General features: G+C 53.2%; 56 protein-coding genes, 1 tRNA gene and 2 pseudogenes (1 of these 59 running past the window's edge). 32 read left to right on the top strand and 27 right to left on the bottom strand.

The annotated features are described in order from the left end of the window. A protein-coding gene (proB, locus tag BOW52_RS04310; protein ID WP_078482855.1) for a glutamate 5-kinase crosses the window boundary here: on the top strand, positions 1 to 223 show its end. It extends 902 nt beyond the left edge of the window; only the last 223 of its 1125 coding nucleotides appear in the window; its start codon lies off the left edge, out of view; its stop codon occupies positions 221 to 223. 70 nt (positions 224 to 293) lie between these two features. Here the strand turns inward: proB and rpsT are convergent, their stop codons facing one another. Beyond that, positions 294 to 554: a 30S ribosomal protein S20 gene (gene rpsT, locus BOW52_RS04305; RefSeq protein WP_078482854.1), complete on the bottom strand. Its 261-nt coding sequence runs from the start codon at positions 552 to 554 to the stop codon at positions 294 to 296. 164 nt (positions 555 to 718) lie between these two features. Between rpsT and murJ the strand changes: the two genes are divergently transcribed. The 6 genes from murJ (at position 719) to ispH (ending at position 8084) form a co-directional block, all read left to right on the top strand. Beyond that, entirely contained in the window at positions 719 to 2272 is a 1554-nt protein-coding gene (murJ, locus tag BOW52_RS04300) for a murein biosynthesis integral membrane protein MurJ (RefSeq protein WP_078482853.1), read from the top strand. A 57-nt stretch (positions 2273 to 2329) separates the two neighbouring features. Then, complete coding sequence (gene ribF, locus BOW52_RS04295; protein WP_078482852.1) at positions 2330 to 3262, top strand: bifunctional riboflavin kinase/FAD synthetase; 933 nt, start codon at positions 2330 to 2332, stop codon at positions 3260 to 3262. Between the two features lie 62 nt (positions 3263 to 3324). Continuing rightward, a complete protein-coding gene (gene ileS / locus BOW52_RS04290) occupies positions 3325 to 6162 on the top strand; it encodes an isoleucine--tRNA ligase (protein ID WP_078482851.1) in 2838 nt (945 codons plus the stop codon). Positions 6163 to 6179: 17 nt separating this feature from the next. Then, positions 6180 to 6626, top strand: coding sequence for a signal peptidase II (lspA, locus tag BOW52_RS04285; protein WP_320416249.1), 447 nt, complete (start codon positions 6180 to 6182; stop codon positions 6624 to 6626). 38 nt (positions 6627 to 6664) lie between these two features. After that, entirely contained in the window at positions 6665 to 7105 is a 441-nt protein-coding gene (locus BOW52_RS04280) for an FKBP-type peptidyl-prolyl cis-trans isomerase (protein ID WP_078482849.1), read from the top strand. 43 nt (positions 7106 to 7148) lie between these two features. Further along, positions 7149 to 8084 carry a 4-hydroxy-3-methylbut-2-enyl diphosphate reductase gene (gene ispH, locus BOW52_RS04275; RefSeq protein WP_078482848.1) on the top strand — a complete coding sequence of 312 codons (936 nt, stop codon included), beginning with the start codon at positions 7149 to 7151 and terminating at the stop codon, positions 8082 to 8084. A 9-nt stretch (positions 8085 to 8093) separates the two neighbouring features. Here ispH and BOW52_RS04270 read toward each other — a convergent pair whose 3' ends face one another. The 11 genes from BOW52_RS04270 to BOW52_RS04220 all read right to left on the bottom strand — a co-directional run bounded on the left by BOW52_RS04270 (position 8094) and on the right by BOW52_RS04220 (position 20496). Further along, positions 8094 to 8504, bottom strand: a complete 411-nt coding sequence (locus BOW52_RS04270; RefSeq protein ID WP_078482847.1) for a type IV pilin protein — start codon at positions 8502 to 8504, stop codon at positions 8094 to 8096. Positions 8505 to 8525: 21 nt separating this feature from the next. Next, on the bottom strand, positions 8526 to 8891 hold the full coding sequence (locus BOW52_RS04265; protein WP_078482846.1) for a hypothetical protein: 366 nt from the start codon (positions 8889 to 8891) through the stop codon (positions 8526 to 8528). A 32-nt stretch (positions 8892 to 8923) separates the two neighbouring features. Further along, positions 8924 to 12421 carry a pilus assembly protein gene (locus BOW52_RS04260; RefSeq protein WP_078482845.1) on the bottom strand — a complete coding sequence of 1166 codons (3498 nt, stop codon included), beginning with the start codon at positions 12419 to 12421 and terminating at the stop codon, positions 8924 to 8926. Between the two features lie 15 nt (positions 12422 to 12436). Then, on the bottom strand, positions 12437 to 13030 hold the full coding sequence (locus tag BOW52_RS04255) for a pilus assembly PilX family protein (RefSeq protein ID WP_078482844.1): 594 nt from the start codon (positions 13028 to 13030) through the stop codon (positions 12437 to 12439). Between the two features lie 22 nt (positions 13031 to 13052). After that, on the bottom strand, positions 13053 to 14117 hold the full coding sequence (locus BOW52_RS04250; RefSeq protein WP_078482873.1) for a PilW family protein: 1065 nt from the start codon (positions 14115 to 14117) through the stop codon (positions 13053 to 13055). Next, a complete protein-coding gene (gene pilV / locus BOW52_RS04245) occupies positions 14114 to 14572 on the bottom strand; it encodes a type IV pilus modification protein PilV (RefSeq protein WP_172840146.1) in 459 nt (152 codons plus the stop codon). Before pilV ends, BOW52_RS04250 begins: the two co-directional genes overlap by 4 nt. Positions 14573 to 14588: 16 nt before the next feature. Beyond that, on the bottom strand, positions 14589 to 15176 hold the full coding sequence (locus BOW52_RS04240; RefSeq protein WP_269087629.1) for a GspH/FimT family pseudopilin: 588 nt from the start codon (positions 15174 to 15176) through the stop codon (positions 14589 to 14591). A gap of 240 nt (positions 15177 to 15416) precedes the next feature. After that, positions 15417 to 17828, bottom strand: coding sequence for a type IV pilus modification PilV family protein (locus BOW52_RS04235; protein ID WP_078482841.1), 2412 nt, complete (start codon positions 17826 to 17828; stop codon positions 15417 to 15419). Positions 17829 to 17855: 27 nt separating this feature from the next. Then, positions 17856 to 19124 (bottom strand): pilus assembly PilX family protein, encoded by a 1269-nt coding sequence (locus BOW52_RS04230; RefSeq protein WP_078482840.1) that lies wholly within the window; start codon positions 19122 to 19124, stop codon positions 17856 to 17858. Positions 19125 to 19141: 17 nt separating this feature from the next. Beyond that, complete coding sequence (locus tag BOW52_RS04225) at positions 19142 to 19921, bottom strand: PilW family protein (RefSeq protein ID WP_135622018.1); 780 nt, start codon at positions 19919 to 19921, stop codon at positions 19142 to 19144. Positions 19922 to 19923: 2 nt separating this feature from the next. Beyond that, positions 19924 to 20496, bottom strand: a complete 573-nt coding sequence (locus BOW52_RS04220; protein ID WP_172840144.1) for a GspH/FimT family pseudopilin — start codon at positions 20494 to 20496, stop codon at positions 19924 to 19926. Between the two features lie 196 nt (positions 20497 to 20692). On the opposite strand from BOW52_RS04220, the gene BOW52_RS04215 reads away from it, so the two are divergent. The 7 genes from BOW52_RS04215 (at position 20693) to BOW52_RS04185 (ending at position 26395) form a co-directional block, all read left to right on the top strand. Next, positions 20693 to 21100, top strand: a complete 408-nt coding sequence (locus BOW52_RS04215) for a type IV pilin protein (RefSeq protein ID WP_078482838.1) — start codon at positions 20693 to 20695, stop codon at positions 21098 to 21100. 57 nt (positions 21101 to 21157) lie between these two features. Continuing rightward, positions 21158 to 22246 carry a glycine oxidase ThiO gene (gene thiO, locus BOW52_RS04210; RefSeq protein WP_078482837.1) on the top strand — a complete coding sequence of 363 codons (1089 nt, stop codon included), beginning with the start codon at positions 21158 to 21160 and terminating at the stop codon, positions 22244 to 22246. An 80-nt stretch (positions 22247 to 22326) separates the two neighbouring features. Then, entirely contained in the window at positions 22327 to 22770 is a 444-nt protein-coding gene (locus BOW52_RS04205) for a Fur family transcriptional regulator (RefSeq protein WP_078482836.1), read from the top strand. Between the two features lie 55 nt (positions 22771 to 22825). Continuing rightward, positions 22826 to 22901 (top strand) — tRNA-Thr (locus BOW52_RS04200). Between the two features lie 365 nt (positions 22902 to 23266). Further along, entirely contained in the window at positions 23267 to 23695 is a 429-nt protein-coding gene (locus BOW52_RS04195; protein ID WP_078482835.1) for a DUF6641 family protein, read from the top strand. A 55-nt stretch (positions 23696 to 23750) separates the two neighbouring features. Next, the gene (locus BOW52_RS04190; RefSeq protein ID WP_078482834.1) at positions 23751 to 25031 is read left to right on the top strand and encodes a tyrosine-type recombinase/integrase; all 1281 of its coding nucleotides are present in this window, start codon (positions 23751 to 23753) and stop codon (positions 25029 to 25031) included. Between the two features lie 17 nt (positions 25032 to 25048). Then, entirely contained in the window at positions 25049 to 26395 is a 1347-nt protein-coding gene (locus BOW52_RS04185; protein ID WP_078482833.1) for a hypothetical protein, read from the top strand. Positions 26396 to 26438: 43 nt separating this feature from the next. On the opposite strand, the gene BOW52_RS04180 is transcribed toward BOW52_RS04185, so the two are convergent. Next, complete coding sequence (locus tag BOW52_RS04180; protein WP_135622016.1) at positions 26439 to 27014, bottom strand: hypothetical protein; 576 nt, start codon at positions 27012 to 27014, stop codon at positions 26439 to 26441. 208 nt (positions 27015 to 27222) lie between these two features. On the opposite strand from BOW52_RS04180, the gene BOW52_RS04175 reads away from it, so the two are divergent. After that, positions 27223 to 28050 (top strand): hypothetical protein, encoded by an 828-nt coding sequence (locus tag BOW52_RS04175; protein ID WP_078482831.1) that lies wholly within the window; start codon positions 27223 to 27225, stop codon positions 28048 to 28050. A 62-nt stretch (positions 28051 to 28112) separates the two neighbouring features. Here the strand turns inward: BOW52_RS04175 and BOW52_RS04170 are convergent, their stop codons facing one another. From BOW52_RS04170 to BOW52_RS04160, 3 genes are all read right to left on the bottom strand, one after another. Continuing rightward, entirely contained in the window at positions 28113 to 28298 is a 186-nt protein-coding gene (locus BOW52_RS04170; RefSeq protein WP_078482830.1) for a hypothetical protein, read from the bottom strand. A 2-nt stretch (positions 28299 to 28300) separates the two neighbouring features. Continuing rightward, the gene (locus BOW52_RS04165; protein ID WP_172840142.1) at positions 28301 to 28852 is read right to left on the bottom strand and encodes a hypothetical protein; all 552 of its coding nucleotides are present in this window, start codon (positions 28850 to 28852) and stop codon (positions 28301 to 28303) included. 254 nt (positions 28853 to 29106) lie between these two features. After that, positions 29107 to 29688: a tyrosine-type recombinase/integrase gene (locus BOW52_RS04160; protein WP_078482828.1), complete on the bottom strand. Its 582-nt coding sequence runs from the start codon at positions 29686 to 29688 to the stop codon at positions 29107 to 29109. Positions 29689 to 29937: 249 nt separating this feature from the next. On the opposite strand from BOW52_RS04160, the gene BOW52_RS04155 reads away from it, so the two are divergent. After that, complete coding sequence (locus tag BOW52_RS04155; protein WP_078482827.1) at positions 29938 to 30756, top strand: PDDEXK family nuclease; 819 nt, start codon at positions 29938 to 29940, stop codon at positions 30754 to 30756. Positions 30757 to 30785: 29 nt separating this feature from the next. Here the strand turns inward: BOW52_RS04155 and BOW52_RS04150 are convergent, their stop codons facing one another. After that, entirely contained in the window at positions 30786 to 32042 is a 1257-nt protein-coding gene (locus BOW52_RS04150; RefSeq protein WP_078482826.1) for a DNA cytosine methyltransferase, read from the bottom strand. Positions 32043 to 32935: 893 nt separating this feature from the next. Then, a complete protein-coding gene (locus BOW52_RS04145; protein ID WP_172840141.1) occupies positions 32936 to 33757 on the bottom strand; it encodes an esterase/lipase family protein in 822 nt (273 codons plus the stop codon). A gap of 135 nt (positions 33758 to 33892) precedes the next feature. Between BOW52_RS04145 and BOW52_RS04140 the strand changes: the two genes are divergently transcribed. The 3 genes from BOW52_RS04140 to BOW52_RS04130 are packed head-to-tail and all read left to right on the top strand — an operon-like array spanning position 33893 to position 35718. After that, positions 33893 to 34384: a hypothetical protein gene (locus tag BOW52_RS04140; protein ID WP_078482824.1), complete on the top strand. Its 492-nt coding sequence runs from the start codon at positions 33893 to 33895 to the stop codon at positions 34382 to 34384. Positions 34385 to 34390: 6 nt separating this feature from the next. Continuing rightward, entirely contained in the window at positions 34391 to 35467 is a 1077-nt protein-coding gene (locus BOW52_RS04135) for an FAD:protein FMN transferase (RefSeq protein ID WP_236725635.1), read from the top strand. After that, positions 35464 to 35718: a hypothetical protein gene (locus tag BOW52_RS04130; protein ID WP_078482823.1), complete on the top strand. Its 255-nt coding sequence runs from the start codon at positions 35464 to 35466 to the stop codon at positions 35716 to 35718. Before BOW52_RS04135 ends, BOW52_RS04130 begins: the two co-directional genes overlap by 4 nt. A gap of 2 nt (positions 35719 to 35720) precedes the next feature. Here the strand turns inward: BOW52_RS04130 and rimO are convergent. From rimO to BOW52_RS04095, 7 genes and pseudogenes are all read right to left on the bottom strand, one after another. Further along, positions 35721 to 37041: pseudogene (gene rimO, locus BOW52_RS04125) on the bottom strand (30S ribosomal protein S12 methylthiotransferase RimO). Positions 37042 to 37470: 429 nt separating this feature from the next. Next, complete coding sequence (nadC, locus tag BOW52_RS04120) at positions 37471 to 38343, bottom strand: carboxylating nicotinate-nucleotide diphosphorylase (RefSeq protein ID WP_078482822.1); 873 nt, start codon at positions 38341 to 38343, stop codon at positions 37471 to 37473. A 5-nt stretch (positions 38344 to 38348) separates the two neighbouring features. Beyond that, positions 38349 to 38699 (bottom strand): FKBP-type peptidyl-prolyl cis-trans isomerase, encoded by a 351-nt coding sequence (locus BOW52_RS04115; RefSeq protein ID WP_078482821.1) that lies wholly within the window; start codon positions 38697 to 38699, stop codon positions 38349 to 38351. 303 nt (positions 38700 to 39002) lie between these two features. Beyond that, on the bottom strand, positions 39003 to 40325 hold the full coding sequence (locus BOW52_RS04110) for an autotransporter outer membrane beta-barrel domain-containing protein (RefSeq protein WP_078482820.1): 1323 nt from the start codon (positions 40323 to 40325) through the stop codon (positions 39003 to 39005). 758 nt (positions 40326 to 41083) lie between these two features. Beyond that, a complete protein-coding gene (locus BOW52_RS04105; protein ID WP_078482819.1) occupies positions 41084 to 41473 on the bottom strand; it encodes an AbiU2 domain-containing protein in 390 nt (129 codons plus the stop codon). A 269-nt stretch (positions 41474 to 41742) separates the two neighbouring features. Continuing rightward, positions 41743 to 43104: an alanine/glycine:cation symporter family protein gene (locus tag BOW52_RS04100; RefSeq protein ID WP_078482870.1), complete on the bottom strand. Its 1362-nt coding sequence runs from the start codon at positions 43102 to 43104 to the stop codon at positions 41743 to 41745. Between the two features lie 68 nt (positions 43105 to 43172). After that, complete coding sequence (locus BOW52_RS04095) at positions 43173 to 45923, bottom strand: cation-translocating P-type ATPase (RefSeq protein ID WP_078482818.1); 2751 nt, start codon at positions 45921 to 45923, stop codon at positions 43173 to 43175. A gap of 140 nt (positions 45924 to 46063) precedes the next feature. On the opposite strand from BOW52_RS04095, the gene BOW52_RS04090 reads away from it, so the two are divergent. From BOW52_RS04090 to BOW52_RS04045, 11 genes and pseudogenes are all read left to right on the top strand, one after another. Beyond that, positions 46064 to 46768 carry a DUF1538 domain-containing protein gene (locus BOW52_RS04090; protein WP_078482817.1) on the top strand — a complete coding sequence of 235 codons (705 nt, stop codon included), beginning with the start codon at positions 46064 to 46066 and terminating at the stop codon, positions 46766 to 46768. Further along, positions 46765 to 47565, top strand: coding sequence for a DUF1538 domain-containing protein (locus tag BOW52_RS04085; protein WP_172840139.1), 801 nt, complete (start codon positions 46765 to 46767; stop codon positions 47563 to 47565). Before BOW52_RS04090 ends, BOW52_RS04085 begins: the two co-directional genes overlap by 4 nt. 2 nt (positions 47566 to 47567) lie before the next feature. Beyond that, positions 47568 to 47918 carry a P-II family nitrogen regulator gene (locus BOW52_RS04080; RefSeq protein ID WP_078482816.1) on the top strand — a complete coding sequence of 117 codons (351 nt, stop codon included), beginning with the start codon at positions 47568 to 47570 and terminating at the stop codon, positions 47916 to 47918. Beyond that, a complete protein-coding gene (locus BOW52_RS04075; protein ID WP_078482815.1) occupies positions 47915 to 48319 on the top strand; it encodes a CBS domain-containing protein in 405 nt (134 codons plus the stop codon). The genes BOW52_RS04080 and BOW52_RS04075 overlap by 4 nt, the downstream gene beginning before the upstream one ends. Positions 48320 to 48340: 21 nt before the next feature. Continuing rightward, positions 48341 to 48682 (top strand): thioredoxin family protein, encoded by a 342-nt coding sequence (locus BOW52_RS04070; RefSeq protein WP_236725633.1) that lies wholly within the window; start codon positions 48341 to 48343, stop codon positions 48680 to 48682. Position 48683: 1 nt separating this feature from the next. Next, positions 48684 to 49229: pseudogene (ampD, locus tag BOW52_RS17315) on the top strand (1,6-anhydro-N-acetylmuramyl-L-alanine amidase AmpD); the annotation flags it as partial. 24 nt (positions 49230 to 49253) lie between these two features. Beyond that, positions 49254 to 49766, top strand: coding sequence for a bifunctional adenosylcobinamide kinase/adenosylcobinamide-phosphate guanylyltransferase (cobU, locus tag BOW52_RS17310; RefSeq protein ID WP_172840150.1), 513 nt, complete (start codon positions 49254 to 49256; stop codon positions 49764 to 49766). Continuing rightward, complete coding sequence (cobT, locus tag BOW52_RS04060; protein WP_078482812.1) at positions 49767 to 50819, top strand: nicotinate-nucleotide--dimethylbenzimidazole phosphoribosyltransferase; 1053 nt, start codon at positions 49767 to 49769, stop codon at positions 50817 to 50819. Positions 50820 to 50829: 10 nt separating this feature from the next. Next, entirely contained in the window at positions 50830 to 51441 is a 612-nt protein-coding gene (locus BOW52_RS04055; protein WP_320416248.1) for a histidine phosphatase family protein, read from the top strand. After that, complete coding sequence (locus BOW52_RS04050; RefSeq protein ID WP_078482811.1) at positions 51438 to 52187, top strand: adenosylcobinamide-GDP ribazoletransferase; 750 nt, start codon at positions 51438 to 51440, stop codon at positions 52185 to 52187. Before BOW52_RS04055 ends, BOW52_RS04050 begins: the two co-directional genes overlap by 4 nt. A 178-nt stretch (positions 52188 to 52365) precedes the next feature. Beyond that, the gene (locus BOW52_RS04045) at positions 52366 to 53268 is read left to right on the top strand and encodes an ROK family protein (RefSeq protein ID WP_078482810.1); all 903 of its coding nucleotides are present in this window, start codon (positions 52366 to 52368) and stop codon (positions 53266 to 53268) included. A 176-nt stretch (positions 53269 to 53444) separates the two neighbouring features. Here BOW52_RS04045 and BOW52_RS04040 read toward each other — a convergent pair whose 3' ends face one another. Continuing rightward, complete coding sequence (locus BOW52_RS04040) at positions 53445 to 54212, bottom strand: Rossmann-fold NAD(P)-binding domain-containing protein (RefSeq protein WP_078482809.1); 768 nt, start codon at positions 54210 to 54212, stop codon at positions 53445 to 53447. Between the two features lie 91 nt (positions 54213 to 54303). Further along, positions 54304 to 55779 (bottom strand): cobyric acid synthase, encoded by a 1476-nt coding sequence (locus BOW52_RS04035; RefSeq protein WP_078482808.1) that lies wholly within the window; start codon positions 55777 to 55779, stop codon positions 54304 to 54306. Between the two features lie 40 nt (positions 55780 to 55819). Here BOW52_RS04035 and BOW52_RS04030 point away from each other — a divergent pair, with 40 nt between their 5' ends. Further along, positions 55820 to 56716: a cobalamin-binding protein gene (locus BOW52_RS04030; protein ID WP_236725632.1), complete on the top strand. Its 897-nt coding sequence runs from the start codon at positions 55820 to 55822 to the stop codon at positions 56714 to 56716. 132 nt (positions 56717 to 56848) lie between these two features. After that, entirely contained in the window at positions 56849 to 57175 is a 327-nt protein-coding gene (locus tag BOW52_RS04025) for a hypothetical protein (protein ID WP_078482807.1), read from the top strand. The last annotated feature ends 76 nt before the right edge of the window (positions 57176 to 57251 follow it).

Here is a 57251-nt window from a genome sequence, read left to right as displayed (position 1 = left end):
TCTGTTACCGGTTGGTATTACCGCCGTCGAAGGTCGCTTTATGCGCGGTGAGTTGGTCGAGTGTGTTGATAATGAGGGTGTCGGTGTCGCTCGAGGTTTGGCCAACTATAGTGCCGAAGAGGTTAACCGGATTAAGCGAGAACCGAGTGATCGGATAGAGCAGATTCTTGGGTATGTCGATGAGCCAGAGTTCATCCATCGCGATAATCTGGTGCTCTCTTGATTGGCGCGTTTATCTGAGCAATAAAAAAGCCGGCTCTAAGCCGGCTTTTTTATTGCTGCAGTCTGCTCAATTACATTGCGCGAACTGCAGTATTGAGGCGGCTCTTATGACGAGCTGCCTTGTTCTTGTGGATCAGACCTTTACCGGCTGAACCATCAATGACAGGAACTGCGGCCTTGTAGGCGGTCTCTGCTGCGCTCTTGTCACCGTTTTCGATCGCGGCGAGTACGCCCTTGATGGCAGTACGCATTCTGGAACGCAGGCCCACATTGTGGTTGCGGCGTTTTACTGCCTGACGTGCGCGCTTTCTGGCTTGTGCTGAGTTGGCCAACTTAACTACTCCTGAAAAAAACTTGGTCAATGGAAATCAAGACGCGGTACTATGCAGTTTTTTTTGGGGCTTGTCAATTCTGCGGGCTCGATTGGTATCACCCTGGAAAGGCGGCATACTGCGCCACCAAACTACGCCGTAAGAGCATCTGGAAGGAATCTTAATTGAGTCTGCTGCGATCAACTGCCACCGTTGGTGTGATGACCCTGCTGTCGCGGGTGCTCGGTTTTGTCCGCGATATGGTCTTCGCTCGCTACTTCGGTGCCGGTGCGGGGACCGATGCCTTCTTCATCGCCTTCAAGATTCCCAACTTCCTACGCCGTCTCTTCGCAGAAGGGGCCTTCTCTCAAGCCTTTGTTCCGGTGCTCTCTGAATATAAAGAGAGTGGCGATCATGAGCGGGTACAGTGGCTGAGTGACCGGGTTGCGGGCACGTTAGGTGGTGTGTTGTTACTGATCACTACCATCGGTGTGATTGCAGCGCCGGTCCTGGTGATGATCTTCGCGCCCGGATTCATCGGTGATGAGCAGAAGTACGATCTGGCCAGCGATATGCTGCGCATCACCTTCCCCTATATCCTTTTTATATCACTGACCGCCTTTGCAGGTGGCATTCTCAACAGCTACGGTCGCTTCGCAATCCCTGCGTTTACACCGGTTCTACTTAACCTTTCACTGATCGCTGCTGCGATCTGGCTTGCCCCGTTGATGGATCGGCCGATCGTAGCGCTCGCCTGGGGTGTCTTCATTGCCGGAGTGGCGCAGCTCTTTTTTCAGCTGCCGTTCCTCAGGCAGCTGCGCCTGTCACCACGTCCGCGCTGGGGATGGCGTGATGAGGGAGTGCAGAAGATCCTTAAGCTGATGTTGCCAGCGATCTTTGGCTCCTCCGTGGCACAGATCAATCTGCTCTTCGATACCCTGATCGCCTCTTTTCTGGTTACTGGCTCTGTCTCCTGGCTCTACTATTCGGATCGGTTGATGGAGTTTCCCCTCGGGGTGTTTGGTATTGCGCTGGCAACGGTGATCCTGCCGAGTCTGTCGCAGAAGCATGCTCGTGAAGAGCCGGAGGCGTTTGGCCGGACCCTCGACTGGGCGCTACGACTGGCATTGTTGATCGGGCTGCCTGCAGCCGTTGGACTCTTTATGTTGGCGGGGCCGATTCTCACCACGCTGTTTCAGTACGACCAATTCCTGGTCAGCGATGTAGAGATGGCGACACTAAGTTTAATGGCCTACGCAATAGGGCTTCCTGGTTTCATTCTGATCAAGGTGTTGGCGCCAGGGTTCTTTGCCAGACAGGATACTCGTACGCCGGTGCGTATCGGAGTGATCGCGATGGCTGCCAATATGGTGCTTAACGTGCTCTTTGTGCTCGCTTTCTACCTGACCGATACACCCGGTGCCCATGCAGGTCTGGCGCTTGCCACGGCCACCTCCGCCTTTATCAATGCGGGGCTGCTATTTCGTGCGCTAAAAAATGAAGGAGTACTGCATATCCAGCCGGGCTGGGGACAATTGCTGATGCAGGTGACCTTTGCCCTGACGCTAATGGTGGGGCTGCTGCTTTTTGTTAATGCTGCACCACAGCAGTGGTTAGCGTGGGGGGGTATTGAACGCATGCTTCAGCTGCTGCTGTTGATCGTGGCAAGTGTGTCTGTCTACTTTGTGGCGCTGGGGCTGGCTGGTGTACGTCCCTCAATACTGCGCAGCAGCACCTAGATGGCTGGCATATAATGGTCGACCGAATTCAATTAACCAGATGAACCCATTCGCTTTATGGAACTGATCAGAGGAATACACAATCTTCGTACACGCCACCGTGGCTGTGTGGCCACCATCGGCAATTTCGATGGTGTCCATCTCGGCCATCAGGCGGTGTTGGGACAGCTCGCCGAGCAGGCCGAGGAGTATGGACTGCCGACGCAGCTGATCACCTTCGACCCACAGCCACAGGAGTTCTTCCGCCCCGATCAGGCCCCCGCGCGCCTGACTCGCCTGCGTGAGAAATTGTTGGCGCTACGCCGTTTCTCGGTTGACCGGGTGCTCTGTACACCGTTTGATCAGCGCCTGGCCAATATGGAGGCGGAGCAGTTCATCGAGCAGATTCTGGTCGAGGGGCTCGGTGTGCGCTATCTGGTGGTGGGTGATGACTTCCGCTTCGGCAAGGGTCGGCGCGGTGATTTTGAAATGCTGAGACTGGCGGGTGAGCGGCACGGATTCCCGGTGGTCAGTATGCACACCTTTAATATCGATGCAGAACGGGTCAGCAGCACCCGCATCCGTGAAGCACTGGGTGTGGGTGATCTGGTCACCGCCGAGAAGCTGCTTGGGCGCCCCTATCGTATGTCGGGGCGTGTCGCGCACGGTGACAAGCTGGGACGCACCATCGGTTTTCCGACCGCCAATATCCATCTGCACCGTAAGGCGACACCTGTCGATGGCGTGTTTGCCGTAGAGGTGTTCGGGGTTGAGGGGGAACCAGTTCATGGTGTCGCCAATGTCGGTACTCGCCCGACGGTGAACGGCACCCGCAGTCTACTCGAGATCCATCTGTTCGATTTCTCCAGCGAGATCTACGGCCACTACATCAACGTAGATTTTCTGCAGCGAATCCGCCCTGAGCAGCGATTTGAGTCGTTCGATGCACTCAAACAGCAGATCGATCGCGATGTCGACTCGGCACGTACCTTTTTCGCCTCCCGCGACTGATCCACACAGCGGCGCGTGGTATATTGCGCCGCTTACCTTATTAGTATTCCCACGGACCTGACATGAGTGACTACAAGCAGACGCTGAACCTTCCTGAGACCGAGTTTCCGATGCGCGGCAACCTTGCCAAGCGCGAACCGGAGATGCTGAAACGTCTGCAGGATATCGATATCTATGCGCGTCTGCGTCAGGTGGGTGATAGGCGTCCAAAATTCATCCTTCACGATGGTCCTCCCTACGCCAATGGCGATATCCATATCGGTCACGCGGTAAACAAGATACTCAAGGACATCATCGTCAAGTCGAAGGGGCTGAGCGGTTTCGATGCGCCCTATATTCCCGGTTGGGATTGTCACGGCCTGCCGATTGAACTGCAGGTAGAGAAGAAGATCGGCAAGGCGGGCGCCAAGGTCGATGCCAAACAGTTTCGTGATGCCTGCCGCGCCTACGCACGCAAGCAGGTTGATGGTCAACGTGAGGATTTCAAACGTCTTGGAGTGATTGGTGATTGGGATAATCCCTACCTGACCATGGACTACAAGACCGAGGCCGATATTATTCGCTCCCTCGCCGGTATTGTGAAAAACGGCCATCTGCACAAGGGCTCCAAGCCGGTCCACTGGTGTGTCGAGTGTGGTTCGGCGCTGGCCGAGGCAGAGGTTGAGTATGAGGATAAGACCTCCCCGGCAATTGATGTCCGTTTTGAACTGCTCGATGATGAGGCGCTCTTCGCCCGCTGTAACAGCACCGGAGAGCCGCACGGCTCAGGTCCGATCTCAGCCGTCATCTGGACCACCACTCCATGGACATTGCCAGCTAACCAGGGCGTGGCGGTCAACCCCGATCTCGAGTACGTCGTGGTGCAGTGTGAGGGTGAGCACGGTACCGAGCGTCTGCTGTTGGCCGAGGCGCTGCTCAAGGATGCGATGGGGCGTTATGAGATCAATGACTACTCCATCGTTGCTACTGCGATGGGCTCCGAGCTCGAGGGTTTGAAGCTGGCTCACCCCTTCTATGAGCGTGAAGTACCGATCATCCTCGGCGACCACGTTACCACCGAGGCGGGTACCGGTGCGGTGCATACCGCACCCGGTCATGGCCAGGACGACTACGTGGTTGGTATGCGTTACAACCTCAAGATCGATAACCCGGTCGGCGGAAACGGTGTCTTTCTGCCGGGCACGCCGCTGTTTGAAGGTCAGTACGTCTTCAAGGCCAACGACAGTGTGCTCGAGGTTCTCAAAACTAACGGCAAGCTGATCCACGTGGAGGCGCTGCGTCACAGCTATCCACACTGCTGGCGCCACAAAACACCGATCATCTTCCGTGCAACCCCCCAGTGGTTTATCAGCATGGATCAGAACGGTCTGCGTGATCAGGCGATGGCGGCGATTCGTCAGACCAACTGGATGCCCGACTGGGGACAGGCGCGTATCGAGGGGATGGTAGAGAAACGGCCCGACTGGTGTGTTTCGCGTCAGCGTACCTGGGGCGTGCCGATCACGCTGTTTGTACATAAGGTGACCGCAGCACTTCACCCGAAGAGTGTTGAGCTGATCGAACAGGTGGCGCAGCGCGTAGAGCAGTCGGGTATCGATGCCTGGTTCGATCTCGATCCGGCCGAGCTGCTCGGTAGCGAGGCGGATGATTACGATATGGTGCGTGACACGCTCGATGTCTGGTTCGATTCGGGTGTCACACATTACAGCGTCGTCGATGCACGCGAAGAGCTGGAGTCACCTGCTGACCTCTACCTGGAGGGTTCCGATCAACACCGCGGTTGGTTCCAGTCGTCGTTGCTTACCTCGGTGGCGATGCGTGGCGAGGCACCCTACCGTTCGGTTCTGACCCACGGTTTCACCGTCGACGCCAAGGGTAAGAAGATGTCGAAGTCGAAGGGCAACGTGGTGGCACCACAGAAGGTGGTCAATAATCTCGGTGCCGATATCCTGCGCCTGTGGGTGGCTGCGACCGACTATCGTAACGAGATGACCGTTTCTGACGAGATCCTCAAGCGCACCGCCGATGGCTATCGTCGTATCCGTAACACCGCACGCTTCCTGCTCGCCAATCTCACCGGCTTTAACCCGGCTGAGAATATGTTGCCACCTGGGCAGATGTTGGCACTCGATCGCTGGGCGGTCGCACGCAGTGAGGCGTTGCAGGCCGAGCTGGTGCAGGCCTACGACGACTACGACTTCCATCATATCTATCAGAAGCTGCACAACTTCTGTTCTGGCGATCTGGGTGGTTTCTATCTCGATATCATCAAGGATCGTCAATACACCACCCAACCCGATAGCGTCGCACGTCGCTCGGCACAGACGGCGATGTACCACATCATTGAGGCAATGGCGCGCTGGCTGTCACCGATCACCACCTTTACCGCCGATGAGGTCTGGCGGTTGATTCCGGGTGAGCATGGTGATTCGGTACTGCTTGAGACCTGGTATGAGTTCCCCGAGATGTGCGCAGATGATGCGATGGGGCTCGACTACTGGTCGGAGGTGATTGAGGTGCGTGACTCGGTCAACAAACAGATTGAACAATTGCGAGTGGCCGGTGGTATCGGCTCAGCGCTTGATGCCGAGGTGATCCTCTACTGTGGTCGTGAGATATACGACCGACTGGTCAGACTTGAGGATGAGCTGCGCTTTGTCTTGATTACCTCTGAGGCAACGGTTAATCAGGTCGTTGAGGAGCCGCCGAGTGATGCGGTCCACACTACGCTGAGTAATGGTGATGAGGTCTGGATCGAAGTGACCCCGAGTGGTGCTGAGAAGTGTGTGCGCTGCTGGCATCATCGTGAGGATGTTGGCGCCGATAGTGAGCATCCCGAGCTGTGTGGTCGTTGTGTAGAGAATGTCGCCGGTGAGGGTGAACAGAGACGTTTTGCCTAATGGCGCGGTGGCTAGCATTGAGTGGGATCATTATCCTGCTCGACCAGTTGAGCAAGTGGTGGATAGAGCGCAGCTTTGAGCTCTATGAGAGCCTCTCGTTAACACCTTTCTTTAATCTGACCCTGGTCTATAACGAGGGGGCAGCCTTTAGCTTCCTCAGTACGGCGGGTGGCTGGCAGCGTTGGTTCTTTGTTGTGCTGGGCGTGGTGATCACTACCGTGCTGCTGACCTGGATGCATCGCAGTCGTGCTGATGAGCGATTGTTACGCTTTGCACTTGCACTGGTAGTGGGGGGGGCGATTGGCAATATCATCGATCGTCTACTCTATGGTCATGTGATCGATTTCCTCGATTTCTACATTAACGATTGGCACTGGCCTGCCTTTAACGTTGCCGACTCTGCAATTTTTGTCGGTGTGGTGCTGCTGATGCTCGATAGCCTGCGTGATAGCAGACGTAACTGAGTCTGTTTCTGCGCAGTGCCCTCAAGAGGTTTTTCGTGATGAGTGAAAATAGCCCCGTTGTAACCCCGGAGAGTCGGGTAACCCTGAACTTCACCATGAGTCTGACAGATGGCACCCTGGTCGATGCCACCGATGAGGGTGAGCCGCACGTCTTTACCATGGGTGATGGCTCAATGATCGATGGACTCGAACTGGCGATTACCGGACTGCATGAGGGTGAGCGAGCGAAGATCGCCATCTCTCCACAGCAGGGCTTCGGCTTTCCAGATCCGGAGCGTATCCATCAGATGGAGCGTGACAAGTTTAAGGACGAGATGGAACTGGAGCCGGGACTGATCATCGCTTTTAGCACCCCGGCGGGCGAAGAGGTGCCGGGCACGATTCTGGAGGTGGGGGATGAGATGGTGAAGATCGATTTCAACCACCCGCTGGCTGGACGTGACTTTATCTTTGAGGTCGAGATTATCGAGGTTGTCTAAGAGTCCTGGCCGGGCTTGAAATTGAATTGATGGGTATGAAGTAATGAAAGTAGAACTGGCCAATCCCCGCGGCTTTTGTGCGGGTGTCGAGCGTGCGATCGAGATAGTTGAGCGTGCACTGGAGATCTTTGGTGCGCCAATCTTTGTACGCCACGAGGTGGTGCACAATCGATTTGTGGTCGAATCCCTGCGGGAGAAGGGGGCGATCTTCGTCGAGGAGCTGAGTGAGGTTCCCGATGGTGCGACGGTGATCTTCAGCGCGCACGGTGTCTCGCAGGCGGTGCGTGATGAGGCGGTTCAGCGCGGTTTCAAACTCTTCGATGCTACCTGCCCGCTGGTGACCAAGGTTCATCTCGAGGTAGCACGCCACTGCAAGGCGGGTGATGAGGTGATCCTGATCGGTCACGCCGGTCACCCCGAGGTCGAGGGAACGATGGGGCAATATGGCTGCAGCGAGGGCCGTGGCATCTACCTGGTAGAGCGACCAGAGGATGTTGAACAGCTACAGGTTCACAACCCCGACAAACTCGCCCTTGTTACCCAGACGACCCTGTCGATGGATGATGCAGCGGCCGTGGTCGAGGCGTTACAGAGCCGCTTTCCTAAGATCGTCCGCCCCAAAAAGGACGATATCTGTTATGCAACCCAGAATCGTCAGGATGCAATCAAAAGTCTTGCTGAGAGCTGCGACCTGATTCTGGTGGTCGGTTCACCCAACAGCTCCAACTCCAACCGCCTGCGTGAGATTGCCGAGCGTCATGGTGTGGCTGCACATCTGGTTGACAGTGCTGATGATATTGACCCTGCATGGCTTGTGGGGTGTGAATCGATTGGCGTCAGTGCCGGCGCTTCAGCACCCGAACTGCTGGTTAAGTCGGTGATCGATTATCTGCAAGGGCAGGGTGCAACTAGGATCACAAATGCCAATGGGTTAGAAGAGGATGTTGTCTTCTCGCTACCTAAAGAGCTGCGCGACTAACCTGAATCGTTACCAACACTCTGCACCCTTCGGCCCCGAGGCTCCTTTCACTCCAGTGTGGGTCAGGGTGAGATTAAGACAATCGGTATCATCGGTTTGGCCCGCCTGTGCCGTGGCTAGCAGTGTGAAGCTGGTTGCTGCCAGAGCAGTGGCTGAGACGATGTAGTAACCCTCAGCGGAGTTGAAGCTGATCACGGGTCCAGCGTTTACGACTGAGCAGCCAGTGTTGTTAAAGGCACTAAACTCCGTATAGCAGCGCTCTAGCTGCTGTGAAACCTCCAGAAGTGCCGCCATGCCATCGCTACGTTGGGACCTGTTGACCGAATCGGTATAGGCCGGGTAGGCGATGGTCGCCAGTATCGAGATGATCGCAATCACGATCATCAATTCCACAAGTGTAAAACCTACTGCTCTTCTCACGCAGACTCTCCAAATTATTTGTTAACGGACTCTGATCGGGGTACGAAAACCCGGATTGGTCAGGGTATGGTCATCTGGCAGTTGCCACACGGTAGTGAGGCGCTTGGTGCCACTGGGTTCGGTGATGTAATCGAAACCGACCTTGTTACCCGCCTGTAAAACGATAATCGATTCATTGGCGCGATAACGACTGTGGATGGCGGTATCGTTATTGGTGTGGAAGATGCGGTCGCTGATATTCAACCTACCGGTGTAGTGATCAATCTCGAGGAGTGTTCCGGAGGCAGGATAGTTTTCTGGAATATGCTCGGGACGTGAGTCGGCCGATGCTGCAGTGCAGAGCAGCGCCAGCAACAGGGTTGATACCAGGTTTCTCAGCTTGTGCATTGCTATTGCTCCATGTTCAGTCGATATCATCGCTACAGGCTCAACTCTTCCCAGGAGAGCCGTCCGGTGAGGTCTCCTCCCAGGTGCTCTACGTCACGTTCCTCGACGGGGGGGGCACCGCCATCGTTACTGCCTCCGGTGCCGGCGGTGTATTGATGGTCACCGAGGAAGGAGGGTGAGGTAGGAAGTCCCTTGGTGAATTTTTCGCCACCCGGTGACTCATCGGTCAGTGAGCCCTCATTCGGGTCCTGGTCAACGGTGTCGTTATTATCGATGTAACCATCGTCGTTGTAGTCGAATACCGGGCTGTCAGGGCGTCCGCCATTGTCGATCTTGATCGACATCTGCCATCCATAACCGCCATAAGAGCAGGGGTCGGAGGTCGGTACCGTGGTGTTGAAATAGATGATGTCACCACGTGCCACCGCGTCGGTGATCACCCGCTCACCGGTATCGGGCAGATCGAGGTACCAGCCGAACTGTTGAGCGCTGCCACTGCCATCAAAGGCGATGGTGTTGTTACTCGGTACGCGTACATCGGCTGGAAAACCGCTCAGTAGTGTCTGCTCTTGGAGATTGGTGCGCAGCAGCTCATCGGTTCCCTCATCCCAGACGGCGTAGAAGCTCTGTGTGCCGCTCGAGGTTTTGTCAGTATCGACCAGATACTGGCCAGTACCGAATAGCACCATCACGTTGGGGCTATTTTGTGTCGTATCGTCAACAGAAGGGTTTTTGAGAATAGTCGGTGTGACAGTGATCGGCTGAGTGTTGCCGCTGCTATCCCTGGCGGTGAAGAGCGGCTTAGGGGTGTTGCCCTGCTTGTAGGCGACATCCCAGCTGTTGGTGTTACTGGCTGAGAGATCGAAGGCCCACATGTTGCCCTCAAGATCGCCAGCATAGACACGGTCAGCCGTACCGTCGCCATCGGTGTCGATCACAGCGGGTGTTGCTAATCCATTTTTACTGCCACTGCTGCCGACATCGGTGGAGATCTTGATGTAATCGAGATCGGAACTGCCGGAGCCGTCAGTCCAGGTTCCATCCAGGCCGCCGTCGAGGAATAGAATGAAGAGCTGTGCCTCGCCTGCGCCGCTGTCGTTATAACCGTTGCCGAAGATCGCTGCCCATCGATCGTTATTGAGCAGAGCGATAGTAGGCTGGCTGAATGTGTAACCGAGATCGGCATCGTCGTTCTCATCAAACTCCCACATCACCAGATCACTGGCATTGGATTCGCTGAACTGGCTAGGGTCGGTGACATCGAGTGCAAAGAGCCCACGTCCACCTGCACGCTCACCACCGATTAAGACAGTGGCCCAATCAGCACTACCTGTGCTGGTGGTCTTCACATAAGCATCGGAGATAGTGGGCGTGAGATCAACGTAGTAACGGTGTAGATAGTCGGGGTCGGTCAGGTAGTGGAGTCCGGCGGTCGTCGTTGTGGAGAATAGGTTGCTGGGGATGTAGGCGAGTACCTCCTCACCGGTGTTGCTGCCCTCAGTACTGAAGCCGTGCAGCATACCGTCGTTACCGCCCGCGTAGATGACGCCGGTACGTGAGGCCTTGGATGCCTGGAAAACAGAATATTTCGCACTGCTGGTATCGGGGAAAGGAGCCGTGTCGGGCCAGTCGCTATCCGGCTCGGCGACATAGGTGGGGGCAGAGTGGATGATGTCACCGAGTCGGCTGTTGCGTACCCGGAAGTTGTATCCGCTACCCTCATTGCTTCGCTCGCCGCGCAGATGGTTGAGTCGTGCCTGGGCGATGGTATCGCTGTCGCTACCGCCCGAACTATTGGTTTTTAGGTCGTTCTTCTGCGCGGTGGTCAGGTTGCTCCACTGAAAGGCGACACCATCATTGGTACCGGAGTCACTGTTGAAAGTGAGCAGAGTGCGCGGTGAGGCCGAGATATCTCGATTATCGAGCAGATTGGCAGCATCCCAGCTGGCTGTAGAGCCGATAGCGCCGGTAGTCGTGTTGAGCGGATAGGCGAGTAGTTGGCTGCTCCACTTTGAGGAGTTGAACAGTGAGAGGTAGATGACGCTGTCGGCCTCTAACGAGCCGGTATTGAAGGTGACCGCCGCTGCGGAACCGGTGCGATCGGCAATGTCGGATATTGCATCGTTAAAGGCGGTTATCAGCCCCTGCGGATCGCTTGCATTGAGAAACTTTCCGCGACTGTTCCAGGCCGCATGGCGCATGTCATCGGTGGTTGTAATCGCGTCAGCTGTCGGAGTTGGCCAGTTGAAGGCGGTGGTGCGGTCAGTAGGATCACTATCAAGTTGACCGTTGAGTCCAAAGGCGACCGTGTAGGTGACCATGTGTTGGGTCGCGTTCTCATCGACACCGATAGTAGTCGGCACTTCATTGGCGATAGTGCTGAGATCGTTCTCGTAATACTCCATGGCGACATCAGCAAGTGTATTGGAGATAGTGCTGCTGGTATCACCGTCGGCGTGTGAGCCGCCATCGTAACTGGTGTCATCATCACTATCAGCGTCACCGACGCTGGGATCGCTGCCGTTCCAGTAACCATCGGACATTAAGGCGGTAAAGTTCTGCTGGCAGGTGCCACCATTACTGGCGGAGAGGATGGGCGAGGCCCAGCTGCCGCTGTAGTCGCCATCGAAATATTTACCCGCTCGCTCCAGGCCAGTACGTAGTGGTGTGCCGCCTGAAGGTGAGACATCGAAAAGATTATCGAGCAGTGCGGTTTTATTACTCTGTGCGGTGGTATCGACCGGGGTGGTGACATCGTCGATATCCTTTACCGGGGTGGCTACATCGGAGTCGTTGTTGATGGTCATCAGGCCCATGCGCGAGGTCGATTCATCGATGATCTGCGACAGTGCACGCTTCATTACATATTCACGCTTGCGGTAGAAGCTATACCAGTTGGCGTAGTTGGTCTGCAGTGCGGCTGAGAGCGAATTGACAGCGACGCCGCCGGAGTTGCTGCCGACATCGCCGCACTCGTCGGTCGAGCTATTGGCAGCGGCACCGATGTCGCTGCTGGCGGGGCCGTCATATTCGCCATCTCCATCGGCGTCGTTCCAGACCCAGTAGTAGTGATCGCTGATGTTGCTGGTGGTGGTTGAATAGGGGTTGTCGCGGGCGCTGGCCAGTGTCTGATCGACATAGGCGTTGCCACTGTTGTCATCACCATGCCACGGGGTGTAGGTAACCGAAGGGTCGTAGGCCATCAGATTGACGCCGCGACAGGAGAGGCGACGGAAGACACGATCCCACCAGCTGCCGTAGATGCCGGAGGGGGGCTGGTAATAAGTGTGGTCGGTGAGATAGGCGGAGCCGGGGTAGGGGGTGCCCTCGTTAAGCAGGTCGGCCCAGCCCATACTACCCGAGTCATCAATCATGAAAAGAATGTTGGGCTGGATACTGTTGCCGAGAAAGAGCGGACTGTTGTCGAGCGTTCCGGGGGCTGCCTGAACGCTGGCGGAGAGGCAGCTGAAAAGGGCGATCGTCAGTTTCCTGAGTATCGGTTTAGTCGTTGGATTGGTTTCTCTATTCATCGTCTATTCCCTTAACTAGAAACGCATGCCGTAGTGAGACTGAAGTATCACCTGGGCGCTATCTGAGCCGCCCGTGCCGCGAGCAGTGATGCGAAACAGCTCTACATCGGATCCGGCCTTAAGTGCACCGTACCCCTTGATGTTGAGGGCTGAGGAACCACCGCCATCGACGGTACCCAGGTGCTGTATGTAGTAGCGTGGCGCTGTGGCTGTACCGGCGATGGTGCTGGCTGTTACTGATTTGCTGCTACTCCAGGCGGTGCTGTCACCATCAAGGTGATCCTTGGTGGAGTCGTCGTCGCTGTCGAGGCGGTCGGGTACCAGCGTGCTGTCTGCCTGATAGAGGCCGTTACTGTCATTAAAACTGGCGGTGCTAGCCAATCCTTCTATAAAGGTCTCGGCATCGCGTACTGCAGACTCTGCTGCCTGGAAGGCGAGCGTCTGGTCACGCAGGTTGCCGGCCATTCGCTCCTCCATGGTGGAGGACTGCATCGCGTTGACCCCGAGCAGGGTCATGATCATGAGCAGAATCAGGCTGATGATCAGCACCGCACCGCGCTGCTTATGAGGTGGTTTGTTCGTTTGGAGGTGGTGCTTTCGGCTTCGCATGACGAGTTCCCTTTTGATGCGGCTAGAGCCGGTTGCGTACGGTAATGGTGGAGCGGAAGCTGTGACGCAGCCGAGTGTCACCCGTTTCGGTGATGTTGGTATCACTACTGCGCGAGACCAGCGTAGGGCGAATGGCCACCACCTGCTCCCAGTCGGTGATTGCGCCAGCGGCAACGAAGAAGTTGGCCGAGCCATCGTCATCACTGTCCTGCCCGTATTCGAAATTGATACTCTCGATCCCTTCAACCAGCTCCTCGGTAACCATGCCGGAGCCGTTGTTCGAGCTGATGCGATAGAGTGCTGGGCCGCCCGAGGAGCCGTTGCCGATGTAGTAGGTGACTGAGCGGTAGCCGAGCACCTTCGCCCCTTCGCCATACTCATGTTCGATCTTGTGTGAGGTGCCGCCGGTCGGACCGTTGATATTGGCGCCATAGGCGAGATTACTGCTGTTGCCGTTACCGCTGGGATTGTTGGTAACGCCGAAGATGTCGGCGTTGGTGCAGTTGGTGACGATCACAATGTCGTACTGATCGATGCCGCAGGTGTCGGCATCGGCGATCTTGATGTTGGAGCCGGAGTTGTAGGGGGAGACCACCTCACCACCGGGGCAGGAGGCGGCGCCGCTCATGCTGATCACATCGGTGCCGAGTATTACCTCTCCGGTGGCTGTGCCGATTCGTAGGCCAAGGTTGTATAACGCACTGTTGCTAGTGGAGGTGATCGATCCGACGTTGTCGTAACCGATCAAAGATCCTGTGCCGTCAAAGTTGACGATGTCACTCGGTACGCTTCGCCCAGACCGGGCTACATAACGACTGTAGTTAACGTTGTTGGTGAAGGTGACACCCGCCATGCCAGCGCAGCCGAAGAATCCGGCCATGCGCATATCTCGATTGATGAAAATAGAGGCGAAGCGACCGCTCTGCTGCACTTCTGAGGAAGCATCCTGCACACGATAGACCTGTTTGCTGCTAACAAAGATCTGGATCGTACCGGCAAGCAGAATCATGCTCAGTGCCAGGGCCACCATCAGTTCGACCAGTGTCAGGCCGCGCTCATTTCCAGGTTGTGAGAGTGAGATGTTCATGGCTGAAACACCGTGGTGAAAATCTTGTCGCTGTTATTGCGTTCATCATCCCACATCACCGAGATGGTCCACTGATTGCTGCCCGATACCCTGGTGATCTGACCCTGGCCAAAGGGGAGTTCTGAGCTGAGTGTGCCTTTCCATTCGAATAGGTCGTTTTGCGCCATCTGCACACTGCTACAACCACTACTGGCGCTGCTGCAATTTGAGATTGCCGTGCCGCTGTCGTTATAAGCGGTGACATAGCTGTTGGCTGTTACCGCTGACATATTCGAGCGCATGCGGTCGCTGATGTCGTAAGCGAGCAGGGTTGCCTGGGTGCGGAGATAGGCGCTGTGGTTGTATTTCAGGCCCGTGGTCTGCATAGCGGCAATTCCGAGTAGACCCACTGAAAGGACCAGCACAGTAACCAGTACCTCCATCATCGCAAAGCCGTTTTGTTGTCGTCGTTCCATGTCGATCTCCATCGGGTTACGAAGCGGTCACGCAGTTGGTAAATCCGGAGCCGCTGGCAGTGGTGGTTCTTGCCCGTCCGGTTGTGTTGACGATGACCGCCAGCCCGCTGGAAAAATCAGCGGAATCGGCGGTGTCTCCATCGCTATTACGGTCATCGCAGAGCACCAGTGTGCCCGCCTGAGTGGAGAGTCCAGAGGCCAGATAGGTGACACTATTGCTGTAGTTGCTGTCGCTGCGCAGAGTGTTACCCCCTTCCAGTGTCTCGCTGACACGTAGTGTCTCGCCGCTATCGATAGTGCTGTCGTTGTCACTGTCGACAAAGACGATCCAGCCGTTTTCCCAATTGATGGTGTTTGCCGTGGAACAGCTGGCACCGTCTGACGACTTGCATACGACTACCCGCTGCCCGCGCTTGATTGCCTCACTGCGTGCCAGGGTGAGAGACGCCACCAGGGCGTGGTTCTGGGTGGTGAGGCGATTGTTCATGACGAAGGTGCGAAAATTGGGAACGGCCATTGTTAGCACAATGCCGCCGATAGCCAGTGTGACCATTAGTTCAAGGAGGGTGAAGCCGTTGTCCCGATTTGTAGATATTGTTCGCATAGTTTGTACCGATTCCGTAAGTACCCTTTGCATTTATTAACGCAGTTGAGCGAGCGGTATGGTGTGAACTGGTGCTCAATATTCTGAGATATGGGTTTTGTTACAAGCTGAGTTGTGACGGTTGTCACGGAGTTATAACGAGAATTAGGCATTCAGAGTATTTTGTCATTCAAATAAAAAAGGCCGCCACATTGCGTGGCGGCCTTCATCTCCCGATCTACGGGTTATCTGGGTTAATGGTTATGGGCAGTTCCTCGCCTGTACTTCACCATTGAAGTTGTAGGTGGTGTCGCCGGTGATATTGGTAAATGTCGCCGGGCTGTCACATACCGTCTTGTTGGTGGACATCGAGACCGAGCCGGACCAGGTGTCACCGTAGAAGATGGCAGTGGTACAGCTGTAGGTGCTGTTGGTATTGCTGCAGGTTCCGCCATCACTGATGGTGACTGATGCGATGTTGCCTGCATCAACACTACCCGAGATAGTGAACTGCTGCGGGATCAGCTCCTCGGTGCAGCTGAAGTTGTAGCTGCCTGGATCAGATGTTAACGGTGCCTCTGCATAGTGCGAGCTTGGTTCGCAGAGGTATCCACTCTTGTAGAGTGAAATTCCACCGATCCATCCATCGCTGGTAGAGAGGTAACTCACATCACACTTATAACCTCCAGTCTTGAAATCGCAGATTGCATCGGGTGAGCCGTAGAGCTCAGCGGTTGAGGTGTCGCCAATTCCCGAGATCGTCCCGATGATCTCAAAGGTTACGGTTTCAGCCACGGTGCACTCGAAGTTGAATGTGCCCGGGTCCTCCGTGATCGCAGTGTCCTGCGTGTAGAAGGATGGGGTGCACTCTGCTCCGGCAAGTGCTGGATAGAGCATGATCGATCCCGTCCAGCCGCTGGTGTTGGATAGATAGCTCATCTGGCAGGAGAAGCCACCCGATCTGATTGAGCACTCTGCATCCGAGGTCGCAGAAATCTCGGCTACAGGTGTGTCACCCAGACCAGTGACGATGCCGGAAACTTCGAAGGTAGTGGTAGAAATCTGCTCAACACATTCGAAGTCCTTGTTGGTTGCGTCTGCTTCCAACAGGGTTGTCGTGTAGTCGTAGTTTTCAGGCGTACAGGCGGCAGTGTCAGGGGTGTTGACGCTGATGGTTCCACTCCAGCCGCCTCCCCAGTCATTAGCGGTACATTCGTAGGTGGCAAAGACACCGTCTCTACCGTAGGTATCGTTTACAGCCAGGCCACATGTCTCGCCGTCCGAGGTGACGACAGAGGTGTTATCAGTCATGTTGTTGAACGCCGCCTCTGTGGTAGCAACAATCTCACCCGTAACGGTGTGAACGGTAAGGTTCGAATTGGTCGGATCAATGGCGCAGCTAGAGGCCGCATCAAATCCGGTCGGTGTGGTGATATGCGGGTTGAGGCAGTAGAAGTTGTCAGGAACACCGGCAAAGATGTTGGTGCCGGTGCCGGTGCCGTCGGCGTTGCCCTCGTAGTCATTGGTCATCGGTGTAATGCAGTCGGCACCCGTAACGTTATTACCGGTAATGGTATCGAGGAAGAAGTCGTGGCCGGTAATGGTGGTGCCTGCGTCGGCACCAAAGGAGTAGTAGATCGGAGGAGTGCCATTATCGGTCGAGAGGTTGAAGAGGCCGCGATAGGTGCGGTTGTTGTTAACGGTCGGATAGTAGGTGTCGTTCGAGGCAACCGTCGGGTCGCCGAGGCAGACCCGTTCATTGGAGTTGGCGTTGTCGGTGCGCAGGATACCGATATTGCCGTACCAGCCGTGACCCAGATAGCAGGTGTAGGTGAAGAAGCTGTAGTCGATCCCATTACCTGTAGCGCCTGTTGGGTAGACACCGACAGGGGTGGTGGTTGCATCGTCAATTGAACGAGCACAGAAGGCGACGTCGGAGGCCATGACATTGACGTCGGTTGCAGTAACGTCACCGTCGTCGATCACAACCGTGCCGCTGATGGTGACAAAACCAGCGCAGGTGTTATTGGCGCAGTCGAGCTCAAGGATGACATCGCCCGTCGCCTCATCGATCAGTTCGTAGGTGTCACCATCCTGATAGGTTTGGGTGCCGTCATCATTATCGGTTGCCCCTTGTGGAAGGCTGGGGTCGCCGTTGCTGTCTGTGTACTCTCGGTCATCGACAAACTCGGCCGATCCCTTGGGGGTTTCAATTAGTGGATTGGCAACGCCGGCTCCGGCGAGCGCCACACTGGTTACCGGGTTGTTCCAGGCAATATTGCTGACCAGAGAGATAGTCTGAGTGGTGCCGTCTCTGCCGGTCCAGCTGGCTGAAACGGTGATCACCTTCGCTTGCAGACTGTTGGGGACGTTGCCGACGGTCCAGCTAACAGTGTAGATGGCGTTGGTGCCGTTGACCGTCTCCTGTGTGCCTGAAGTCGAGGAGACCAGGCCGGTGTAATCAGTCACCTCAATGTTGTTTCGCAGCTCCTCGAGCTTCTCCTGAGCGACGTTGATCGCCTCGGTGCGGGTTTTGGTGAGTGCGCCGGAGGAGACAAGGTTGGTGTGGAACTGCGCCAGACTCAGCAGGCCCACAGCGAGCACGATCAGGGCGACGAGCGCTTCGATCAAGGTGAAGCCGCGACTGGAATGTATGTTGCGATAGTTGTTCATGAGGTTATCTCCTGTGCGCGTATTCACTTAAAAGTCACGCCATGAGCCAGCCAGGCTGGCGCTATTACCCTCACCGCCTGCATTACCGAGCACGCGTGAGTTGTAGATGATGTCGAGACTGCCGCCACCGCTGGAGAGGGTCTGACCCTCTACGATAACGGCACCAACCACCGTGACATTACCGGTGATGTTGAAGTCACCCGTGATGTAGACCAGGCCGAGCAGGGTGGTGCTACCGGTGGCAGAAGCGTCACCATCGATGATGGTGATAGTGGGAAGTGCAGCATCGAAGGGTGGATCACCGTTGTTGTTGTCGCAGGCACTGTCTTCGTAGTTGGCATTGACGTTGACGCTGCTGGCACAACCCACGGTTACGCCTCCGATGGAGACATTATTGCCGGGGCCGCCACCATCGACCCAGACTACCGTCTCCTGGGCGAGGTTAATGCCCGGTGAGGCAGCATCGTGGTTGTTGGTTGCAGTAGCCCCTGTTGATTCAATTTCGACGCGGGTATTTCGGTAGGTTGTTTTGTCTAGTCCAAAAAAGTTGAGGAAGTAGTCATCGGATGAGAGTGCCGAAAGGTTGGCGTCGTTCTCTACCAAATCGAAACCCTCATTGTCCTTGTCAGAGGATCGTTCCACGTCACAGGGTGCTTCAGGGCTACCGATGCAGGCCGGATAGGTAGCGTCTGTGGGGTCTGCCACCATGGTGGCGGTTGAGTTGTTGGAGCCCAGATCGACATTACCGCCCGACCAGATGGTCGCCTTACCCTCTGGATTGATAACCGTGGCGGAACCGCCAATAAAAGCGCCGCCACGGGTGGTGAGCGGCGTATGGGGTTCATTGGGTAACGGGTCAACACTACCAATGGTCTGGGTGATGGTACGTGTGGCGGTGCCATCATCGCTGGTGCCCGTGGAGGTTACGATAACGGAGCCGGTTGAGCCTGAGAGCGCGATGGTATAGGTGGCGCCGGTAGAGAGTGTCAGGGTGTTGGTGTTGTAGGTGCCGTCGCTGTTGGAGTCGACAATGTTGGTGTCGAGCGCGCCGTTCGCATCCTTGTCGACACCACCCGGACCACGAATGTAGGCAATCGCATACTCCATGCCGGCATCGGCGGCCTCGAAGGCCTGTTTGGTGCGGAAGTCATTGGCAGCGATCTTCTGCTCCATGATGGTCGTTCTAGCGGTATAGACCGAGATCAGAGTGATGGAGATCAGTAGCGCCAGCGAAATGAGCAGCGTTGCCGCTCCGCGTTGCTGTTTCGGAAAATTGTGTGGTGTGAATGGCATCATATATTCCTCTTCAGCCGCTAATGGGTCTGGACCAGGTTGTTTCTGATCTTAACCGTTTCATTGAGCGTCTGTTTAACAGAGCTGTCGCTGGTAAGTTGACCAGACAGAGTAATGTCGACCTGTTGTGTGCTGACGGTTACATCACCCGTAGATGGGGTGGCGGTGCAGTTCTCCTCGGCGGCGTCACTGGTGCCAGCGTCGCCATCATCATCGATGCCATCGGAGACTGAGGTGTTGAAACACTGGGTGTTGGCGGTACTGAAGGTGAGAGTGGTGATGGTGATGTCGGGTGAGGTGATTGCCTCCCATGATCCGTTAGTGCAGTCATCAACGGTACCGCTGGCAGACGTTTTCCGCATGTCGATCCCATCGGAGGAGGTGCCCTCCCAGCGGTAGCCAAAATAGTCTTCACTTGCGTCTACAGTGCCTGCGGTACCACCGCGAAAAGTGGCGTCATAGACAAAGACGATACAGGGGCCTGAGGTGGCTTCGATATTTCCCGAAGCAGCGGTGTTACGTACCTGTAAACTGGTGTTTGCAGATGGGTTGGCAAATGGGTTGCTGGTGCTGTTGCTGGCTGACCCCCAGTAGCCCGCACGACGGATATCGTCGACCATGATGGTCATGATGGCACGCAGCTCCTGATTCAGGCGAGCGCTCTGAAGCGACTCGTTGCTGCTGCTGACAGTAGCGATAAAGACGTTGAGCACGCCGGCGAGAATAATAATGCCGACCAGAACGCCGACCATTAACTCAACAACGGTTAGTCCGGCTTGGTGTTTTATTGATCTGAGCATGATTATGAACACTCCGTGTAGCCGCTGATGTAGGTTGAACCGGCGGGTGAGCAGATCAATATGCGACCAATGGTGCTCACCACGACTTTCAACTGGCCTGCGTCATTGGTCATCAAAACATTGCCGTTATCAGCGGTTCCCCGCTGTGGTTCAAAGTTAGTCTCGTCGCTACCGAAACCTGATACGACCATGGATACGTTGTCAAAGTTGCTGCTGCTGGTTCTGTGCAGAATACGAGTGCTAGTAGCGTCACCGGGCAATTCGTAGATGGCGCAGGGAGTTGTTCCGGTGGGGGAGGTGGTGGCAGGTGTGCAGCCACTGTAATCACCGATACCAAAATTCCAGGTGGAACTGCCGTCTTCCGCGAAGTTCACATAAATCGTCTGATTGCGTTTGATGGCCAGTGATCGGGCTAGTTGGAGTTGGCTGTAGACCTCCTCAGCGGCACCAACCAGCTTGCGTTTGGTGACGAAATCTCCCAGCGAGGGAACGGCAAATGCGGCAATGATTGAGATGACAACCAGGGTGATCATCAACTCAATCAGGGTGAAACCGCGGTTGTTATTTTTGCTCATCTCGGATTTTCCTGAAAATCTCATGTAGTCAGTATAGGGATTGGTCGGCGCAATGGTATCCAGACGACCTACCGCTTGTAACTCGTTTTGTGCCGCTCATCCAATATCGTTCCAATAGAGGTCTGATGATGGGCTTGATGCTATATTACGACCGCCTGTTAGATAACAACGACGATTAGGATGAGGGGAGAGCGGCATGAAGAAAAATAGCGGTTTTACACTGATTGAGTTGATGATTGTGGTGGCAATTGTCGCGATTTTGATGACCTTTGCTTACCCGATGTATACCGACTATATCCGCGAGGCGAAGCGCGGTGAGGGGCGAGCTGCCCTGCTTCAGGTTCAGCTTGAGCAGGAGAAATGGCGTGCGAACAATACAACCTATGGAACTCTTGCCAATATTGGAGTCAATAGCAATGTGACAACCGATGGTGGTGATCTGGTCTACACGTTAGCTGTTTCAGGTAACGACTCCACTCGCTACACCGCAACGCTAACGGGGCAGGGCACTCAAGCGGCTGATTCGGGTTGTACGTCCTTAACACTCACAGTTAATCCAACGCTCCCCACTGGCCTCTACGCACCGACCACCTGTTTTGATTAACTGATTTTCGCGTGAGTCCACTGATGTTTCTAATCCCCAAATTTTTGGAGACGGTTCGTGTCTGATTGCCTCGTTGTTGGTGGCGGCCTGATTGGTATGCTCACGGCCTTTGAGCTGGCCGAGTCGGGTGCCTCCGTTACTTTGTTAGAGCGTGGAGAGATTGGTCGTGAGTCCTCCTGGGCCGGTGGCGGGATTATCTCACCGCTCTACCCCTGGCGTTATGACGATGCGGTAACGCAGCTGGCGAAGTGGGGGCAGGCACGTTATCAGGCGCTATCTGAACGACTCAATGAGATTAGCGGTATCGATCCCGAATGGACCCAGTCGGGTCTGTTAATGCTCGATGTTGATGAGGATGAATCAGCTCTGCACTGGGCAGAGAGCAATGAATACGACCTTCGAGCACTTGATCACGCGGGCGTAGAGACGACTGAGCCCGCGCTGGGTGGTGATTTTGAGAAGGGGCTGTGGATGCCCGATGTGGCACAGGTCAGAAATCCTCGCATCGTTAAATCACTGAAAGCGACCATTGAGGCGGCAGGGGTTCGTATCGAGACCCACACCGAGGTGCGTGATATTGAGGTTAAGGGCGGCGCGGTATGCGGTGTGCGCTGTTCTAACGGCCGTTTCGAGGCAGATCAAGTGGTCGTTGCCGGTGGAGCGTGGAGTGGACGTATCCTTGAACGGCTGGGCGTCAGTTTCGATGTTGAGCCGGTGCAGGGACAGATGATTCTCTTTAAAGCCCCTCAGGGGTTGGTCAAACGGATTGTGTTGCAGGGTGATCGATATATCATTCCGCGCCGTGATGGGCGGGTGTTAATCGGTAGTACGCTTGAGCACGTCGGCTTTGAGAAGGCGACGACCGAACATGCGTTGGAGGATCTGAGTCAGGCAGCACATAAGATAATTCCTGCGTTGGCCGATGCGGAGATTGAGCAGCACTGGGCTGGACTGCGTCCAGGAACCCCAAGTGGCATCCCCTATATAGGTGAGCACCCTGAGGTAAGCGGGCTCTACGTTAATGCCGGTCACTTCCGAAATGGTGTGGTGATCGGTTACGCCTCGGCCCGCTTGGCAGCAGATCTGGTGTTGAATCGTGATCCGATCCTCGAGCTTGCCCCTTATGGGGTAGGTAGTGCGCATTAGATTACCTCTAAGGACATAAAAGGCTGTTAAATCATAAGGGTATGTAGACTTGCCGCCTTTTCTGGCATATATTCGACTCTATGGAAATGTTGATAGAAAATAGTAGTGTCCAGGTCGAAACCGACTTTCGTGAACTGTTGCGTGAGTACGATATCTCACCGACTCAGCAGCGTTTGGAAATCGCCCAATTGATGCTCTCCGAGCCGCAACACCTCTCGGCAGATCAGGTGATGGCGATGCTCACTGGTAGTGAGCAGCATGTGTCGAAAGCGACCGTCTACAACACCCTGGGGCTCTTTGCTCGTAAGGGGCTTATCCGTGAAGTGGTTGTCGATCCGACCCGCCTCTTCTACGATACCAATACCTCACGTCACCACCACTTCTATAATGTCGATACCAGTGAGCTGACCGATGTGCCCGCTGATGGTTTCCAGGTGAGTGCGCTACCTGAGGCCCCTGCCGGGACCGAAATCGAAGGTGTTGAGGTGATCGTTAGACTGCGCGCCAGCAGCGTCCAGCAGTAACGTCAGAGAAGTTTCCCGCTCCACCTCTTTTCTTATATAATCCCGTCCGCATCAGGCCGGAATAGCTCAGTTGGTAGAGCAACGCACTCGTAACGCGTGGGTCGTAGGTTCGATTCCTATTTCCGGCACCATTATCTATCTATAAAACAATGGGTTGTCACTTTGATGGTGGCAGCCCATTCGTTTTTATGATCTACACATAAGTTACACAATCAATAAAAAGTAAGTGATTTAAACAACTTACGAACCTCGAAGTTACACAGAAAGTACACGGAAATTACACAAAGCTCGCTTATTCAGTGGAAAAAAATGCCAGCTTAAACAAGCTAGCTGGCAGGAAGGGCTCTTCGGAGGGCATCTGAAGAGGCTTACATAATCCACTTGCCTTACCTGAGAGTATGTAAGAACCGTCCTATTTTGTTGTCAGCATTTTCCTAGGCACGCTCAGAAAAGTAGGTGACGATCTCCTTAGTACTAACAAGAGGAGATTGTTCATATGCCAATACTTTCGAAGCTTAGTTTTGTTAAGGATCAAGAGCGCAATATCCAAGCTGATCCAGTCCTATTACGTCGTTCGAAGCTCTCAGCGCGTTTACATGAACAGCTAGAGATGGCAAAGGCTGCGATAAAGCATGAGCCGTACATCAAATACCGCTCAGTTTGGGTAGATGACACCGAATCAGGCGAAAAGGTGAAGAAGGAGTTGCCGAGGAAGATGCGTAAGTGGTTCTTCGAGTTGCACGACGAGTGGTTCTTCCAGATCAACTATGGCAATCGAAAGATCAAAGCCAAAGGTGGGATGAGCACTATCAAGGTCGGTAATATGGAGGGTTTGGTATCCGCTATTGAGTTGCTGATTGATGCTGTGAACGCAGGAGAGCTTGATAAGCAGCTTGCCGATGCCTACGTGCGGAAAGCTGGTTGAGTTGGTTTGTAGCTGTGTGCCATAGTGAGAGTTACACAAAATTAGTAGCTCTACTATGGCGCACACCTACGACGAGTTCAAAATCAGGGATGGCAAAATACTGCTATATCGTCGCAGCGATAGCGGTGATAACTGGCACTGTCGTATCAAATTCCCATCTAAGCCCTATATCCGGCGCTCACTCAAAACAGACAGTAGAGAAGAAGCGAAGCAGTTAGCGGAGGAGATCTTCGCTGAGCTTAATTACAAGAGTAAGCGTGGATTAGCGGTAACAAGCCGTAAATTCAGGGCTGTAGCCAAATCCTTTGTCGAACAACTCGATGCACGTGTTGCAAAAGACACGATCAACGACAAGCGAGCACATGACTATAAGTTGGTCATTGATCGCTACCTCATTCCCTATTTCGGCAAGAAGAGTATCGACAATATCAGTGATGCAGATGTTGAGCGCTACCGTGAGTGGAGAAAGGTCTACTGGATCAGCGGTGAGGGTTCAAAAGCGGAGTTCATCGAGTACGAGCGTGGTGGGAAGCTGATTAGGTCGCCGAAGCGTAAACCGAAGCTGCCATCAAACAATACCCTCAACAAAGAAGATTCTGTACTAAGACAGATATTTCAGCATGGGCGAGTGCACGGCTTTATAACTCAGGAAGAGATACCGATCATCAAGAATCAGCCAGTTAAAAAGAACCGTAGACCGGCATTTGATGTGAAGGAATATCGAAGGCTGATCAGAGTCGCATACTGGCGCTACAAAAAGGCACCAGACGAAAATGTAGCCGCACGGCGCCGACTTCTTCATGAGTATGTGCTCTTTATGGTTAATGCTGGTACTCGACCGATAGAGGCGGCGACATTGCGTTGGCGTGATGTTGAGACCTTTACAGCAAAAAACAGTGAAGGTGAGCAGCAGGAGTACATCAAGATTTCTGTGAGAGGTAAGGCTAAGAAGCGTACATGTGTACCGATGCCAAGAATCGCAGTGTATTTGGAGCGAATTAAAGCGGCACAGATTGAGCATGGTAAACAGAACGACTTCACTGTAGAGCCTGATGATTTAGTGTTCAGGGATCGTTACGGAAAATCAGTAAAAAGCTTCAAAAAAGGGTTTGATGAACTGCTAGAAGCATCTGGTTTGACCTATGACAACCATAACTTGAAACGGAGTATCTATTCGCTACGCCATACATATGCGACATTCCGCCTGATATATGGTGGCGTTAATGTGTATGACTTAGCTGAGAATATGGGTACGAGTGTTCAGATGATTGAGAAGCACTATGGTCACTTGAAGCCAGAAGATGTGGCTGAGAGGCTGACTAGAGTGGTTATGTAAAAGGGAAGAATGAGGGTATGGATAAGATTCAAGATATTTTATTGAGTGATAAAACTAAATGGTGGTCAGTAAAGGGTTTGATATTAGGTTTTGTCTGTGCGTTATTGGCAAGTGTTGCCTTTAATGCGTTGATTGAAGATCGGGTTATTGCTGTACGTGTGTTTATTATTATTGCAGTCTCCTGGATGGTTATATGGATATCAAAGAATAGAATAAGGAAGGTTTCAAAAGGGAAGGTTGGTATTCTTTTGTGTGTTTATTCAAAAGATGAGGATGTAGATGAGAGAATAAGAGAAGATTTTGTATCGAGGCTCAATGAGGCGTTAATAAGTAGTGATGAAAGAGTGTTGGTGGATGTTATTAATGTCCCTAGTCACATTGCATTGAGGTATGACGATTTCGAGTCGGCTTGTCAGTTGCTGTCACAGGCAAAAGCTCATTTCTTGCTTTATGGTGTTGTTAGAAAAAGGGGTGATCAATATATATTGGATATGAACGCTCGTGTTGTACACAGAGAGCTAAATGATGATTCTAAGAAAAAACTTAGAAGAGATATTGATTCTGCGTGGATTAAAAGATACAAGATAAATGGTGCTGATGAGACTATAGAGTTATTCGAAATGTCATCGGAAATGGTTGCAGTTAGTTCAAGATATATTATTGCACTGGCTGCATTGGCGTCATGGGCATTCGATCTTTCAGAAATACTGCTCATTAATATAAAAAAAGAACTCTCCAATAAGAGTTACCCAGATTTACCAGCTATTACAGAAATAAAAAAAGGAATAAATTCTAAACTGAATTCAATATATCTGTTCTACGCACAAAGATATTTGCAGATATGGGTGGAAACTCGTGATGAATCAAATATAAAAATTATGGAGGATATTCTAAATAAAGTTATCGGGTTCGAAAAGAGATCAGGTCAGGTTTTAACTGGTTTAGCTATTGCCTCACTAGTTCTGAGAAGTGATATCCGTAAATCAGAAGCATATATGAATAAAATTAAGAAAAAATATAGAGATAAGGTATGGTTTCTAAATCAGGGTTTTCTTAGTGCATGTCAGTCTAATGAAAGGCAGGCGCAGAATAATTATGATGTTGCTATTGGTATGAATGAATCAGGGAATGAAAGTTTATCACTCGAAAAAATATCAGAATTCGAGGATTTTATGTGCTGGTATATTAATGATGGTAGAGGTAATTCCCTTCATAAATATTTATTAGCTGTTCTTAACGATAAGATTAAGGGAGATGTTGATAGGGCTAGGATAGATTATCTAGACTTCCTAGATAAAAATATTGATGGTAGTAATCCTCTATCGGTTAAGAATGCAATATCAAGGTTGTCTTTGCTGGAGTAGTGTGTATTTGTATCTTAAGTGACAGTGCGGCACATGTGCCGCTCTATGGAAATGTCCCTTTCTTAATCTGTTTGAATGCGTCTGTTACAGATCGTTTGTGCCGAGTAACCTTCCTCTCAGCACTGTGAATTGCTCCTAAGTACCACGCCTGTCCACGACTATCCTTTGGTGGTTCGGGTGGTATGAATCCCATCTTAATAGCTGTCTCTATCCTAGATAGTCCCTCATTCTCTAGGCAATGCCATGTTTTGAGATATGTGGCTAGTTTCTGGGGTTTGATGAACTGTAATGGCATGGATGGCTGAAAGCGTGCTCTAGAAGCAGGTGTGTAGTTGTGCTCCTCCTCATGTTTCTTGATGAGATTCTTGAGCATTTGAAGAGATCTGGAAGGGGTGACTGAAAGGTCAATGCTTAGATAGAGGTGGTTATCTAGCTTCTTCTTCGGAAATCTATCTAGTAGCTGTACTGGGTCTCCAATATAAGGCTCGCAAAAGAGCTCAAATCCATAATCTGGATGATCCCACCATTCTTTGAATGTCTTGAATTGTTCTAAGTCGCCAAATTCCTTCGGGTAGCCTAGAGGAGATGCTTTGGCGTACTCGAACCACTGCTCATACACCGACTTTCTCCACAATAAGCCACGTGGAGGATTGCCATTCTTTGTGTATGTAAAGACTTCTCTTTTTATCCAACGAGACATAAGTAACGCTCACACAAGTGCGTAGACAAACGTCTCCTAGTTTACCCTAAACTGTAATTGTGTCGAGGGAAATCCTTCCTGATCACTTAAACAGATAAGCGGCACATGTGCCGCATAGGAGATAAAGATGAATAATCGAAAAGCTACGGTGTTGCCGAACTCTGATCTTGGAATGTATATGGACAAGATTTCTGGCTATCTACATACAATGAATGTGTCTCGTATCGAAGTAGGAAGATTGCTGCTCGAAGCAGAAAATAAGCTTAAAGAGAGTGAGTATAAGGAACTTACTGCATGGACTGGACTTGGAAAACGATCTCTAGAGAAGCTGAAGCAGGTGGCTAGAAATAAGTTGATAACTTCAAATGTAGATAGACTACCTAAGTCGTGGGGTACGCTTGTCGAGATATCCAGGCTCAATGAGGTCGAGTTCAAAGAGCTTGTAGATGACCGTAAGATGATAAAGCGTGAATCTACCCGCTATGAGGTGATTAAAGTAATAAAAGACCATCGAGGAGAACTGGCTGAAGAGAGGGGTGAAGAGGTTAGGCTGTTCACTATAAAGGTAAAAGGGAAGGTGGATGGAGATTTGATCGATAAGTTCAATCAAGTCCACGAGATAATGGAAAAAGTTTCAAAAATTGATGGCGTAATAGTAAATGATGATTGCAGTTATAAAGTGGATTCATACCTAGAGAAAGACAATAAGAAGATGGAGAATAAGGAGTTCAAGGAGGCACGTGATTACATATTTGGTTTGTTGAAGTCGAAGAAAAAACAACTCGGTAAAAATTATCACCGTGATATTGGTCACGGGGTAGAGGATATGTTTACTGATTCTATTGCCGACTGTGTAGAATTGTTGGGCGGGGACAGAGTGTTCAATATTGTCGGGAGCATGAGTTTGTATGACAACTATAATATGGATAGATATGTAAAGATGTACTCCCATTAGATCGTGCAGATGTAGTGGTTGGTGAAGTGGGTGATCTTAAGGCGCCTAAGATCATCACTTTATCAATATTCGAGTGTTGAGACGATCATCTTGGCAAGTAGATCTATCTTCTTGTTGGTATCCTTCTCTCGAAGTAGTTTGTGGTACTGACGTCCAAGATCCTTATTCGGGTGTTTAGAGAGTGTTCTACTGATGCTTGATTCGTTTAGGCAGTCGCGATCACCACAGTATTCATCAAACGAGAGCATGATTACCTCCGTATTTCTTCGGCAATGAAACAAAATCCACCGAAGTCGAAAGGGTGAATGGAAGATGATTCGTTGTTTTCTAGGTTTTTTGCAATATATTCACTTATGCCGTTTACGTCATATATCTCCGTAACATCAATACCATTTACATCAAACACGTTGAAGTAGCTTCCATTTGATGATTCTCTAGTAATCTTTCTAGCGTGCTTAGCTACAAATCTTCTAAACTGCGCAGTAGTGAAATCTGAGTTCTTTTCGTCTTCTTTAATGAGTAGATGGAAGTGAAGCGGCGGTTGTTTTGAGCCGAATTTCAAATGTTTCCTCATCTTATTGATGTCTGTATGGCACTCTGAGTTTAAGCTGCGCTTATTCTGGCGTTCAGCAGCAATAAATCCAGTTAGACCGCGTTTGTTATCTCCGTATTTGTTTCCATAAAGCCTTCTATTGATGAAATGGAGTAGTAGATTCGTGCACTGGATCATCTGATTGTCACTAATCTCATATTTTGGGGTAATAGTGAGCATGAACCTGTAGGGTCCATTTGTTGTAATCATCTCTATATAGCTATTGGTTAATTGATTGATATTGTTTGTATTCATAAATTTATCTCTATACGTAATTATTGGATCAAGACTATTTAATCTCGGATACGTTGGTAATACCTAAACGAGAGATCTTGATATGTACTACTACTTATACGTACAGATATTTTGGAATTGGCAGCCTGATAAGTAGGCTAGCCATAGTGGTTACTTCCTTATATCAATGTGCTACACGATAAGGAAGTAATGCATTCTATGAGTGGGATCTAGATAGCTACTTCAGCAATCTTCTTGAGTCGCTCAGGATTGTCCTCTACGTATTCGGCAGTCATCGATATCGTGCTGTGACCCATCAATCGACTCACAGCCTTGATGTCTACACCTCGCTCAATCAGCCTGGTAGCAAATGTACGCCTTCCGCTGTGACTAGAGGCGCCATCTAAGCCAGCATCTCGATACATTCGCGCAAATAACATCTGTAGGCTGTTGGGTGAAAACCTACCACCTTTCTGCGATAAAAAGAGTGGTTCATGATCAGAATATCTTTTTTTATCAGTAAGATAGCTAGATAATGCGGGTATTACCTTCGTGCTAGAAAGGTAGACGTGTCTCTGCTTTCCCCCCTTTGTCTTGTCGCTAGTGAGGTTTATGGTAGATTTGAGCTCATTACAGGGAAGGAGCACGTCAGCAATGGATAGCGCAGCCAATTCTTTCGCCCGCAATCCCAAACCAAATGACATGAACAGCAGCGCTGTGTTTCGTGCTGCGTGCCTGTTCGTCTTCTGTAAGCGTACAATTCGATTGAACTCTGGTTCAGTCAGTACTCGTGCTTTCCCTTCTCTTGGCATCTCGGCTCTCCAGCAAATGTGTGATTACTCTAATGAGTATCAACAAACTACATCTTCTTGGGCAACCGGTATTTTTGGTAATGCGTAACCGTCTGATTTATTCGGTAATGTTTAGTAATTAGAGTATGTAAATATTACCGCTTTAGAATTGAATCTACTGATTCTGCATTGTTACCTATGTGTTGGAATGCTGTGTGTGAAAGGTGGTGGACTGTCGCAATACTTTCGTGATTATTAAGGAGGAAAAGAGTGAAAAATGAAGATGAGGTCATTGCAGGCGTTAAGAGTATAGCTATTTGGTGGTTCAGTCAGCGTCGTAAGAAGCTTGTCGAGCAGTTAAATGAAACGATGTCGATTAACCCATTTCTTATGCCTTTTCTCTGTGACTACCATGATCTAGATGGTTTAGATGAATTGGCTGAACTCATTGTAGCAAGTCATTTAATGACTGGACACAATACTGGATTTGGTAAGTTGGTAGATGAAAAAATACTTCCAAATGTTTTTGGTGCAAAAAAACTAGACAAAAAATTCAGGGAATCAAACCAGCCATTTTCAGAGTCTTGTTTCGATGAAATTGATCACATTATTACTCGCCGCAACGGTAAAGTAGAGCTTCTTTCATTAAAAGCAGGTAAATGGACTATACAGCTTACTATGTCAGTCCAATTAAATGGTGCATTTCATGAAATCCTTACAAAGCACCCAAGAACTGTCTCGGACATTGTTGTAGGTGTCTTTTACGGTGACCGGAGCTCGTTAACAGATAAATACGATATATTGAGAGGGATAAATAGGGGGGCTAACCATGATGTTGTAGACCTGACTGATAGGGTTTTTGTGTATGCTGGAAGAGAATTCTGGGCATGGCTCAACGATGGTCAGGAACAGACTCAAGAATGGGTTATGAGAGGGATTACGGCGGCGTTAGATGAAGAGAAAATTAATGAAACTTCGTCAAAATTACTTGCGCAGTTTAAGAAAGGGGTGGTCGAAAAGTACCATAAAGATGTGGTACGTAATGGAGAGCTAGATTGGGAGCTCCTTTTGAAGAAAATAAATGGATGAGCCAGATGGATTAATCATAATCCTAGTGTTTATAGAGGATCTAGTTGAGTGTTGTCAGCTTTATTGAGTTTGTCGTAATAGCATTTGTCGCCAGAATAAGATTCACCATCCTTCCAAAATGTTCTTGTTCTAACATGCGGTCTTAAGTGGGTTATTGTGTGGGTACACAAAGGCTTTTTTGATCTACCGTGCTCTTCAATTTGTTTAATTAACCTCGCAATTACTTCTCCAGCAACTTTGCCTAGTCTTGTGGGTACAGCATTGCCTACCTGTCTAAACTTTGCGGTTGTGTTTCCTTGAAACTCCCATGATGGTGGAAATTCTTGTATTGCAGCTGCTTCTCCTACTGAGATTGCTCTAAGTTCCTTAGGGTGACACATGCTAGTACCTGCATGGTTAGGCATAGTAACAACAGTTGGGCTAGGGAATTTGAATGATAATTTTCTCCAGTATGCGCTTCTTCCGCCTTTTAAATACCAGCTCTTTTTCATCGATTCTTTTTGAATGTCAACTGGCAGGCTTCGCCAGTTTCCACCTTCAGGAACCATGGCTAAGTACTTAAGTTTTCTTGGGCTAAAGTTCATCACTTCAGGATGGCTGTCAATGAACCCTTTCTTGGGATCAATAGCATCACCAAGGGTCTTGAATGGTGGTAGATTGTCTTTGGGTCTATTGCTGAACTCAGGTTCCGGGAATTCGGCTTGATATCCAAATCTGTTGCCGATTAATAGAACTCTTTCTCTGATTTGTGGGGCGCCATAGTTAACTGAATTAACGACGAAGCAGTCTACGTTATAACCGATCTTATTGAACTCTTCGAATATGCGTTTAATAAGAGAGCCCTTCTCAAAGTATTCTCTAGGTATCTTCTTGTCATCCAATAGTTCTTGCTTGTTTGGTGTGATCGACATTGAAAGTAATCCCCTCACATTTTCCATAAGAAAAGTGGCGGGCTTTGTCTCTTCAATGACTCGAAGGAACTCAAATACTAATTGTCCTCTTGCGTCTTCAATCCCAAGTCTATTTCCAAATACACTAAATGCTTGGCATGGAGGTCCACCTGCAACAAGTACGATTCGTTTTCTTCCGAATTTACCTTGCTTTTTAAGGTCTTTACCTGTGACCTCTTCAATAGAAGTGTCAAATACTGGGAGGTCGGGTCTGTTGTGTTTGATTGTTTCTACAGCTTCTTTATCGTTCTCTACGCATACCGCAGTTTCAAAGCCAGCCATTTCGAGACCAAGATCTAGACCCATGGCACCGCTAAACAGTGAGATAAATTTCATTCTTTTATAAGCCTTCGCTAGATATGCGGTAGTCGTTTATTCCATGATTGTTAAGCCAGGTGTTCAATCGGTCTAGTGATGCCCACTCGCGTTTTGATCCGCGTGTTGAAACAAGCGGTGAAACGTTGCCATTTTCAAGTACTATCATCACTGTCCAAATTGGTTTGTTGCTATCAAGTCTTTTTCCCTTGCAAGGAAAAGCTTTAATAACCTCAATCCTCTCAATTAGCTTGCTTGAGAGTGCTTCGAGAAATGTGTTTTGCTTCATGCGCGAAGTTCAACATCCTATAAAATGATTGTCAACATATATTATGTTGAAAACTACACAAAAAGCGCACAAATAGAAAAACACAGAAATAATACAATAAAAACGATGGATAATATGCAGTATAAATACTCGTAACGCGTGGGTCGTAGGTTCGATTCCTATTTCCGGCACCAATTAGTTAAACGATAAAAACCCCGATCATATGATCGGGGTTTTTTGTTTGTGCGCGGATAATTTTATGTGGTCAGAATCTACCCAGGTCATCGTCGAGTAGGGTGCCGGCGAAGAGTGCGAGAACTGCGAGTCCGATGAGTGTCAGTTCGATCATGTGAAAACCCTCCTGAATTCAATGTCTGCTCGAGCACAAATGTAGTATCAATATTTTGTTTGTGAACCGTCTTTTATTAGAAACTTAACTTATTACTATGTTTTTATGTTGTTGCAGTGGGTTCTTCTCTGAGTGCGGGTGAAATTGACGATAACTATATGAATAACAGTCGGTTATTGGTAAAAAATGGCGTGTAGTGTGTAGGTTTTAACAGCCGGGTGGGTGTCAGCAAGAGTTGCCACGCCCTGCATGAGGGATGCTCAGGCAGAGCGTGGTCTGATGTCTGTGAAGAGAGGTTTACTTAAGTATCTTGGCGAGCAGGTTTCCATCGGCAGGGTTGAGGCTGTGGCCTGCGAGGGTGATGTGACGCTCGGCGCGACCACGTAGTGCGGACACCTGGTTGAGATCCTGGCTGAAGGCGGGCACAAGAGAGTCACCCTGACCATTCGGATCTGTGCGAATAATGGTGTGGTAACTGATCTGGGGGTGGGGCTGCTGGTTCAGCCAGACGGTCAGGGCACCGGGGGTCATGTCGATCAGGGCGCCACGTGAGTATTTGAGGTAGTCGTAGTCGTTACCACCGACCATCGATTTCAGAAAATCGATACCAGGGCCTGGGCAGAAGAAGGGTTTGCTATCGACGATATCGAGCCCTTCAATCGCACGGGGCGTACCAAGGTTTGGTGTGGCAATGGTGACCAGGCGGTCGATTTTTGGGGCGTCGCCGCGCACTGTGACCAGTCTCGCCACCAGGCCACCGGCCGAGTGGCCGACCAGTGTCAGCGATTCGTCAAGATGTTGCTGGCGTATCTGCGCTATCGCGTTGAAGAGCAGGCTGGCCTGTATCAGCAGCGGTGCTTCGGCCGGCAGGTTGGTTCTGTAAAGCTTGTTGCCTGAGGCGGTGTTGGTGGGGTAGAGCTGCATGCCGCTGGGCGCGGCTGCATAGACACCGGCATCCTCCCAGCCGTGTTGTCGCATCACGGGAACCACGCCGTTAACCATCCAGGTCTCGGCATTAGAGTTCCAGCCGTGTACCAGCACAGCTACATCAGCGCGTGCGACCGCAGTCGTTAGCAGTAGGGCGGCTAAAATCTTTGACGAAATTTTGAGTCTCTTCATTCTCTTCACCATATCGATCGGGCAGGATTATCGCTCCATTGTAACCGTATTGGCCTGGCTGCTTCACCACGCTGCAAGTACGGTTTGCAGGCTATTCACTCTATGAAGAGGGAGTCTCTGAGTTAAGATCAGGGAATGGAAGCTGTAACAGATGAGAGCAAACCGACCCTGTCGCTGATCGTTGATGAGCAGGATGAGGGAGTGACCGAGATCGAGCTGCGCCCTGAGGGGCGTGATGGGCAGGTGATCTACCATCTCGCCTGCCATATGCACTCGCTGATTGAAGAGGGTGATGAGGACTATCTTGAGGATGAGGGTCCGGAGTGGCGTACCACCGCCTCGTCAGAGATTCTCGTTTCGGCTTCTGAGGTGGAACCTCTGCTCGAGCAGCTACGCAGTGAGCCGATACCGGCTGTGCCGCCGCAGGTTGCCGAGTCAGTTGCACCTATCTACACACTCACCCTGACCAGTGGCGGCAATAACAGTAGTTACAGCTGGCAGGATAAGGCCCCCGAGGCGTGGCAGCTGCTTGGTCGTGTCGTCACCGGTCTGCTCTCGCTGGCCGATAAACGCTGTAATCAGCAGGCGGTTGTCTTTAAGGTGCTCGCCAATCCACATATTGAGTAGCTCGGAATGGAAATGATTCAATATCGGTTTAAACGACAATCGCTGCTATTTACCCTTGTTGCTGCACTACTGTTATCGGCCTGCTCGCGCGACGCGCTCCATCACCAGCAGATCTACATCTTCGGTACTCTGGTTGATGTCTCGGTCTGGGGGCCTGATAAGAAGCAGGCCGGTGAGGCGATCGATGCGGTGGCCGCTGACTTTCAGCAGATGCACTACGAGTGGCACGCCTGGAAACCGGGGCCGCTGGTTGATCTTAATGTTGCCTTTAGCGAGGGGCGTTCGATAGAGGTGCTCGAGTCACTGCTACCGGTGATCGAGGAGTCTCGGCAGCTCTATCTGCAGAGCGATGGACTTTTCAATCCCGCAATTGGCGGCTTGATCGATCTGTGGGGTTTTCACAGCGATGAGCTGCCGGTCGGACCACCACCCACGGCCGAGGAGATCGCAGCACTGATTGCGCAGCGTCCTGCAATGGATCAGATCTTCATTGATGGCCGCCTGGTGCGTAGTGGTAATCCGGCGGTGCAGCTCGATTTTGGTGGTTTTGCCAAGGGTTATGCCGTCGATCTCGCTATCCAGCGGCTGCGCTCGATGGGCGTTGAACACGCTATCGTCAATGCGGGTGGCGACCTACGTGCCATCGGCCAGCGGGGCGGACGCAACTGGCGCATCGGTATCAAACATCCGCAGGGAGAGGGAGTGATTGCAGCACTAGAGGTGGAGGGTGATGAGAGCATCTTTACCTCCGGTAACTATGAGCGCTATCACGAGTACAAAGGTCAACGCTATCCGCACATCATCGATCCGCGCGATGGTATGCCGGTGCGTCACATCGCCTCTGCTACTGTTATTCATAACAGGGGGAGTGTCGCCGATGCCGCCGCTACGGCACTGGTGGTTGCCGGAGTTGAGGGTTGGCACCGCGTCGCTCGTAACATGGGGATTCGTTATGCACTGCTGGTCGATGAGTCGGGAACGCTCTATCTCAACCCGGCAATGAAAAAGCGCTTGATGATCGATGGCGAGATGCCGGAAAAGGTGGTGGTGAGCGGACCGCTATTTGAGGGGGATGTAGAGTGAGTGATGACTACACACCAATCGACTGCGGGCTCTACAGCCGCTTCGAGGTGGCGATTATGCATCGCTGCCGGTTGCGCTTGAGCTGGAGCGATGTAACGGGCACGGCACACATTGATACGGTTATGCCGCTCGATCTGGAGACCCGTGAGGGCTCGGAGTATCTGATTGCCGAGAGTTCGCTGGGTGATGCGATTCGCCTACGCCTCGACCTGATCACATCATTTGATCCCGTCGACGAGTGCATCGAATAGGTTTAACGCTCTATGCGGTGTGCCCAAAGATCGTGGGCGTCGCTGGCGTCGATCTCCACCTCGACAAACTCACCCACCGGCAGCTCGCCGCCATCGTTGATGATCACTACCCCATCGACCTCAGGCGCATCGCCACCACTACGGGCAATCGCCAGATCACCCTCGATATCATCGACCAACACCCTCATCTTGCGACCGACCTTGGCCGCCAGACGATCGGCACTGATCTCCTCCTGACGTTCCATTAGCCGCTCCAGGCGCTCAAGCTTCAGCTCTTCGGGCACCGCACCCGGTAGCTCGTTAGCTGTGGCCCCTTCAACGGCGGAGTAGGTGAAGGCACCGGCTCGATCGATACCCGCCTCTTCGATGAAATCCAACAGGGTTTCAAAGTCTTCTTCGGTCTCGCCGGGAAAGCCGACAATAAAGGTGCTGCGTAGGGTCAGGTCAGGGCAGTCACGTCGCCACTGCTCAATGCGGCGCAATGCATTCTCGCTGTTCGCAGGGCGACGCATCGCCTTGAGGATGGGCGGACTGGCGTGCTGTAGCGGCGCATCGAGGTAGGGAAGAATGGTGCCATCGGCCATCAACGTCAGCAGCTCGTCGATGTGCGGATAGGGGTAGTGGAGGCGAATCCACATCCCCATATCACCGAGAATCTTCGCCATCTCAGTGAGACGGCTCTTCACCGGCCGTCCCTGCCAGAAACTGGTCTGGTATTTGGTGTCTACCCCGTAGGCACCGCTATCCTGTGAGACCACCAGCAGCTCCTTCACCCCGGCCCCAGCAAGGCGCTCTGCCTCGTCGAGCACCTCATTGATGGGACGGCTGACCAGTTTTCCGCGCATTGAGGGGATGATGCAGAAGCTGCACGACTGGTTACACCCCTCGGAGATCTTTAGATAGGCATAGTGGCGAGGGGTGAGTTTGATCCCCTGAGGGGGGAGCAGATCAATATGTGGGTTGTGTTCGGGGGGGGGGGAGCTGACCGTGGACCGCCTCCATCACCTCCTCGAACGCCTGCGGGCCGGTTACGGCCAACACATCGGGCTGGACCTCGCGGATTCGTCCCTCATCGGCACCGAGACAGCCGGTAACGATCACCTTGCCGTTCTCATCCATCGCCTCGCTGATCGCGTCGAGTGACTCCTGCACGGCGCTATCGATAAAACCGCAGGTATTCACAATCACCAGGTTCGCTTCATCGTAGTCGGGGGCGAGCTGATAACCCTCGGCACGTAGTCGCGTCAGAATGCGTTCTGAGTCGACCGTCGCCTTGGGGCAGCCGAGGCTGACAAAGCCGATTTTTCCACCTTGATTGTTCATTTGATTAGGAATCTTTTTTCTCCGACCAGTTTTTCGCGATAAACCCGGTATCCATGCTGGTATAGCCGTTTTTCAGCAACATAGCCCCGCGAAGGAGAATCGCTTATACACAGGGGGTAATGCAATTGCAACATTCGGTGAATTAATTTCCTATGCAACAGGTTGGTATATTATTAAATGCTGTAAAACGTTGTTATTTATAAAGAAAAATATTGTGATGCAGATTTCATCAATCTAACGAAATACCAGTCGTAGTGCGGGCTAGCGCATTCATCTACCAATTACTCCACAGAGTTATCCACAGCTTTTGTGGATAACGGTTAAAGTTGTGTTGTGACAGGTTGTTAGCGAATACTTTAAGAAACTTCTTAAGAAGTGTGGCGTAACTTACATTCAAAATAAGTGAAAAATATTTTCCTGTAGTGTGCCTTATGACACACCTTCGGCGAGCCGCATCGAAAGGTCGACGGCACGAATATCCTTGGTCAGGGAACCGATCGAAATGTAGTCAACGCCGGTGGCGGCAATCGAGACGATCGTCTCATCGGTAATCCCGCCGGAGGCCTCCAGTTTGGCCCGTCCGCAGTTGAGTTCAACGGCACGGCGCAGCAGCTCAGGGGGCATATTGTCGAGCAGAATCCGTTTGCAACCGGAGAGTAACGCCTCTTCCAGCTGTGCCAGATCCTCCACCTCCACCTCCACCTCCACCTCCACCTCTACCTCAATCATCACGCCCTCTTCGACACTGGCACGTGCCGTGAGTAGCGCAGCGGTGATCGAACCGGCAGCGGCGATGTGGTTCTCCTTGATCAATATCGCGTCGAAGAGACCGATGCGGTGATTCCGTCCGCCACCGCATCTCACCGCGTACTTCTGCGCGTGGCGTAATCCCGGCAGCGTCTTGCGTGTATCGAGAATGGTCGCCCCACTGCCAGCAATCAGATCAACGTAGTGGCGGGTGGCGGTTGCGGTAGCGGAGAGGGTCTGCAGAATGTTGAGCGCAGCACGCTCACCGGTGAGCAGATTCCGCGAAGAGCCGTGCAGAGTGCAGAGCGGCTGGTCGGCTGCGACCTGTTCACCCTCCGAAACCAACCATTCGACAGTGATAGTGGCATCGATCTGATGAAACACCTGATCGAACCAGGGGCGACCACTAATCACCGCAGCCTCACGGCAGATCACCGTTGCCGTGGAGAGGGCGTTAACGGGTATCAGCGCGGCGGTGAGATCACCATTGCCGATATCCTCCTCCAGTGCGGTGGCGACGTTCCGCCGAATCTCCTCGATCAGCGCCTGCTCCATCGCTGTTACTCAGAGACCTCGAGTAGCTCAACCTCAAAGATCAGTGTTGCGTTGGGGGGTATTACACCACCGGCACCGTTCTCGCCGTAACCGAGGTTGGAGGGGACGGTCAGCTTGCGCTTGCCGCCAACCTTCATGCCGACAACACCCTCGTCCCAACCCTTGATCACATAACCACAGGCCATCGGGAAGCTGAACGGATCGTTACGATCAACACTTGAGTCGAACTTGGTGCCATCCTCAAGCCAGCCGGTGTAGTGGACAACAGCGGTCTGACCGCGGCCAGTCGCCTCGGTGCCTTCGCCAATGGTGATCTCTTCATACTGCAGGCCTGAATCGGTGGTGATAGTGGTCATGGTCTCTCCAAGTGTTTTGATTTTGGTGGCTATTATGCCATTGGGGTGGGGAAACAGGTAACAGACAACAGGCAACGGAATGTAGGGTGGGATTAGCGCGCCCTGAGCGAAGCGAGGAAGTGCCCTTGGGGTGAAAGTGATACCCCCCAATGGGAGATGTGGTTAGGGCTTGGATAATTTGTTGGGTTTCACTGCGTTCAACCCAACCAACATAGAACCGTAGGGTAGGCACGTACGCGCCACGCGGAAAGTCTAGTCCGTAGCCCGGATGAAATGGAATGTAATCCGGAGCTGGCGCATGCTTTAGAACGTTGTCTGCCAGGATGCTGCAATCCACCTGGTAGGCATTGCGCCTTCCGTCGTGGTATTCAACATAACTGAAAACTTCCCGTTGTCTGAGCTGTTCTCTACGCCAATACCAACTTTGTACCATGTCGATTTATCATAGTCTTGGCCAGTGAAATTGAATGTATATGCGTTTGGTACATGACCAGAGATGTTTGCATCCTCGTAATTGAGTCGGTGTGCAACTTCAAGGCTAGTCGCGAAAGCGATCTGTGAATTGGCAATGGGTTTGCTTGCGTTGAAGCCCAACCGTATGTCGGTGACGTTTTCATCATGACGATCAAACGATGCTGGTAATGCGCCACCCGTCTCTGTGTATGACTCAGTGCTTACATCTCTGTGCGTGAGATCTATGTATGGGCTGATCTGAAAACTGTTCGCCAAATATAGGTCTTGCCAATCAAGTCTTGCTCTAACCCCCCAGCTGGATATTTCAGGGTTGCCTGATGATAAGTATGGTGTGGCACCGAAGAGATAACCGCGCTCTATTTCGGCGTCCCATCGATGGTGGTAAAGGCCAAGGGTTACAAATAAGTTCTCAGAACTGGCATTGTGATAAATGCTCTCCAGAATGAAATATTTACCATCACCATCAGCGCTTCCGTTGTAATCTAACTCTTGTCTGACCCAGGTTTTACCCAGAGAGGCGTTGATTTGTGTGGTTCCATAATTGTAGCCCACACCAACTTCTGCCAGTTTTGCGGTGGCGTTGCTGTTGTAGTGGTTGTCGACACCCCAATCTCCAGCAACCCAGAACGCCCTCTTGTTTTTAGTAACTTGTCTGGATAGTGGGCGACTATGAGCACCGTGGATAACCGTGTCTTCTGCTAATGAAAAAAGCTTGAATGCCTTATGGGTGTTTTCAATGCTAGTTACGCTACTGGTTATATCGATAGCGTAATAGGTTGGGTCATCAGAGGTGTGACAATCGTTGCAGGCACCGCTTCCATCCCAGGCAATGCTCAGATGATCTTTGTAAGCAAACAGTGGCCCGAGGGCTTCCCCTGAAGGGGATGTGTCTTGTGAGTCTACAGAGGTTCCCAGTTGAAATTGGACTGTTTCAGCGAGGCCTATAGCGAGGTCTGGGTCCTCCCACCAAGGCTGTGCTTCTAATAATTCAGGGTTATCGGAAAAACTAAAATAGTTGGTAGTTAAAATATAACTTGTATCATCGTATTCAACGGTGATCGGGGTTGCCGGAGGAGTAGGATCAGCGAATAGTGATTGAATCACCATCAATCCGACAATAAGTCCAGTTGCGGTTGGGTTTTTAAATACCATGATCTGCCTTCCGAGATGAGTCTAATTGGCTTGTTCTAATTGCGAGTTGGACGGGATTATACGTTAGTAAAGGCTTGTGGGTATGCAAATCATGATCAATCGAGTCTAATCCTATTGGGCCTTCAGGCGAGGTCAGAACTCGCTTCGCTCAGACATGCTGCCCTCTTCTCGCTGAAATCACTGCGATGCTCGGCGATGTAGAAGGGAGAAGAAAGTCAAAACCAATCAGGGCCAATGCTAAATCGCAAGTTATGGGTAATAGGTATACTGTCCCCGGAATTTCGCGCGGATCGTTGTTTGTGTCGCTGACGCGACGTGATTTATGAATGCGGGTGGCTGACTCGCGGCAGGTTACTTTCTCTTGCACGGCCAAGAGAAACTAACGAAAGAGAAGGCCGCCCCACGATTTGCCGCTTCGCGGACCACTTACTTCCCACAATTTCAGGCGCGGGCAGAACTCGCTTCGCTCAGACAGGCTGCCCGCTTAACCCTGAAATCGCTGCGAGGCTCGCTCTGCATCGAAGGGGAGAAATATCAAAGCCGTGGTCTGTCAACTATCAATTGCGCTTCTTCTGATTCGAACGCATCTCACGTAATCCCTGAAGATCACGCAATAATCTCAATGTGTCTGTTTCTGCATTGAGATTGAACGCATGTGTGCTTTTGTCCCAACCGAGGGTTATTGTATTTAATAGTAGTTTGGTGTGCTCTACTAAGGATTTTAGTTCGTCGGGGGTGATTTCTGCTTTTCGGAATGCTTATTTAGAACAAATTTTCTTAGATTTGTGGCCAAAAACAGTGTTTCTTAAAATTGCTACTTTTCTGAATAAAGGTTCGCATTCAGCTCCTATGCTAAGGACGGTTTTTTTGATCTCTGCCGAAAATGGGTGTGATTCTTTAACTATTTTTACCAAGCCCGGAACGTTAACTGTATCTGATCTTGGCTCGTGAACGCGATATAGAGCGATCAAAAGGGCTGCAAAATGAGCATGAATGGCAGTCTGAAAATACAGAGTATAGGTATTCATTGTGTCAACGAATATAGGGCGTGTTTCTTCACCATTGAATGTGCGCCATATATCGTAATTTAAACTGGCAATATTGGCTGCATGGCGCAGTTCCGTTACATATTTATTAATGTCGTCCATGTCATTGCTACCAGTAATTAAGCTAGACAGAATTCGAATTCTGGGGACAGTATACCTGTTACAGAACCCTGCCAGCTTTGAGACTGCATCCCTGTAACCTCCACAACTCCTAAACTATTCCACGTGAGCATACAAATCATGCCCACCCTCGCTGACCGCGGGGCGCCGTAGGCATAAACGGTCGCGTTAAGTATTTGCCGCTTGCTTGGGCTTGGATGCCCAAAACAAGCTTCCGCAAAAATAGCGACTCCCCGGAAACCAAACATCAACTACTGAGTCCGCTCCTGCGACTTAGAAAAGTAATCATTTTTCATCTTCTTTACCAGCCCTGCCAACAGTATCAGCCCGATCAGGTTGGGTAGTGCCATCAGGATATTGGTGGTGTCTGCAAGGTTCCAGACCAGTTGCAGTGGTACGGGAGCACCGAAGGCGACGACGATGGTGTAGAGGACTCGATAGGGCATTACTGCCGCTTCGCCGAAGAGGAAGCGGGCGGAGCGGTCGCCGTAGTAGGACCAGGCGATAATGGTGGAGAAGGCGAAGAGCGAGAGACCGATGCCGACGACCAGTGCTCCGGCGTTACCGAGGCTCTGGCTGAAGGCGTGGGCGGTGAGGGCGGCGCCGACCAGGTCATCGGGGCGGTCGATGTAGCTGCCGGTGACGATGATCACCAGGCCGGTGAGGGTGCAGATGACGATGGTGTCGATGAAGGGCTCCATCATCGCGACCAGACCTTCGCGGACCGGTTCGTTGGTGCGAGCGGCGGCGTGGGCCATCGGCGAGGAGCCGAGGCCTGCTTCGTTGGAGAAGAGGCCGCGGGCGACACCCCAGCGGATCGCCTCGCCGACGGCGGCACCACCGACGACCCAGGGGTTGAGTGCGGCTTCAAAGATGGTGGCAAATGCGGCGGGGATCGCCTCGTAGCTGTTGGCCAGTACGATCAGTGCGGCGGCGATGTAGATCGTTGCCATGAAGGGGACTAGTACCGAGGCGACCTTGGCGATACGTTTGATGCCGCCGATGATCACCAGACCTACCAGGACGGCCATGACGATACCGATTAGCCAGGAGAGCTCTCCTACGGGTGGATAGATGTAGCGTATGCCATCAACGACCGAGTTGGCCTGCACCATGTTGCCGATACCGAACGAGGCGATCAGTGCAAAAACGGCAAAGACGATGGCGGTGCGCTTCATCTTCAGACCGTTCAACAGGGTGTACATCGGGCCACCCGCGATCTCACCATCGCGGCTAACCTCGCGGAATTGCAGCGCCAGGGTACATTCGGTGAACTTGGTCGCCATGCCGAAGAAGGCAGTCATCCACATCCAGAAGAGTGCGCCGGGGCCGCCGAGCGAGATGGCGGTGGCGACACCGGCGATATTACCGGTGCCGACGGTGGCGGAGAGTGCTGCGGAGAGCGCCTGGAAGTGGGAGACCTCGCCGGTATCTTTGTGACTGCTGTAGCGACCGCCGATCAGGTTGATCGCATGGCGAAAGCCACGAATCTGGATGAAGCCGATTCTGATGGTTAAGTAGAGGCCGGTGCCGAGCAGGGCGATCAGGGTGAGTTCGTTGCCCCAGAGTGCGTCCGCGATCTTGCCGCTCCAGGCGGTGAGCAATTCGATCAGCGTTTGCGTCTCTTCACCGCTTTCCATCTTCATTCCCAGCTTGTTATTGGTGAATTATTGAGAGCCGATTATACATGGTTGGTGTGGCGCAGCTTTAGGTAGCACTTGTGTAACTCCATTGCCAACAGAACGCTGGTTGCGAGTAGTAGTAGTTGCAGCCAATGGCCGATCGCCACCGGCTTCACACCGAGTACCTCATTGAGCCCCGGTGTATACATCGCGCCGATATGAATCAGCTGCGCAGCCGCAGTGCCAAATAACAGCAGCTTGTTACGCAGTGGGTTGTGGCGGAAGCAGGAGAGGTGCTCAGAGCGACTGTTAAAGACGTGCACGTTTTCAAATAGGACCATCAGCAGCAGAGTGCCGTTGCGAGCCTCATCGACGCTATATCCAGCCTGTAGTAGCCAGCGGAAGGTGAGGAAGGCGACGATACCGATCACCACGGCAGAGATGATTACTCGCTCAAGCATCAGTCGATTAAAGATCGCCTCTTTGGGTGCACGTGGCGGCTGTTTGAGTTCATTGCCCTCGCCGGGTTCGAAGGCGAGTGCGACATCCTGAATACCGTTGGTAACCAGGTTGAGCCACAGTAGTTGTACCGCCAGTAGCGGCATCGGTAGTCCCGCCATCAGCGAGAGGGCGAACAACACCAGCTCCGCGGCGCCGGTTGAGATCAGCAGGAAGATCACCTTGCGCACGTTGGCGTAGGCGATGCGCCCCTCTTCGATACCGTTGGCTATCGAACTGAAGTCGTCATCGGTAATGATGATGTCGGCGGTTTCGCGCGCCACATCAGTCCCACTCTTACCCATCGCCACCCCGACGTGGGCGGCTCGCAGTGCCGGGGCGTCGTTGGCGCCGTCGCCGGTCACCGCGACGTAGTGGCCGTTGCGGGTCAGTGATTCGATGATCGCCAGCTTCTGCTGCGGCTCTACTCGAGCAAAGACTCGCGCCTCGCGGGTCAGTTGGTCGACCGCTGCGTGGCTCTGCTGTTCGGCCTCGCGCAGCGCCGTACCGGTGACGACCTGGTCGAGTGAGTTGGCCAGCTGCAGTTCACTGGCGATGGCATAGGCGGTGAGCGGGTGATCACCCGTAACCATCGAGACTTCGATACCCGCGCTTCGACAGTTGCGGATGGCGGCGGCGGCGGTGGGCCTGAGAGGGTCGATCATGCCAACCATGCCGAGCAGGGTGAGCCCGTGTAGATGGGAGACGGCAAACGGTTCGTCACTGATGGGCACGCACGCGCCAGAGGCGATGGAGAGTATGCGGTAGCCCTCTGCGGCCAGCGTGATCGCCTGTGCCTCAAGGGCGTCACGATCGATCGGCTGCCGACCTTCAGTAGTTGCCATGTGACTACACATTGGTAGCAGGGATTCGAGTGCGCCCTTGGTGGAGATGGTCGGTCGTCCATCAAATAGATTGAGAGAAGCGGAGAAGCGGTGCTCCGACTCGAACGGGATCTCAGCGATCTTCTCATAGGTGGCGAGGGCATCAGCCTGATGAATGTCCACCTTGTGGGCCATCACTAGAAGTGCGACATCGACCGCATCACCGTGGTGGTCCCACTCACCCTCGCGCAGGCCGAGGAAACCCTCGTTGTCGAGTGTGACGGCGATGGCGAGCTGCTCGATCAGCAGCTTAGAACCGTCGCCGTCGACACCCGTCGGTGGTGTGATCGCACCCACCGGCACCATTCCCTCGCCACTGATATGCCACGCGGGCTGGCCGGGTAGCAGAATGCGGCGAGCGGTCAGCTCGTTGACGGTCAGGGTGCCGGTCTTGTCGGAGGCGATAAAGGTACAGGAGCCGAGTGATTCGACCGCCATCAGACGTCGTACCACCACGTTACGTTTTGCCATGCGGTTCATGCCGATCGCCAGTGCCACGGTGAGTGCGACCGGTAGTCCTTCAGGAATGGCAGAGACGGCCAGCGCCACGGAGAGCAGGAAGATCTCCTCCAGCGGAGTGCCACTGATAAAGCCGATGGTGGCGAGGATCAGCACCGCGATGGCAACAAAGATGCCGACCATGAAGGTAAAGCGTTCCATGCGCAGCAGTAGGGGTGGTTTTTGTGGCGGACGACTGATGGCGCTGGCGAGTGTACCGATCTCGGTTGCCGTGGCTGTGGCAGTTACCAGGCAGCGCCCCCGCCCCCGGCTCACCATGGTGCCGGCAAAGGCCATATTGCATCGCTCAGCCAGTGGTGTGTCGTGCTCGAGCGTTAGCCCAGCCTCCTTGCTGACCGGTAGTGATTCACCGGTGAGCAGTGACTCATCGATTTCGAGGTCGTACTCAGAGAGCAGTCGCATGTCGGCCGGTACGCGACTGCCCGATTCGAGTAGCACGATATCGCCCGGCACCAACGCTTCGGAGTTGATCTGATAGCTCTCACCGCTGCGCAGTACCATCACATGGGTCGTTACCAGCTGCTGCAGCGCAAGCGCCGCTCGCTGTGCTGAGTACTCCTGAACGGTGCCTATCACGGCATTGATCAACAGTACGGCAATAATAAATATAGCGTCGGAGTACTCGTGCAGCAGCAACGAGACGAAGGCCGCAAGCAGCAGGATATAGATCAGTGGATTGAAAAACTGACGAATAAAGGTGTGGGTAATGCCTGGAGGCTTGGCCTGTGGCAGGCTGTTGTTGCCGTAACGCTTGAGTCGACTGTTTACTTCGTCTTGACTCAGTCCATGTTTGTTACCCTGCAGCCGCTCCAATAACTCAGCACGTTTTAGTTGATGCGGCGCTGTAATTACCGGTTGTGTCTCCGGTGTTGTTCCCTGTAGTCTCTGTTGATCACCGTGAGCTGACATCTGCTTACACCCTGGCTTCCATTTAATTAGAATGTTGGCTCGAAAATAATAATCTCTACACTGCCTTGGCAACTGCCGCGAGCCAATGTCGAGTGTAAAAGGGTTTCGTGAAACAGCAACTACAAAAACTGTTTGCTTCAATGCTCGGCAGCCTGCGCGATCTCGCCTCGATTATCGTGGTGATCGCTTTTTTCCAGATCGTGGTGTTGCAGCAACCGATCCCCAATATGGGCAGTATCGTTGCCGGTACCGCAATGGTAGTAATCGGCCTGACCCTCTTTATACACGGCCTGGAGATGGGACTCTTCCCCATTGGTGAAAGCATGGCCTTCGCCTTTGCGCGTAAGGGCAGTGTGATGTGGCTGCTGATCTTCGCCTTCGCACTCGGATTCGGTACCACCGTGGCAGAGCCAGCACTGATTGCCGTCGCGGCCGAGGCGGCCAAGATCGCCGCCGAGGGTGGTGTGATTGTGAATACCCCTGAAGCACAGAGTAGCTACGCCGATGGTCTGCGTCTGACCGTTGCGATCTCGGTCGGTGCGGCCATTCTGCTCGGTGTATTTCGTATTCTAAAAGGCTGGCCAATCCAGTATCTGATCATCGGCGGCTACTGCGGCGTGGTGATCATGACCATGTTTGCACCCAAAGAGATTATCGGTATCGCCTACGACTCGGGTGGTGTGACCACCTCGACCATCACGGTGCCGCTGGTGACAGCGCTCGGTGTCGGCCTCGCATCTTCGATCAAGGGGCGTAACCCGATGATCGACGGCTTCGGTCTGATCGCGCTCGCCTCGCTAACACCGATGATCTTTGTCATGGCCTACGGGATGCTCTTCTCATGATCGAGTGGCTGATAGAGTTTCTGACCGTCCTGCTGCAGACGGTGCGCGATGTGATTCCAATCGCTGCGATTATCTTCGGCTTCCAGTTCCTGGTAATCCGCAAACCGATTCCACACATGAAACAGGTGTTGATCGGTTTTGCCTACGTCATTGTCGGTCTCGCCTTCTTCCTGCAGGGGCTGGAGCAGGCGCTGTTCCCGCTTGGGAAATTGATGGCGCAGCAGCTGACCGATCCCGCCTTCATCTACGGGGGGGTTGAGGAGCTGGGTCGAGTGATGCACTGGTCGGACTACAAGTGGGTCTATCTATTTGCCGCGGCGATCGGTTTTTCTACGACTATCGCTGAACCGTCGCTGATCGCCGTGGCGATCAAGGCGCAATCGGTTTCTGGTGGTGCGATCACCGTCTGGGGGCTGCGCATTGCGGTGGCGATCGGTGTGGCGATCGGTATTGCGCTTGGTACATACCGTATTGTTACCGGCACGCCGCTTCACTACTACATCATCGTCGGCTATATCGTAGTTATATTCCAGACGATGCGGGCACCGAAAATGATCATTCCGCTGGCCTACGACTCGGGTGGTGTCACCACCTCAACCGTTACCGTTCCACTGGTGACGGCGCTTGGGCTGGGACTGGCAGGCACCGTACCGGGGCGCAGTGTTCTGCTCGATGGCTTTGGCCTGATCGCCTTTGCCAGCCTGTTCCCAATTATCACTGTGATGGGTTATGCCCAACTGGGTGAATGGCGCACCAAACGTGCCCACGCTCGCAAACTAAAAGAAAAAGGAGAGTAGCGATGCACTTCAAACTGTTAATAGCACTGGTTGAAGACGACAAGACCAGTGCCGTGCTGGATGCGGCACGCTCAGCGGGTGCGACGGGCGCTACCGTGCTCAACCAGGCGCGTGGTGAGGGTGTTGAGCAGACCAAGACCTTCTTCGGCCTCTCGCTCGAGACACAGCGCGATATGGTGATGTTTCTGGTTGAAGAGCACCTGAGTCGCCATATCCTCGAGGAGATCGAGAAACAGGGCGAGTTCGATGCTCGACCCGGTACCGGGATTGCGTTTCAGATTGATGTAGAGGACGCCGTCGGCGTTGCCCACCAGATGAGAGAGCTAGTAGAGGCTGTGGAGGAAGAGATATGAGCCATAAAGAGGTAGTACGGGTTCGTGATGTGATGAAGGCCAAGTTTGACATGGTCGACGGCATGGCCACGGTGAGTGATGCACTGGCAGAGATGAAACACGTTGAGACCAAGTCACTGATTGTCGACAAGCGTCACGATGACGACGAGTACGGCATGTTGCTGATCTCCGATATCGCGCGCAAGGTGTTGGCTGTTGATAAGGCGCCGGAGCGGGTCAATGTCTACGAGGTGATGGCCAAGCCGGTGATCAATGTCGATCCCGCAATGGATATTCGTTACTGCGCGCGTCTCTTTGACCGTTTTCAGCTGTCGCGTGCACCGGTCGTCGAAGCGGGCAAGGTGGTCGGAATTGTCAGCTTCACCGATATGGTACTGCGCGGTTTCTGCAAGAACGTCTGATGGTTGGGGTGTGGTGTCGGCGTGCAGATCAGATCGATCGAAGAGTTCGAGTTTCACCACACTCTGGAAGCGACACCCGGATTAAGTATTGTCTTTTTCACCGGTGTCGGTTGTGCCTCCTGCCGCCACTGGAAAAGGCTGTTTGAAACCCAGCCCCCCGACTTTCCTGATCTACAACTGTTTGAGGTGGACGCTGAGCGCAGCCAGGCGCTGACACGCGAGTTTGATGTGTTCCATCTGCCGGCACTGTTTCTCTACCGCGATGGTCAATTCCACCGTCCACTACAGGCTGAGGCGTCCCCACAGGGACTCCAGCGCGCAATTGAACTCGCTCTTGAGTTGCCGAGTGAAGAGGCTCCCTGAAATGCACGTTGATGCCCAAAGCGGTCTACTCGATGTGGCTCGTCAGCACCCGTCACCCAATTGTGATGCTCGCCCCGAGGATGAGGCGATCGACCTGCTGGTGATTCATAACATTAGCCTACCGCCGGATGAGTACGGTGGTCCCTGGATCGATCAGCTCTTTAGCAATCAGCTCGATCCCACTGCCCATCCCTACTTCAAAGAGATCGAAGGGTTGCGAGTCTCAAGTCATCTGCTGATCCGGCGTGATGGTGAACTGGTTCAGTATGTGCCGTTCAACCGTCGTGCCTGGCACGCCGGTCTCTCCTGTTTTGAAGGACGTGAGGCGTGTAATAACTTCTCCATCGGTATCGAGCTTGAGGGGAGCGATGAGGTTCCCTATACAGAGGCGCAGTATGCACAGCTGGCAATGGTCACAGCGGCAATTATCGAGGCCTATCCAGGGATTGCACCGCAACGCATCACCGGCCACAGCGATATCGCGCCTGAGCGTAAGAGTGATCCAGGCCCCGCCTTTGACTGGCAGCACTACCGTGCCCAGCTGGCCATCTATCTAGATGGGGGAGCGTCAATGGTTGAACTGATTCTCGGTGGTGCTCGTTCAGGAAAGAGCGCCCTGGCGGAGCAGCGTGCCAGTGAAGGTGGTCGGCAGGTGATCTACATCGCCACCGCAGAGGCGGGTGATGAGGAGATGGCAGAGCGCATTGCCCACCATCGAGAACGTCGTCCTGAAGCGTGGCTGAGTATTGAAGAGCCGCTGGCGCTGGCCGCAGTTCTTGCGGAAAATGCGGCGGCCGATCGGACCGTGATTGTCGACTGTCTGACCCTCTGGTTATCTAACCTGATGGCAGCGGATGAGGCGCGTCTGAACGATGAACGAGAGCAGTTGTTGAGACTGCTGCCGAGCCTGCCGGGCCGGGTGGTGCTGGTCAGTAATGAGGTGGGTCTTGGCATTGTCCCCGACAACCCGCTGGCACGACGTTTCCGAGATGAGGCGGGCTGGCTCAACCAGCGCGTTGCTGAGCACGCTGCGCGAGTCACCTTTGTGGCCGCCGGTCTACCAATGATTTTAAAAGGGGAGTAGATGAGTGTCGAGTGGCTAAATGCGCCCGTTGCCAAACTGGATGAGACGGTGCGCGCCGCGGCAGAGGCACGCCAGCAGCAGCTCACCAAGCCACCCGGTTCCCTGGGTCGGCTTGAGACGGTAGCAATCGAGTTGGCCGCGCTACAGGGGCGTGAGGCACCCAGCCTCGAACAGATTTCGATTGTTATCTTCGCCGCCGATCACGGTGTCGCTGATGAAGGGGTCTCCGCCTTTCCGCAGGCGGTCACTACCGAGATGATTCGTAACTTCGCCCGTGGTGGTGCGGCGATCAGTGTGCTGGCGCGTGAGCTGGGTGCACGGCTCGAGGTAGTCGATGTCGGTGCGGTGATCGATCCCGGTCCGCTGGAGGGTGTCATCTCGCAACGTGTCGCTGCAGGTAGTAGTAATCTCGCTGTCGGTGCAGCGATGAGCACCGAGCAGTTGGCATCCGCACTCTCTGCTGGACGGGATGCCGTGGCGCGCGCAGTTGAGACGAAGGCGGAGCTCTTTGTTGGCGGTGATATGGGTATCGCCAATACCACCGCCGCTACGGCGATAGCTGCTGCACTGCTCAAACAGCCAGCGGCACGACTGGTGGGGCCTGGTACGGGACTCGATAGCGATGGCGTACAGCACAAGACGCAGGTGATTGAGCAGGCGTTGCTGTTACACACTGCGTTGCTCGAGCAACCGTTTGAGGTGTTGCGTTGCCTGGGTGGTTTTGAGATTGCCGCTTTGGCCGGTGCCTATGTCGCAGCGGCGCAGGTGGGGTTGCCTGTGCTGGTCGACGGTTTTATCGCCACCAGTGCCGCACTTGCCGCAACACATATTGTCCCGGAGATTCGTCCCTGGCTGCTGTTCGCCCACGCCTCGGCCGAGCCGGGTCATCTCCTGATGGTCGAGGCGCTCAGTGCCAAGCCGCTAGTCGATCTCGATCTGCGTCTCGGTGAGGGGTCCGGCGCAGCCGTTGCGCTACCGCTGCTGCGTATGGCGGTGGCGCTGCACAACAACATGGCCACCTTTGCCGAGGCGGATGTCTCGGAAGAGCTATAGGGAATATTGAATGAGTGAAATGGTTACCACCACGATCGATCTAATGCGTCATGGCGAGCCGGTCGGTGGACGACGTTATCGTGGTCAGATCGATGATCCACTTAGCGAGAAGGGGTGGCGGCAGATGCGTGAGGCGGTGGCTGACCATGCTCCGTGGGATCGTATTGTCAGTTCGAGCCTGAGCCGCTGTAGTGAGTTCGCCGCTGAGTTGGCATCGCGACATGGAATCCCGATGAAGCTGGACCCGCGTTTGATGGAGATCGGCTTTGGTGAGTGGGAAGGACGTACTGCCGCCGAGTTGATGGCCGAGGATAGTGAGACCCTGAACCGTTTCTGGAGTGATCCGCTCAACAACACACCGCCCGGTGCCGAGACGCTGGCCGATTTTCGTGATCGGGTGATCGCGGCCTGGGAGTCGCTGCTAAACAGCTATGCGGGGCAGCACCTACTGGTCGTTGGCCACGCCGGTATGATGCGTATGGTGCTACGTCATGTGCTCGATATGCCGCTCGATCGTATGTTCCGTCTGCAGGTGCCGAGTGCTGGCATCAGTCGGGTGCAGGTCGACCACTTCGATGCCGAATCCTTTCCGCGGCTGATCTTTCACGCTGGACAGCTATGATTCGCTGCTACCTGCTCGCACAGCAGTTTCTAACCCGGTTACCAACGCCAGAGATTGCTGAGCCTGGCGAAAAGGAACTCGGTTTCTCGACGCTCTTCTATCCGCTGGTCGGCCTGCTGCTGGGAGGTCTGTTGTGGCTGGCTGCTTCACTGCCGACTGCACTGACACCTGAACTCCAGGCGGGGGTGTTGTTAACGCTGTGGGTGTTATTAACGGGTGGTCTGCATCTCGATGGTCTGGCTGATATGGCCGACGCTTGGGTTGGTGGTCACGACAGTCGCGAGCGCACCTTGGAGATCATGAAGGATCCTGCCTCTGGCCCGATCGGAGTGGTGGCGTTGATACTGTTACTGCTACTCAAATATCTGGCGTTGCTGGCACTGTTGCAGAGTCACGCGCTGATGGTTGTGGTCGTGACACCGCTACTGGCACGAATGGCGCTACCGCTAATGATGATGACGACTCCCTATGTCCGACGTGAGGGACTTGGATCGACGCTGGTTAACGCAATGCCAAAACAGGAGATGGCTGCACTACTGGTGCTGATCTCGGTGGCACTGATGATCTGGCAGCTCTCATTTTTCTATCTACTGTTAGCGACCGTGGTGGTTGTTTTTCTACTCAGAAACCGACTCATGGCTCGACTACAGGGTGTGACCGGTGATGGCTTTGGTGCGCTGGTGGAGCTGGTGGAGGTGGTGGTGTTGATCACCGCGGTGGCGACCATGGTAGGTGGTGTTTCGTGAGTCAACGAATCGCTATCGAAATCGAAGGTTAGCGGAGATGGATAAACAGCTCTTTTTCTGTTCCGTGCGCAGCATCGTTTTTACAGCCACTGACGGTAAAACGATCATCGCGGGTGATGGACTAAATTGACTCGGTTACGGTCGTGATGATGAATAGCTGTTACTGCAGGAGTTTGGGGTGAGCAAGCGTGTAGGTATCGATCTTGGAGGAACCAAGATTGAAGTGGTCGCACTTGATGAGCAGGGTGAGATGGTAGTACGCCGACGTGTCGCCACACCACAGAATGACTACCTGGGAACACTGCAGGCGATTTCCTGTTTGGTATTAGATGTAGAGTCTGAACTGGGTGAATCGGTTTCAGTGGGTATAGCCACACCGGGTGCTATCTCACCAGCTACCGGACTACTGCGAAACTCCAACTCGATCTGCCTCAACGGCCAGCCGATCGATCGTGATCTTGAAAAGCTACTAACGCGACCAATTCGTATTGCAAACGATGCCGACTGTTTTGCCCTCTCGGAGGCGAGCGATGGTGCGGCCATCGGTGCCGCAACGGTGTTTGGTGTGATCATCGGCACCGGTACCGGAGGTGGCATTGTAGTGAACGGCCAGCTGCTTGCTGGTCCCACCGCCATTGCCGGTGAGTGGGGCCATAATCCACTGCCGTGGCCACAGCCCGATGAGCTACCTGGGCCCGACTGTTACTGCGGCAAGCAGGGCTGTATCGAGACCTGGCTATCTGGACCGGGGCTGGCGCGCGACCACCTGTCTGTTACGGGTGAAGCGTTAACGGCCGAGTCGATTGTAGTCGAGGCTGACGCGGGTAGCGATGTAGCGAGAGAAACACTGGGGCGGTATGAGCGACGGCTGGCAAAGGCGTTGGCAAGTGTGATCAATGTGATCGATCCCCACGTGATTGTGCTCGGTGGTGGTCTCTCCAATCTACCTAACCTCTGTCAGCGTGTGCCGGAGCTGTGGGGAGAGTATCTCTTCTCAGACTGCGTGAAGACGAAGCTGGTGCAGGCGAAACACGGTGACTCGAGTGGCGTGCGTGGTGCTGCCTGGCTCTGGCCGTGTTAGATCGATGATCCGTAGCCCGGATGGAGTGCAACGTAATCCGGGAGAGTTTGACTTAACTTGCAAACCCCGGATTGTGCTTCGCTCCATCCGGGCTACATCTCTGCTCTACCCATCTTACGTTTAGCGATAGGGGTCGGAGTCGATACCAACTCCGACCCCGACGCCTGATTGTGTCGCTACGACTGACTGGCAGCGATCTCACGCAGCTTAGGCACAGCGAGCCCTGCTTCATCGGCCAGAGAGATGGCGCGTGCCAGGCGTCCTGGTGCACTACGTCCCATGCACTTGTGTTCCAGATCGCCCTGGATCGCTTCGACCATCGCTTCAATCAGCTTGTCACGATCCAACTCCTGACCGATCAGGCAGAACTGGATATCGAGCACCTCGCTGGCGACTTCACGGGCCAGTGCATTGTGTCCATTCCAGAGTGAGTCGACGTTGCCGCCTACGACCAGTCCAGCGATATTGGTGGTGACGATGTAGAGGTTTTTGCGTACCAGTTCAAACAGCAGCTCCTCCTCGTCGGCGACCTCCCAGCAGGGGATCTCCAGTGTTTCGAGTGCGCTCTCAAGTAGGGCGGCAGCGGGCCCAAAGGCGGGGGAGGGGACGAGCACCTTATAGTCCTGTCCCTTTTTCTTCTCGAACCAGACCGAGATCACGGTGGGGTTTTCCAGCCCGTGGCGCTTCCAGTCATCGGGTAGTAGCTCGTTCTGCAGTAGCGCTACATGGTTGCGCCATGCGGCGGGTAGCTTCTCCAATACAGGGTGCAGATCATTTTCACCCACGGCGACCAGTACCATCGCGGGTTCGGCGAGCGCTCGTGCCTCAGCCTCCATATCGGTGTTGCGGGTAACGGGGAAGACAGGGTGGCCGAGACGCAGGATCGCGCGGGTAAAGACACTGGCCATCTCACCGAGGCCGACAACGATAATTGGTTTTTCCATCTCAGTTCTCTCTAGTTTTGTGATGTAACGATGTGGCGATTATGCCATGTCATCGCAACCTTGTAGCAGATTGCAGCACCCTTGCTGGGTGCTATTCAGGGTGTGTGCTTGATACAGGGGTATTGGTTACTTCGATCAGTTTGGCCATGTCGAGATGTTCATCCAGCGCATCACAGAGTCGCTCCAGCGCCTGCTCACTCTGCTGAGCGAGATCGATGCCAGCGGCTGCCTCCATGCCTGCCCATGCCAGTAGTGCGGCGGCGGTATCGGCCTGATCGAAGAGTCCGTGCAGATAGGTGCCGAGTAGCTGATCATCCTCGCTGATAGCGCCATCCACACCATTGCTAAAGCAAACAGCGGGACGTGACAGCGCCTCGCCTTCGCTGTAGCCCATGTGGATCTCATAACCTTCGATGTGAGTGCCGTTAAGAGTTAACTTGCCTGACATACGAGTGAGCTGTTTCTCTGCCTGCAGTGTCGTCTGCATCTCAAGGAGTCCGAGTCCGATGCTGCTACCCGCTTCACTCTCCAACCCTTCTGGATCGTGGATAGTGGTACCGAGCATCTGAAAACCGCCACAGATACCAATCAACTTGCCGCCATAGCGCAGGTGGCGATGCAGCGCCGCTTCGAAGCCGTTGTCGCGTAGCCAGATGAGATCGCTACGCACGCTTTTGCTGCCCGGCAGGATAATCAGGTCGCTCTCGGAAAGCTGATCGGCACTGCGTACAAAGCGCAGATCGACTCCGGGGTTGAGTTGCAGGGGATCGAGGTCGGTGTGGTTGCTGATATGCGGATAGGCGATCACGCTGATCTTGAAGAGCTTCTCGCTATCACACTGTTGATGGTGGGTGATGGCATCTTCGGCCGCCAGGTGAAAGTTATCCAGATAGGGGAGTACTCCCAGTACGGGAATGCCCGTCTCCTGCTCCAGCCACTCCAACCCGGAGGTGAGTAGTGAGAGATCACCTCGGAAGCGGTTGATCACCACTCCCTTAACACGCGCTCGCTCCGAATCGCTTAGCAGCGCCAGGGTACCGACGATATGGGCGAAGACGCCACCACGGTCGATATCGGCGATCAGGATTACCGGGCAGTCGATCGTCTCGGCAAAACCCATGTTGGCAATATCACCCTCACGTAGATTGATCTCGGCGGGGCTACCGGCCCCCTCGACCACGATCAACTCATACTGCTGTTGCAGGCGATAGTGCGATTCAAGCACAGCGCTTCGAGCGGTTTTTTTGTAGTGATGGTATTCAAGCGCCTCCATGTTGCCGATGGCATGTCCATGGATGATGACCTGAGCGCCGGTGTCGCTGTTGGGTTTGAGCAGTACCGAGTTCATATCGGTGTGTGGCTCGAGCCGTGCGGCCTGTGCCTGCAGTGCCTGAGCGCGACCGATCTCACCCCCGGTGGCTGTAACCGCACTGTTGAGTGCCATGTTTTGCGGTTTAAAAGGAGCTACATTGATGCCGTTGCGGTGAAACCAGCGGCAGAGCCCTGCAACCAGGATGCTCTTGCCCGCATCGGAGGTAGTGCCCTGTACCATTACTGTCTGAGTCATGGTGCTATTATCGCACGACAGCTGATTGGAACTGTGTGTAGTGAATCTTTTTATTAGGTTAATAACCGTCTCGTTACTGCTATTGACGTCGTCGCTCTCTGTCGCCGCCACAGTCGTGGTCACTGACGATAGTGGTGCGCAGATCGAGTTAGAACAGCCAGCACAGCGCATCATCTCACTGGCTCCCCATCTAACTGAACTGCTGTTTGCCGCTGGTGCAGGCAAGCAGGTGGTGGCGACGGTTGAATATAGTGACTACCCGGCCGAGGCCGTGAAACTGCCACGAGTCGGTAGCTATATGGCATTCGATCTCGAACGCATTCTCGCCCTGCGTCCCGATCTTGTTATCGGTTGGGCCGATGGTAATCCTGCCGTACAGCTTGAACGGGTCGAGTCGCTCGGCTTTCCACTCTATCGCCATCGGCCGCGGGCGCTGGAGTCTATACCGGGGACTCTTACGACACTCGGTCTATTGGCGGGGACTGGAACAGTGGCGCGCCAGCGAGCCGAGCTGTTGTCCGCCAGAATTGCTGTGCTGAAAAATGTGGCCCGTGATAGTGAGCCGACAATGAGTTTCTATCAGGTCTGGCATCAGCCGCTGATGACCATCGGTGGCGAACAGATCATCAGTGACATTATTACGCTCTGTGGTGGGAGAAATATCTTCGCTGATCTGAGTGTTGATGCTGGAGAGGTGGCACTGGAAGCGGTGCTGGCACGTAATCCAGAGGTGATTATCGCCAGTGGTATGGCAGCATCTCGGCCAGAGTGGCTCGATCAGTGGCGGCGCTGGCCACAGCTACGCGCCGTGGCGGAGGAGAATCTCTATCATGTCGCTCCCGATCTGCTGCAGCGGGCCGGTCCGCGACTGGTCGATGGAGCCGAGCAGATCTGTGCAATTATGGAGCGGGTGCGTCAACGTAGAGCTGCAGAGTAGTAGAGTGATCACACTTTTTACTGTACTGACTTGATGCTACTGCTGAAGATGGCCACTATGAGACGAGATAATAATAAGCAACAACCTCCGCTATGCTGGTAACCGGATGCTGGTGCAGGAGAGAGAGGGGCATTGAAGCTCAATATTACTCGTAAGATTTCGCTGCTGTCTGTGTTGCTGGTGTTCTGCACTGCGGGCATGGTGGCGTGGGTCTTCTACGTCAGCAGTAATGCAATTCTGATCAAAAACAAGATTGAGCAGCTCTCCTTCGGGGTGCAGCAAGATGGTGTGAAGCTGGTCGAGTTGGTCGACTCGGTACAGCAGGATGTGCGCTTTATCTCCGATCTCTCATCTATCGACGGCATTATTCAGGCACATAAGGCGCCCGATCCTGACCAGGTGATTACGGCAGACTGGATCTGGCGACAGCGTCTCTCCGACGCTGACCGCCATGGATAGCGAAGCGAAGGCGGTTAGTCCGCGATAGTCGACGCCGTCTGCATATTCGTAGTTGAGAGCGCGAGCGAACGACGAA

It is taken from the genome of Solemya pervernicosa gill symbiont (genome assembly GCF_002020875.1).
Classification (GTDB): Bacteria; Pseudomonadota; Gammaproteobacteria.
Note: the sequence above shows the minus strand (reverse complement) of the source record. Positions and strands in the feature narration are given on the sequence as shown.

What these genes read in the sequence shown, in the direction of transcription:
- BOW52_RS04095 (WP_078482818.1), bottom strand. Translation starts at nt 45,923, where the DNA reads ATGTCAGCTCACGGTGATCAACAGAGACTACAGGGAACAACACCGGAG.
- BOW52_RS04255 (WP_078482844.1), bottom strand. Translation starts at nt 13,030, where the DNA reads ATGCGAAGCCGAAAGCACCACCTCCAAACGAACAAACCACCTCATAAG.
- BOW52_RS04250 (WP_078482873.1), bottom strand. Translation starts at nt 14,117, where the DNA reads ATGAACATCTCACTCTCACAACCTGGAAATGAGCGCGGCCTGACACTG.
- BOW52_RS04040 (WP_078482809.1), bottom strand. Translation starts at nt 54,212, where the DNA reads ATGGAAAAACCAATTATCGTTGTCGGCCTCGGTGAGATGGCCAGTGTC.
- BOW52_RS04185 (WP_078482833.1), top strand. Translation starts at nt 25,049, where the DNA reads ATGGATAAGATTCAAGATATTTTATTGAGTGATAAAACTAAATGGTGG.
- ribF (WP_078482852.1), top strand. Translation starts at nt 2,330, where the DNA reads ATGGAACTGATCAGAGGAATACACAATCTTCGTACACGCCACCGTGGC.
- BOW52_RS04035 (WP_078482808.1), bottom strand. Translation starts at nt 55,779, where the DNA reads ATGACTCAGACAGTAATGGTACAGGGCACTACCTCCGATGCGGGCAAG.
- BOW52_RS04055 (WP_320416248.1), top strand. Translation starts at nt 50,830, where the DNA reads ATGAGTGAAATGGTTACCACCACGATCGATCTAATGCGTCATGGCGAG.
- BOW52_RS04135 (WP_236725635.1), top strand. Translation starts at nt 34,391, where the DNA reads ATGGAAATGATTCAATATCGGTTTAAACGACAATCGCTGCTATTTACC.
- BOW52_RS04110 (WP_078482820.1), bottom strand. Translation starts at nt 40,325, where the DNA reads ATGGTATTTAAAAACCCAACCGCAACTGGACTTATTGTCGGATTGATG.
- BOW52_RS04145 (WP_172840141.1), bottom strand. Translation starts at nt 33,757, where the DNA reads ATGAAGAGACTCAAAATTTCGTCAAAGATTTTAGCCGCCCTACTGCTA.
- BOW52_RS04265 (WP_078482846.1), bottom strand. Translation starts at nt 8,891, where the DNA reads ATGCACAAGCTGAGAAACCTGGTATCAACCCTGTTGCTGGCGCTGCTC.
- BOW52_RS04075 (WP_078482815.1), top strand. Translation starts at nt 47,915, where the DNA reads ATGAGCCATAAAGAGGTAGTACGGGTTCGTGATGTGATGAAGGCCAAG.
- BOW52_RS04105 (WP_078482819.1), bottom strand. Translation starts at nt 41,473, where the DNA reads ATGGACGACATTAATAAATATGTAACGGAACTGCGCCATGCAGCCAAT.
- BOW52_RS04090 (WP_078482817.1), top strand. Translation starts at nt 46,064, where the DNA reads ATGCTCGGCAGCCTGCGCGATCTCGCCTCGATTATCGTGGTGATCGCT.
- BOW52_RS04240 (WP_269087629.1), bottom strand. Translation starts at nt 15,176, where the DNA reads ATGCGAACAATATCTACAAATCGGGACAACGGCTTCACCCTCCTTGAA.
- BOW52_RS04160 (WP_078482828.1), bottom strand. Translation starts at nt 29,688, where the DNA reads ATGCCAAGAGAAGGGAAAGCACGAGTACTGACTGAACCAGAGTTCAAT.
- nadC (WP_078482822.1), bottom strand. Translation starts at nt 38,343, where the DNA reads ATGGAGCAGGCGCTGATCGAGGAGATTCGGCGGAACGTCGCCACCGCA.
- BOW52_RS04140 (WP_078482824.1), top strand. Translation starts at nt 33,893, where the DNA reads ATGGAAGCTGTAACAGATGAGAGCAAACCGACCCTGTCGCTGATCGTT.
- ileS (WP_078482851.1), top strand. Translation starts at nt 3,325, where the DNA reads ATGAGTGACTACAAGCAGACGCTGAACCTTCCTGAGACCGAGTTTCCG.
- BOW52_RS04205 (WP_078482836.1), top strand. Translation starts at nt 22,327, where the DNA reads ATGGAAATGTTGATAGAAAATAGTAGTGTCCAGGTCGAAACCGACTTT.
- BOW52_RS04225 (WP_135622018.1), bottom strand. Translation starts at nt 19,921, where the DNA reads ATGCTCAGATCAATAAAACACCAAGCCGGACTAACCGTTGTTGAGTTA.
- cobT (WP_078482812.1), top strand. Translation starts at nt 49,767, where the DNA reads ATGAGTGTCGAGTGGCTAAATGCGCCCGTTGCCAAACTGGATGAGACG.
- BOW52_RS04115 (WP_078482821.1), bottom strand. Translation starts at nt 38,699, where the DNA reads ATGACCACTATCACCACCGATTCAGGCCTGCAGTATGAAGAGATCACC.
- BOW52_RS04165 (WP_172840142.1), bottom strand. Translation starts at nt 28,852, where the DNA reads ATGATTACAACAAATGGACCCTACAGGTTCATGCTCACTATTACCCCA.
- BOW52_RS04280 (WP_078482849.1), top strand. Translation starts at nt 6,665, where the DNA reads ATGAGTGAAAATAGCCCCGTTGTAACCCCGGAGAGTCGGGTAACCCTG.
- BOW52_RS04220 (WP_172840144.1), bottom strand. Translation starts at nt 20,496, where the DNA reads ATGAGCAAAAATAACAACCGCGGTTTCACCCTGATTGAGTTGATGATC.
- BOW52_RS04235 (WP_078482841.1), bottom strand. Translation starts at nt 17,828, where the DNA reads ATGAACAACTATCGCAACATACATTCCAGTCGCGGCTTCACCTTGATC.
- BOW52_RS04080 (WP_078482816.1), top strand. Translation starts at nt 47,568, where the DNA reads ATGCACTTCAAACTGTTAATAGCACTGGTTGAAGACGACAAGACCAGT.
- BOW52_RS04170 (WP_078482830.1), bottom strand. Translation starts at nt 28,298, where the DNA reads ATGCTCTCGTTTGATGAATACTGTGGTGATCGCGACTGCCTAAACGAA.
- BOW52_RS04150 (WP_078482826.1), bottom strand. Translation starts at nt 32,042, where the DNA reads ATGAAATTTATCTCACTGTTTAGCGGTGCCATGGGTCTAGATCTTGGT.
- BOW52_RS04215 (WP_078482838.1), top strand. Translation starts at nt 20,693, where the DNA reads ATGAAGAAAAATAGCGGTTTTACACTGATTGAGTTGATGATTGTGGTG.
- BOW52_RS04085 (WP_172840139.1), top strand. Translation starts at nt 46,765, where the DNA reads ATGATCGAGTGGCTGATAGAGTTTCTGACCGTCCTGCTGCAGACGGTG.
- cobU (WP_172840150.1), top strand. Translation starts at nt 49,254, where the DNA reads ATGGTTGAACTGATTCTCGGTGGTGCTCGTTCAGGAAAGAGCGCCCTG.
- BOW52_RS04230 (WP_078482840.1), bottom strand. Translation starts at nt 19,124, where the DNA reads ATGATGCCATTCACACCACACAATTTTCCGAAACAGCAACGCGGAGCG.
- BOW52_RS04195 (WP_078482835.1), top strand. Translation starts at nt 23,267, where the DNA reads ATGCCAATACTTTCGAAGCTTAGTTTTGTTAAGGATCAAGAGCGCAAT.
- BOW52_RS04175 (WP_078482831.1), top strand. Translation starts at nt 27,223, where the DNA reads ATGAATAATCGAAAAGCTACGGTGTTGCCGAACTCTGATCTTGGAATG.
- pilV (WP_172840146.1), bottom strand. Translation starts at nt 14,572, where the DNA reads ATGGAACGACGACAACAAAACGGCTTTGCGATGATGGAGGTACTGGTT.
- BOW52_RS04260 (WP_078482845.1), bottom strand. Translation starts at nt 12,421, where the DNA reads ATGAATAGAGAAACCAATCCAACGACTAAACCGATACTCAGGAAACTG.
- BOW52_RS04050 (WP_078482811.1), top strand. Translation starts at nt 51,438, where the DNA reads ATGATTCGCTGCTACCTGCTCGCACAGCAGTTTCTAACCCGGTTACCA.
- ispH (WP_078482848.1), top strand. Translation starts at nt 7,149, where the DNA reads ATGAAAGTAGAACTGGCCAATCCCCGCGGCTTTTGTGCGGGTGTCGAG.
- BOW52_RS04190 (WP_078482834.1), top strand. Translation starts at nt 23,751, where the DNA reads ATGGCGCACACCTACGACGAGTTCAAAATCAGGGATGGCAAAATACTG.